The following is a 54,602-nucleotide window of genomic DNA, read 5'->3' on the forward strand; positions in this document are numbered from 1 at the left end:
CCTCGCAGGAGGCCATCAAGGAGCTGGGCACCAACGGCGGTGGCTACTTCAACGCCAACTCCGCGCATCCGTTTGAGAATCCCACTCCCTTCAGCAACCTCTTCGAGATCTTCCTGATCCTCGTCATCCCGTTCGCGCTGACCCGGACCTTCGGCATCATGGTCGGCTCGGTCCGGCAGGGGTACGCGATCCTCGCGACCATGGCCACCATCTGGCTCGGCTTCACCGCCCTGATGATGTGGACCGAATTCGCCCACCACGGCCCGGCGTTCGAGATCGCCGGCGGGTCGATGGAGGGCAAGGAGACCCGCTTCGGCGTCGGCGCCTCCTCGATCTTCGCCACGGCGACCACGCTCACCTCGACCGGCGCGGTGGACTCCTTCCACTCCTCCTTCACCGGACTCGGCGGCGGGATCACCATGCTCGGCATGATGCTGGGGGAGATCGCGCCCGGCGGTACCGGCTCCGGCCTCTACGGCATGCTGATCATGGCGGTCATCGCGGTGTTCATCGCCGGTCTGATGGTCGGCCGTACGCCCGAGTACCTGGGCAAGAAGATCGGCCCCCGTGAGATCAAGCTCGCGGCCTGCTACATCCTGATCACCCCGGCGCTGGTGCTCGTCTTCACCGCGTTCGCGATGGCCCTGCCCACGCCGGTCCACTCGATGACCAACAGCGGAGCGCACGGGTTCTCCGAGATCCTGTACGCCTATACGTCCGCCTCCAACAACAACGGTTCGGCGTTCGCCGGTCTGAACGCGGACACGCAGTGGTTCAACACCACTTTGGGCCTGTGCATGCTGCTGGGCCGCTTCCTGCCGATGGTGTTCGTGCTGGCGCTCGCCGGTTCGCTCGCCGAGCAGCGGCCGGTGCCGGCCACGGCAGGCACCTTGCGGACGGAAAAGCCGCTGTTCACCGGCCTGTTGGTGGGCGCGATCCTCATCATCACCGGGCTCACCTACTTCCCGGCGCTCGCGCTGGGGCCGCTGGCGGAGGGGCTGGCGTCATGACCACCGACATACAGAAACAGGACGCGATGTCCACTCCCGCCCTTGCGCCCCACCCGGACGCGCCCACCGGGCACAGGCCCCCGGAGCGCCGCGTCGGGGCCGGCCTCTTCGACCCCGGTCAGCTGCTCAGGTCGCTGCCGGACGCCGTCCGCAAGCTCGATCCACGGGTGATGGTCAAGTCCCCGGTGATGTTCGTGGTGTGGATCGGCTCTGTGCTGACCACGGTCTTCTCTTTCAAGGACCCGGGCGACTGGTTCGGCTGGACCATCAGCGCCTGGCTCTGGCTGACCGTGATCTTCGCCAACCTGGCGGAGGCCGTCGCCGAGGGCCGCGGGAAGGCGCAGGCCGACACCCTGCGCAAGGCCAAGACGGACACCGTGGCGCGCAAGGCCGACGGGACCGTGGTCGCCGGCACCGAGCTGAGGATCGGGGACCTGGTCGTCTGCGAGGCCGGTGACGTCATCCCCGGCGACGGTGACGTGGTCGAGGGTGTCGCCTCCGTCGACGAGTCGGCCATCACCGGTGAGTCGGCGCCGGTGATCCGGGAGTCGGGGGGTGACCGTTCCGCCGTGACCGGCGGTACGAAGGTTCTCTCCGACCGCATCGTCATCAAGATCACGACGAAGCCCGGTGAGACCTTCATCGACCGGATGATCAACCTGGTCGAGGGCGCGGCCCGGCAGAAGACGCCGAACGAGATCGCGCTCAACATCCTGCTCGCGTCGCTGACGATCGTGTTCCTGCTGGCGGTGGCCACGCTGCCGCCGCTCGCCGACTACGCGGGCACTCATCTGACGATGACCGTGCTGGTCGCGCTGCTGGTCTGCCTCATCCCCACGACCATCGGTGCCCTGCTGTCCGCGATCGGCATCGCCGGCATGGACCGGCTGGTGCAGCGCAACGTCCTCGCCATGTCAGGGCGTGCGGTCGAGGCCGCCGGTGACGTCTCCACGCTGCTGCTCGACAAGACCGGCACCATCACGCTCGGCAACCGCCAGGCCGCCGAGTTCGTGCCGGTGCGCGGGGCGACCGAGGCCGAGGTCGCCGACGCCGCCCAACTGTCTTCGCTGGCCGACGAGACGCCCGAGGGCCGCTCCGTGGTCGTACTGGCGAAGGAGAGGTACGGGCTGCGGGAGCGTGAGCTGCACGGTGCCGAGTGGATCGCCTTTACCGCGCAGACGCGGATGTCGGGGGTGGATGTCGACGGGCGCAGGGTCCGCAAGGGCGCGGCCGGTTCGGTCATCGCCTGGGTGGTGGAGCAGGGCGGTGAAATCGGTGAGGACGCCCGGGAGTTGGCCGAGCGGATAGCGCAGGAGGGCGGGACCCCGTTGCTCGTGGCCGTCGAAGACGCCGACGGGGCACGGGTGTTGGGCGTCATCCACCTCAAGGACGTCGTCAAGGACGGCATGCGGGAGCGGTTCGCGGAACTGCGCCGCATGGGCATCAAGACCGTCATGATCACCGGTGACAATCCGTTGACCGCCAAGGCGATCGCCGAGGAGGCGGGTGTCGACGACTTCCTCGCGGAGGCGACTCCCGAGGACAAGATGGCGCTCATCAAGCGGGAGCAGGCCGGCGGCAAGCTGGTCGCCATGACCGGTGACGGCACCAACGACGCGCCCGCGCTGGCCCAGGCGGACGTCGGTGTGGCCATGAACACGGGTACGTCGGCAGCCAAGGAGGCCGGCAACATGGTCGACCTCGACTCCGATCCGACCAAGCTCATCGAGATCGTCGCGATCGGCAAGCAACTGCTGATCACCCGGGGAGCGTTGACCACGTTCTCGATCGCCAACGACGTCGCGAAGTACTTCGCGATCATCCCGGCGCTGTTCGCGGCCGTCTATCCGGGCCTGGACAAGCTCAATGTGATGGGTCTGGCCTCGCCTGACTCTGCGATCCTGTCGGCCGTCATCTTCAACGCGCTGATCATCGTCGCGCTGGTGCCGCTGTCCCTGAAGGGCGTGCGGTACCGGCCGGTGAGCGCGGACAGGCTGCTGCGCAGGAACCTCACCGTCTACGGGCTGGGCGGCCTGGTCGCCCCGTTCGTCGGCATCAAGATCATCGACCTGCTCATCTCCCTGATCCCCGGAATCGGTTGATCGCCATGAACAACTCAGTTGCGAACACCGGACGTTTGCTGGGCGCGGGTCTGCGGGCGCTGCTGGTGCTGACCCTGCTCACCGGTGTCGTCTATCCGCTGGCCGTCACGGGCATCGCGCAGGCCGTCTTCCCCGGCAAGGCGAACGGCTCCGAGATCACGGCGGACGGCAGGGTCGTCGGGTCCTCGCTGATCGGCCAGCAGGGCTACGGCCTGGACTACTTCCAGCCCCGCCCGGCCGACGGACTGGGCGAGAACTCCGTCAACACCCAGTACAAGCTCCTCCTGTCCGGCGCCACCAACCGCTCGGGCGACAACCCCGAGCTGATCAAGTGGGTGCGGGAGGCGAAGGCCAAGGTCGTCAGGGAGAACTCCACCGCCGACTACCAGGTCGAGCCCTCCGAGGTCCCCGCCGACGCGGTCACCTCCTCCGGATCGGGTCTGGACCCGGACATCTCCCCGCGGTACGCCGACCTCCAGGTCCACCGGGTCGCCGAGCGCAACGGACTCTCCGTCACCCAGGTGCGCAAGCTGGTCGACGCCCACACCGACGGCCGCACCCTCGGCTTCATCGGCGAGCCCCGGGTGAACGTGCTGGAGCTCAACGTCGCGCTCAAGGCGCTGGTCGAGGGCGACTGACCGACGCCCTCCGTCCTGGTCCGACGTCACCAAAGCGCCGCGCGGCTGGTGCCGGCCGCGCGGCGCCGTCCCTCGGGAGTACCTGCCCGCGGGCAAGCGCTGTCTTGTTCCCGTCCGGGCATCCTCGTACAGTCCGCTTTCGTAATGTTCGCCAATAGGGCCGAATGTTTCGGTCGGCCCGTCGGAAGGGCTGACGCGTATGCGGACGTACGACAACCCCGTCCTCGGTGGCTTCCACCCCGACCCCAGCGTGTGCCGGGTCGGTGACGACTATTACCTGGTCTGTTCCAGTTTCGAGTACTTTCCCGGCGTCCCGCTCTTCCACAGCCGCGACCTCGTGCACTGGCGACAGATCGGCAACGTCCTGGACCGCCCGGGGCAGCTGGAGCTCTCCGACGACATCCCGGCCTCCGCGGGGATCTACGCCCCGACCCTGCGCCACCACGACGGCCGCTTCTACCTGATCACCACGGTCGTCGGCACCCGCGGTAACTTCATCGTCACCAGTGAGCGGCCCGAGGGGCCGTGGTCCGACCCGGTGTGGGTCGACGTCCCCGGGATCGACCCCGACCTGGCCTGGGACGAGGACGGCAACTGCTGGTGCACGGTCGCCGGATGCGGCCTCGCGCGCATCGACCCCGAGACGGGAAAGGTCCTGGAAGGACCCCTTCCGGTGTGGTCCGGGACGGGGATGCAGCACCCCGAGGCGCCGCACCTCTACCGGATCGGCGACTGGTGGTACCTGATGCTCGCCGAGGGCGGCACGGCCCACGGGCACAGTGTGTCGATCGCCCGTGCCCGCTCCGTCCGCGGGCCGTACGAACCGGCCCCCGACAACCCCGTGCTGAGCCACCGCAGCACCGACTCGCCGATCCAGTGCACCGGCCACGCCGACCTCGTCGAGGCGGCCGACGGGAGCTGGTGGATGGTGCTCCTGGGCACCCGGCCACGCGGCTGGTTCCCGGGCTTCCATGTGCTCGGCCGGGAGACCTTCCTGACGCCGGTGGAGTGGGTGGAGGGGTGGCCCACGGTGGGGCCGGTCCGGGAGAGCCATCCGGCGCCGGCCGCCTGGCACCCCGTACCGCCGCAGCCGGAACGGGACGACTTCGACGCCGCCGAACTGGCCCCGTACTGGATCTCCCCGCGCCGCAGGCCGGCCGGCTCGTGGTCGCTCGACGAGCGGCCCGGTGTACTCACTCTGCATGCCGCCGGGCCTAGTCTCGACCGGCCAGGACACACCTTCGTCGGCCGTCGGCAGCAGCACCCCGACTGCCGGGTGGAGGCCCGGCTGGAGCCTGGGAGCGGGCGGGCCGGGCTGTCCGTGCGGCTCGACGAGGCCCATCACTACGACCTGGAGATCGCCCAGGGCGAGGCGAGAGTGATCGCCCGGATCGGGCCGGTGCGGCAGTGCGTGGCGCGGCGGGCGGTGGGTACCGGACCGCTCGTTCTCGGCGTCGGGGTGCGCACCGAACCGCTGGTCACCGCGACCGGCGAGGACCTGCCGGGACTGCGGGCGGGCGGACCCGACGCGATCACCTTCGCCGTCGACGGCGAGGAACTCGCCGCGCTCGACGGCCGCTATCTGTCCACTCAGGTCGCCGGCGGATTCACCGGCCGGGTCATCGGGATGTACGTCACCGAGGGCAGTGCCGGCTTCGACTGGTTCACGTACGCGGCCGAGCCGACGCGGTAGTTCCGGAAGGCGTCGGAAACTCTCGGGCCGGGTGCGACGACGTCAGGCGCCGCGGACGCCGGGGAAGCTGGTCGCAGATTCACCGCGTACAAGGGGTTGCCACCGTTTGGGAGCTGTCTCTAGGGTGCGGCATCAACGAAGCTTTCTGGATCAACTCCGAAACTTTCGGTCCTGAGGACGGTGTAGTGGACACGCCGTCCCGTACCCAAGGAGTGCAAAATGGGCGACCCGGCACTGTCTCGCCGTGGCTTCCTGGCGGCGTCCGCCGCGACCGGTCTGGGCATGACCGCACTGAGCGGCTGCGGTGGCGACTCGGACGGTGGGTCGTCCGACGGAACGACCACGATCGAGTGGTGGAACATCTCCACCACCGAGCCGGCCCACACCGTCTGGGCGGGTCTGGCCAAGAAGTTCGAGGCCCAGAACCCCAAGGTCAAGGTGAAGATCGTTCAGCTGGAGAACGACGCCTACAAGTCGAAGATGACGGCGCTGATCGCCTCGGGGAAGCTCCCCGACATCTTCCACACCTGGGGCGGCGGCGTTCTCAAGCAGCAGGTCGACGCGGGTCTCGTCGAGGACCTCAGCGACAAGACCAAGCCGTGGTCCGACGATCTGCTGAAGGTGTCGAAGGAGGCCTACCTCATCGACGACAAGGTGTACGGCATCCCGTTCGACATCGGCATGATCGGGTTCTGGTACAACAAGGCGCTGTTCAAGCAGGCCGGCATCACCGAACCCCCCACCACCTGGGGCGCGTTCCTCGAAGCCGTCAGCAAGCTGAAGTCGAAGAACATCACGCCCATCGCCCTCGCGGGCAAGGAGAAGTGGCCCGGCATGTACTACTGGGCCTACCTCGCGATGCGCACCGCCGGCGCGAGCGCCCTGGAGAAGGCCTACGACGACAAGGACTTCACCGGCGCCGAGTTCGTGCAGGCGGGCGCGCACCTGAAGACCCTCGTCGATCTCCAGCCGTTCCAGAAGGGCTTCCTCAACGCCGCCTACTCCACGCCGACCGGCCAGGCGGCCAGCGTCGGCAACGGCAAGGCGGCCATGGAGCTCATGGGCCAGTGGGCGCCGCAGGTCGAGGCCGACGCGGGCAAGGGCCTCGGGAAGGACCTCGGCTTCTTCCCGTTCCCGGCGGTCGAGGGCGGCAAGGGCACCATCACCGAGGTGTTCGGCGGCGGCGGCGCACACGCCCTGCGCCGGGGCGCCCCGCAGGCGGCCGTCGACTTCCTGAAGTTCTTCGCCTCCGAGGCCACCGACCTGGAACTGGTCAAGAAGACCGGCACCCTCCCGGTGGTCCCCGGCGCCGAGAGCGCCATCACCGACGCCAACCTCAAGGCCGTACAGGCCCAGTTGAACGGCGCCACCGGCTTCCAGCTCTACCTCGACCAGGCCTACGCCCCCGCCGTCGGCCAGGAGGTCAACGACAGCGTGGCCGCGCTCATCGCCGGCTCCAAGTCCCCCGAGCAGGTCGCCCAGTCGATCACGAAGGTCACGAAGGAAGAGCAGTAGCAGCCGATGACCTCCACGTTCCTCGCAGACAAGCGGAGCGGTCCCGGCACCGACGTCCCGCCCCCGGAGAAGGTCAGGGCCCGGGGGCGGGCCCGGCGGCGCGCGCTCAACTGGCTCACCGCGATGGGCTTCCAGCTGCCCGCGCTGGTTCTCTTCACCGGGCTCGTGCTGCTGCCGATGCTGTTCGCGCTGTACGCCGCCTTCTTCCGCTGGGGCGGCTTCGGGATGCCCGAGGACTACGTCGGTGTCGACAACTTCACCGACCTCTTCGACAACCCCGTCTTCCTGGGCGACCTGTGGCGCTGCCTCGTCCTGGTCCTCCTCACGCTGGCGCTCCAGCTGCCGTTCGCGCTCGCCATGGCGGTCCTGCTCAACCAGAAGCTGCGCGGCCGGGCCGTCTACCGGATGCTGTTCTTCGCGCCCTATGTCCTGTCCGAGGCCATCACCGGCGTCCTCTTCAGCATGGTCTTCGCCCCGGACGACGGGCTCGCCGACCATCTCCTCGGCAGCATCGGCCTCGACAGCCTGGGCGGGCTGTGGTTCGCCGACCCGAACTATGTGATGGCGACCCTGTTCATCGTCATGACATGGAAGTACTTCGGCTTCCACATGATGCTCTACCTGGCCGGACTCCAGTCCGTACCCAGGGAGTTGACGGAGGCGGCGCTCATCGACGGCGCCAACTCGTGGCAGCGATTCCGCAGCGTCACCCTGCCGCTGCTCATGCCCACCATCCGCATCAGCGTCTTCCTGGCCGTGATCGGCTCGATCCAGCTCTTCGACCTGGTCTGGGTGATCACCCAGGGCGGACCCGACCACCACTCCGAGACCATGGCCGTGACCATGTTCCAGTACGGCTTCAAGCGCTACCAGGTCGGCTACGCCAGCGCGATCAGCGTGGTCATGTTCGGCATCTGCCTCGTCTTCGCCCTCGCCTACCAGCGGTTCGTGCTCCGCCGCGACCTCGAAGGGGCCACCACCACGATGAGGGGGGCCGGGAAATGAGCCTCAAGAGCGAGGGAACGAACCGCAGGAGCAAGACCGCCCGCACGTTCCCGCTGCACGTCATCCTCCTCGCCGTCGGCGCCGTCATGGTCGTACCCCTGGTGTACGCCATCCTGTCCGGCTTCAAGTCGACCGACGAGCTCTCCAGCAACCCGTTCGGGCTGCCGGAGCACTGGCTGGCGAGCAACTACACCGACATCCTCGGCTCGGGCGACTTCTGGAAGCTGCTCGGCAACAGCACGCTGATCGCCGTCGCCACGACGGTGATCGTCGTCGCGGTGTCCGCGCTGGCCGCGTTCTCCTTCGCGCGGTTCGCCTTCCGGGGGCGGGAGGTGCTGTTCACCTTCTTCACGATGGGGCTGATGTTCCCCTTCGCGGTGGCCGCGCTGCCGCTCTTCCTGCTGCTGCGCTATCTCGGTCTGCTCGACAACCCGTTGGGCGTGATCCTGCCGCAGGCCGCGTTCGGGCTGCCGATGACCATCATCATCCTGCGGGCCTTCTTCCGGGAGATCCCGGGGGAGCTGGAGGAGGCGGCCACCCTCGACGGGTGCAGCCCCTTCGGGTTCATGTGGCGGGTGCTGCTGCCGATGGCGCGGCCGGCGCTCGGCACGGTCTCGGTGCTCGCGGTCGTCACCAGCTGGAACAACTTCATGCTGCCGCTGCTGGTGTTCACCGACAACACCTGGTGGACGCTGCCCATCGGCGTCCAGCAGTTCCAGGGCCAGTACTCCGCCGAGTACGCCCGCGTCTTCGCCTATCTCGTCCTCGCGATGGTTCCCGCCCTCGCCTTCTACTCGGTCGCCGAGCGCCAGCTCGTCGGCGGCCTCACCGCCGGAGCCACCAAGGGCTGACGGCGGCAGTACGGCCCCCACCCCCGCACGTGAGGAGTCGCACCACCATGCTCAAGAACCGCCTCAGACTCGTCGGCGCCGTGGCCGCGGTCCTGGTCGCCAGTGGAATGGCGGCGCCGGCCCAGGCGCACGACAAGCAGCCCACCCTCGCCGACCTCGCCCAGCGCCACGGCCGCTACTTCGGCAGCGCCACCGACAACCCCGAACTCGTCGACGAGCCCTACAAGGCGCTCCTCGGCAGCGAGTTCGACCAGATCACGCCCGGCAACGGCATGAAGTGGTACGCCACCGAGCCCCAGCAGGGCGTCTTCGACTGGACCAACGGCGACGAGATCGTGAACCTCGCCCGCGCCCACCACCAGAAGGTGCGCGGCCACACCCTCGTCTGGCACAGCCAGCTGCCCGACTGGCTGACCTCCAAGGAGTGGACGGCGACCGAGCTGCGGGCCGTGCTGAAGAAGCACATCCAGACCGAGGTACGGCACTACCGCGGCAAGGTCTTCGCCTGGGACGTCGTCAACGAGGCGTTCAACGAGGACGGCACCTACCGCGAGACGGTCTTCTACAAGACCCTCGGCCCCGGCTACATCGCCGACGCCCTGCGCTGGGCCCGGCAGGCCGACCCCAAGGTCAAGCTCTATCTCAACGACTACAACATCGAGACGGTCGGCGCGAAGAGCGACGCCTACTACAACCTCGCCAAGGAGCTGAAGGCCCAGGGCGTCCCGCTCGACGGCATCGGCCTCCAGGCCCATCTGGCGCTCCAGTACGGCTATCCCACCTCGCTGGAGGAGAACCTCCGCCGGTTCGCCAAGCTGGGCCTCGACACCGCGCTCACCGAGGTCGACATCCGGATGATCCTGCCCGCGACCGAGGAGAAGCTCGCCCAACAGGCCCAGTGGTACGCCGACCTGACCGATGCCTGCCTCGCGGTGCGCCGGTGCGTGGGCATCACGATCTGGGACTACACGGACAAGTACAGCTGGATTCCGGCGTTCTTCGAGGGCCAGGGTGCCGCCCTGCCGTACGACGAGCAACTCCGGCCGAAGCCCGCGTACTTCGCGATCAGGGACGCGCTGAAGTAGCGGCGGCCCACCTGGTTTTCCAAGACACCCGGCGGCTGGGCAAGGAGGGGAGTCCGCCGGGGTGCGGCCCGGCCCGGCGGTGCGTCCCACCGCCGGGCCGGTGTCGTCTCGTCAGCCGGGCAGAGGTGCCGTGCTCGCGCGGATCACCAGCTCCGTGCCCAGCTCCACCCTGGGGGAGTCCGGCTGTTCGTCGCGGGCCAGTCTGAGCACCGTACGGACGGCCAACTTGCCCATGTCCGCGAGGGGTTGACGGACGGTGGTGAGGGGCGGGGCGGACCAGCGGACTTCCGGAAGGTCGTCGAAACCGACCAGGCTCATGTCCTCCGGCACCCTGAGCCCGCGGCGGCGCAGCGCCTCGATCGCGCCGAGCGCCATCTGGTCGCTGGCCGCGAAGATCGCGGTGGGTGGCTCGGGCAGGTCGAGCAGGGCGTTGCAGCCGTCGAAGCCGGACTCGGGGCGGAAGTCGCCGGGGACGACGAGGGAGTCGTCGACGCCGAGCCCCGCACCCTCCAGCGCGGCCCGGTAGCCGTCGAACCGGGCCCGGGAGCAGAGCAGCCGGGGCGGGCCCGCGATCAGGGCGATCCTGCGGTGGCCGAGGGAGAGCAGATGCTCGGTGGCCGCCATGCCGCCCGACCAGTTGGCGGCACCGATGGTGGGGGCGTCCAGCGCGGGGGAGCCCGCGGGGTCGACGACCACCAGCGGGACGCCGAGGATGCGCAACTCCTCGTGCAGCATGGGCTCCAGGACCGAGGTGACGAGAATGACGCCGTCGGAGGCACGGGCCCGCAGATTGCGCATCCACTCGCGGGCGTCGCCGGAGCGGCCGTGGATCGCCGAGACCACGGTGCCGACACCGGCCGCGTGCGCCACCTCCTCGACCCCGCGGATGATCTCCACCGCCCAGGGGCTGTCGAGGTCGTTGAAGACCAGGTCGAGCAGGGCGGCGCCGGTGCCCGAGGCCGTGGGGCGCCTGCGGTAGCCGTACTGCTGGAGCAGTTGCTCGACCCGCGCCCGGGTCTTGGGGGACACGTCGGAACGGCCGTTGACGACCCGGGACACCGTCGGCACCGAGACACCCGCCTGCCGGGCGATCTCGGTGATCGTGACCCGGCTCCCGGGCTCGGCCGGCCCTTCGGTGCCGACCTCGTGTGCTGCCAACTCCCCACCTCCGTGGACGGATCCACTGACGCCATCGAAACTTCCAGGAGTCTTCCGGAAAACGGGCACGGATGGGAAGAGGCGCAGGGGGTCGATCGGCAGGATCAGCGCATTCCGCATGCGGGGCTACGGGGAGTGAGCACCCCCGGACATGCGTCGGGGCCGGTTCGCAGTGTGTGTCTGCGGGCCGGCCCCACTGATCTCCGGGCGTGCGCCGGCCGCCCGGCGGTGCCTCAGGCGGCGGTCATCACCTTGTCGGTGCCCAGCGGGCGGTGCGGGGCGATGATCTGGCCGTCGGGCAGGAGCTCGCCGGTGTCCTCGAAGAGCAGAACGCCGTTGCACAGCAGGCTCCAGCCCTGTTCCGGGTGGTGCGCCGCGAGGCGGGCGGATTCCCGGTCGGCGGAGTCGGCTGTCGGACACGGCGGCTGGTGCTGGCACATGGGTGGGATCTTTCGCTTTGTCGTGGTTTTCATCGTTGCCCCCGTTGTGATAAGTCGGTCGGAACCAGTGTTGCCCCACGGGCGGCAATCCGCAGGGATTTGGCAGCACCGCTACTCACAGGTTCAGGACGCGTCACCCGCGTGGACGGTTCATCCCAACTGCACTGTCTCTTCGGGTGGTTCGCGATGGCCGGATGGGGCTAGTCCGGACGGGTGCGGGCACGAAGAAGGGCTCGTACGAGCTGTGTTTCGCTCGTACGAGCCGATGGTGTGGGTGTCAGGCGGGCTGGCTCAGCAGAGGTGCCGGTGCGGGTGTCACGCGGTGGGTCAGCATCGGGAGGAGTTCGGCGACGCGGTGCGGCCGGTGGGCGGCGATACCGGGCGGTGCGGGCGCGAGCGGGACGAGCAGATCGGTGGCGGCGGGGTGGCCGCCGGCGCCGTCGGCGGTGCAGTCGCCGTGCAGCCAAAGCGTGAGCATGTACAGGCCCGGGACGGACAACAGGCGGGGCTGGTAGGGCTGTTGCATGGTCTCGGCCTGGCGCAGCGCGCGCTCGGTGGAGGTGATGTAGGGGCCTTCGAAGAAGTGCGAGAAGGCCCAGCCGTCGGGGGTCAGCCGGGTCTCGGCCGCGGCCACGGCGCGGTCGCCGCACCGGATCAGGAAGCGCCACCCGGCCAGCCGGGTGGCGGCGGCGCCCTCGGCGGTGATCTCGTCGAGTACGTGGACGGGCAGCGGGAGTTCGGGGGTGGCGGGTCCCTGGGCGTTACGCAGGGACGGTGTCCGGGCCTCGCGAACCGCGGTGGGCGAACCGAGCGCAGTGAGGACGGAGCGAAGTGCGGGCGCGGGGGCCGGGGGTACATGCAGCGGCATAGTGGGTCGCCTCTCATTCGACAGGCACAGTGGCGCGAGGGCGTGGGCGGACGGCGCTGTCAGCTCGCGGGGTCAGAGAGGCGGGGGCCGGGTCGTGCATACGCTTGAGGGGGGTGAGGTCTGCCGCACATGACCTTGACGGCAGGATCGTTCGACCGGGGCGCCAACCTTCTGCCTCGCTCGCGGAGTTTATACGACACGTGTTCACACGATGTTTCGTCTAGCCGTTTCCGAGGCGTTCGGCAAGGGTCCATTCGGTCGGCGATACGTGGGAATCATCCCGATTCCGGATCGGCCGTACGGCGGTGACCTCGAAGAATGCCGGAGACTTGGACGGCCAATTGTCGTCGGCGTTTTTCACGAGATGTTCAGGGCACTCGAAACTGCACAGTGCCTCATGCCCGGTGAATGTGCCGCCGGTCATCTGCGTCAGAGTAGCGGCTGCCGGGCCCGCGCGGGACGTTATCGATCGGCTCCGCTGGGCATCATCCCACCGGACCCGGGACGCCCGGCGGCCGATGTACGGCACGCCCATCCGAGGAGGGATGCTTCGATGGGGGAGAAGGTCGTGGCAGGTCGGTTCGATCTGTCCGATCGCCAGCACTACCGCGGCAAGCTCCGGCAGTGCCTGGCGGGCCTGGAGCGGCTGCTGGAGGAGAAGCGGTTCGACCGGCCGAAGAACCTCATGGGGCTGGAGATCGAACTGAATCTCACCGGCGCCGACGGCATGCCGAAAATGCTGAATGCGCAGGTACTCGAACGCATCGCGAGCCGAGATTTCCAAACAGAACTCGCCATGTTCAACCTGGAAGTCAACATAGCTCCACATCCGTTGGGAGGGCGTGTATTCGACCGGCTCGCCGAGGAAATACGTACCTCGCTGGCATACGCGGACCGAAAGGCGGGAGAGCTCGACGCGGGGATCGTGATGATCGGCATTCTGCCGACGCTCGACCGGGACGACCTGGTCTCCTCCAACCTCTCCGACGTCGATCGCTACACCCTGCTCAACGACCAGATCGTGGCCGCCCGCGGCGAGGACTTCACCCTCGACATAGACGGGGTGGAACGACTGAGCTGCACCTCGAAATCCATCGCTCCCGAGGCCGCCTGCACCTCCGTGCAACTGCACCTCCAGGTCACCCCGGGACGCTTCGCCGATGTGTGGAACGCCGCGCAGGCCGTCACCGCCGCGCAGATCGCCGTCGGCGCCAACTCGCCGTTCCTGTTCGGCAAGGAGCTGTGGTGCGAGTCCCGGCCCCCGCTGTTCCAGCAGTCCACCGACACGCGCCCGCCCGAACTCCAGGCGCAGGGGGTACGGCCGCGCACCTGGTTCGGGGAGCGGTGGATCTCCTCGGCGTACGACCTGTTCGAGGAGAACCTGCGCTACTACCCGGCGCTGCTGCCGATCTGCGACGACGAGGACCCGCTGAAGGTGCTCGACGAGGGCGGGGTGCCGAGTCTCGCCGAGCTCGTCCTGCACAACGGCACGGTGTACCGCTGGAACCGGCCGGTGTACGGCATCGCCGACGGTGTCCCGCATCTGCGCGTGGAGAACCGCGTGCTCCCGGCCGGGCCCACCGTCACCGACGTCATCGCCAACGCCGCGTTCTATTACGGTGTCGTCCGCGCCCTCGCCGAGGAGTCGCGGCCCGTGTGGACCCGGCTGCCCTTCGAGTCGGCCGCCGCGAACTTCGACGCGGCCTGCAAGCACGGCATCGACGCCCGCTTCGACTGGCCGCGGCGCGGACGCCTCGGCGGGCTGACCCAGGTCGACGCCGTCACCCTCGTACGCGACGAACTGCTGCCGCTGGCCGAGGCCGGGCTCGACGGGTGGGGCGTGGACCCCGCCGACCGGGACTTCTACCTCGGCGTCATCGACGAACGCTGCCGGCGCCGCGCCAACGGGGCGACCTGGCAGTCCGCGACCTTCCACCGCGCCCTGGAGAAGGGGCTGAGCCGTGACGCCGCGTTCGCCGCGCTGACGCGGAGGTACCGCGAGCTGATGCACGTCGGCGAGCCGGTGCACACGTGGCCGGTGGGGTTGCCGGAGCCGGTGCCGCTGGGATGAGACGGAGGCCGGTCGTCGCGGCGGGGGCGGCGCGGGGGTGTCCTGCGTGGATCGGCCTGTGTTGCCGCCCTCCGCGCTCAGCCCCCGCCGCTGCCTTCCGCCCCCGCTGCCACGATCGCCTTCAGGATCACCTCGTGGATCTGGGACGGATCGGAGACCTCCTGGCCGGAGCCGCCTGTCGCGGTGGCTATCCGGTCGGCCTCCGTGCGGTCCGCTTCGGGGCCCACGGCGATCATGATGAGGGGGACCGGGCGGTCGGGCCGGGTGAGCTGCTGAAGGCGGCTGATGAGGGCGCCGAGGGAGATGCTGCCGGGGTCCTGGTTGGCGCCGTCGGTCAGGATGACCAGGGCGTTGAACTTGTCCTTGGCGTAGGACGAGACGGCCGCTTTGTAGGCGGCGAGCGTGGTGTCGTAGAGGCCAGTGGCCCCGTTCGGAACCGGGGTGAGGCCGCTGAACGCCGCTGTCAGCCGGTCGCGCTGGGTGCCGTTGCCCTGGGCCGCGCCGAGGCGTTCGGTCGGCACCAGGACGCGGTAGTCCTTGTCGCCGTCCAGCTTGGTGGAGAAGTCCCACAGGCCGATCTCGTCGTCCGGCGTGAACGTGGCGAGGGCCTGGAGGAGGGACGCCTTGGTGACGTCCATGCGGGACTGGCCGGTGCCCGAGACCGGCTCGGACATCGAGGAGGACGCGTCCACGACCGTGGTGATCCGGGCGCTCTGCACCGTGATCGTCCAGGTGCCGAGCGCCTCCTCGAGCGCCGCCTTGGAGGCCGGGCGTACGGCGGGCCTCGCGTACGGCTGCGGCTTGCTGCCGCCGGCCTGCGTGACGACCGACTGCGCCACCTCGTCGGCGGACGTGCGGAAGCCGTACCGGTGGAACAGCTTCTGCTGCTCGGGCTTGCGCAGATAGTTCACGAACCGGAGCGCCGCCCGGCTCTCGTCCGTGCTCAGCACCGCCTGGTCGACCAGGGTGTAGGGGAAGTCGAGCCGCGGTGAGCCGTCCTTCGGATAGAAGAGGTCGAGCCCGTCGCCCCCGGCGGAGGCGTTGTACGCGAACGCCGCCTGCTCGCTCAGGACCAGCGCCTGGTTGCGCTTCGGGTTGCCCTGCTCGGCACCGGAGGTATCGCGCGGGAGGGTGTCCAGGACCTGGCTGTCGCTGTCGGACGTGCGTTGCGACAGGGTCTTCATCATGGCCGCCGCCTGGGTGTCGCCGCCCTCGATCGCGCTCGCGGCGGCGCTCAGCCGGGTCAGTGCGAGCAGGCCGGTCGCGCTGCGCGCGGGGTCGGCCGCGCCGAGCCTGAGGGCGTCGTCCCGCAGGGTGGCACCGGCCAGTTCGATCCAGCTGTACGTCTTCTTCGGCCACCCCAGCGACTTCGCTGCCCGCGGCACCATCGCCACCCCCACCGGCGAGGACGCGAAGTTGCCGACCGGTGTCACCTCCGTCGCCGAGGTATTCGCCCCGACCCGCTCGACCCATATCTCCGAGTCCGGCACCCATAGCTGCACATCGGTCTTCCGGCCCCCCAGCAGCGTGGCCGCGACCTTGTGGGAGTCCTGGGCGCCGACCGTGACGTCCACGCAGCGGCCGTCGGAAGTGAGGCTGTTGTCGCGGGCCCGCTCCGCCGCCGCGCGCAAAGCCGGGGCCATGTCGGGAGAGGCGGCGACCTTGAGCCGTACCGCGTTGTCCTGGCAGGAGGAGCCGAAGGAGAGGAGTCCGCCGCGGACGGCCGCCGCCGTGCCGCCGGCGACGGTCAGGACGAGTACGGTCGCGATGGCCACCGAGCGGCGCCGGGCGCGTGGGCGGGGGTCGCTGCCGCCCGCCCCATACTGATCGGGCAAGCTGTGACGTCCCATGACGGTGGTGCCCCTCCCTGTCGGACCTGCTGCCGGCCGCCGGCCGGATGGCGGTCGAAGGGGGAGGAACGCCCCGTACGGTGTCCGTCCCCCAACGGCCTGTCGCGCACGATCGTCGTAAGTTCTCACGATCTTCGTAAGTTCTTTCGAGGACCCTAGCGGGGCCGTGAAGGGGATGAGACGGGATTACTGAATTGGAGTCAGGTGTGCAGGCAGAGGCGGGTGCGGTGGCTGATTCTTTTCCGCCGGAGCGGCCCTCGCGACGGATCCTCCGGGACGAGACCCTGCTCGTTCTGGGGCTTTCGCTCGGTGCGAGTGGTGTGTCCGCCCTGATCAGCTTTGTCGGATCGGTCACCAAACCGGGCGGCCTCAAGGACCAGGCGGCCACCCTCAACGCCTCGGCTGCGCCTGGCCGTCCCTGGCTCGATCTCGCCTGGCAGCTCTTCGGGATCGCCTCGTCCCTCGTGCCCGTCGCCCTGGTCGCGCATCTGCTCCTGCGGGAGGGGAGCAGCCTGCGCACCCTCGGTTTCGACCGGACCAGGCCATGGTTCGACCTCGCGCGGGGCGCGGGCGTCGCGGCGGTGATCGGCAGTACCGGAATCGCCTTCTACCTGGCCGCACGCGGCCTGGGCTTCAATCTCACCGTCGTGCCCGAGGCGTTGCCCGAGGTGTGGTGGAAGTACCCGGTGCTGGTGCTGTCCGCCCTCCAGAACGCGATCCTCGAAGAGGTCATCGTCGTCGGCTATCTGCTGCGCCGGCTCGGCCAGTTGGGCTGGACGCCGGGGACCGCGCTGGTGGCCAGTTCCGTACTGCGCGGGTCGTACCACCTCTACCAGGGCATCGGCGGGTTCCTCGGCAACATGGCGATGGGCGTGGTGTTCGTCTACCTCTACCGCCGATGGGGCCGGGTGGGTCCCCTGGTGGTGGCGCATTCGCTGCTCGACATCGGGGCGTTCGTCGGGTACGCGCTGCTGGCCGGGAAGGTGGGCTGGCTGCCGACCGCGTGAGCCGGCGCCGGCCCTGCCGGGGGTGTCAGACGAGCAGCTCGCCCTCGATCGTGGTGACCGCGCGGCCCGTGAGGAGGGTGCGGTCGCCGCGGAGTTCGGTGCGCACCCGGCCGGAGCGCGGGGAGGCCTGGAGGCCGGTCAGCTCGGTGCGGCCCAGACGCCCGGCCCAGAAGGGGGCCAGCGCGGTGTGGGCGCTGCCGGTGACCGGGTCCTCGTCGATCCCGTAGTTCGGGAAGAAGCAGCGGGAGACGAAGTCGTAGCCCCGAGCCGGATCCTCGGCGCGGGCGGTCGCGATGATGCCGCGCTCGGAGAAGGCGCCGAGGGCCTTGTGGTCGGGGTCGAGGGCGTGGACGGTCTTCTCGTCGACGAGTTCGAGGACCAGGTCGCCGACGTTCGGACCGGTGTCGAAGGCCGAGAGCGGCTCGGTGCCCAGCGCCGCGGCGACCCCGTCCGGCACCTCGGTCCGGGTGAGCGGCGCGGTGGGGAAGTCCAGGGTGATCGAACCGTCCTCGTCCGGCGTCGCGATGAGCACCCCGCTGCGCGTGGCGAACCGCACCGGGCCCTCGTGGGCGCCGGTCGTGTGCAGCACGTGCGCCGTGGCCAGCGTGGCATGGCCGCACATGTTCACCTCGGCGGCCGGAGTGAACCAGCGCAACGCCCAGTCGGCGTCGCCGCCCTGGGGAAGGGGGTGGGCGAAGGCCGTCTCGGCGTGGTTGACCTCGACGGCCACGTTCTGGAGCCGCTCGTCGTCCGGGAAGGAGTCGAGGAGCAGCACGCCGGCGGGGTTGCCGGCGAAGGGGCGGTCGGTGAAGGCGTCGACGATTCGGATGCGCATGCCCTCGACGCTAAGGGCGAGTGGCCCACGGGGCCAAGGCCAATTCGGGGCCACTGGACCCCTTTCCCTTCCCGGAGCGCTGTCTGGACGCGTCGTCCCGGCGGTGCGACTGTCGTCAACGCGTCACCTACCCACGACAGTCCAGGAGGCCGCCATGTCCCAGCCGTCCGTTCTCCAAGCCCTGCTGGCCGGGCTGCGTGGCGGTGCGATCGAGGTCGTCGATCTCACGGCGCCGCTGTCCTCGGACACCCCGGTGATCCAGCTGCCCGAGCCGTTCGGGCAGACGCAGGTCTTCGAGCTGGAGGAGATCAGCCGGTACGACGACCGTGGACCGGCCTGGTACTGGAACAACTTCCGCACGGGTGAGCACACCGGCACCCATTTCGACGCCCCGAACCACTGGGTCACCGGCAAGGACCTCGCCGACGTGGCCTCGGTGCCGGTGAGCCGGCTGATCGCGCCCGCGGTGGTGCTGGACTTCTCCGCCGCGGCGGCCGAGGATCCCGACTTCCTGGTCGAGGTGGATCACATCGAGGCGTGGGAGGTCGAGCACGGTCCGCTGCCCGACGGGGGCTGGCTGCTGCTGCGCACCGGCTGGGACGCCCGGTCCGACTCCCAGCGGGAGTTCCTGAACGCCGACGAGAACGGCCCCCACACCCCGGGCCTGTCGCCCGAGTGCGCCCGCTGGGTCGCCGAGGAGTCCCCGGTGATCGGCCTCGGCACCGAGACGGTGGGCACCGACGCCGGGGCGGCGCACTCCTTCGACCCGGTCTTCCCCTGCCACTCGTACCTCATGGGCAACGACAAGTACGGGCTCACGCAGCTCCAGAACCTCGGTGAGCTGCCCGCCACCGGCGCCGTGGTCGTCGCGGGCCCGCTGCCGATCGTCCAGGGCTCGGGCTCGCCGGCCCGGGTCATCGCCCTGGTGGAGCGCTCATGAAGGTCGCCGAGGCGGTCGGCCGGGCCCTGACCGCGGCCGGTGTGCGGCAGGTGTTCGGCGTGGTCGGCTCGGGCAACTTCCACGTCACCAACGCGATGGTCGCGGCCGGTTCCCGCTTCGTCGCCGCCCGCCACGAGGGCGGAGCGGCCACCATGGCCGACGCCTACGCCCGGGTCAGCGGCACGGTTGCCGCCCTCAGCGTCCATCAGGGGCCCGGCCTGACCAACGCGCTGACGGGTGTCGCCGAGGCCGCGAAGAGCCGCACCCCGCTGCTCGTCCTGGCCGCCGAGGCCACCCGGCCGACCTCCAACTTCTACGTCGACCAGGAGGCGTTGGCGCGGGCGGTGGGCGCGGTCACGGAACGCGTGACGTCCCCGGCGTCGGCGGTCGAGCAGGCCTGCGGCGCCCTACGGCGTGCCCTGCACGAGCGCCGTACCGTCGTCCTCAACCTCCCCTTGGACGTGCAGGACCTGGACGTCCCCGACACGGCCGCCATCGCCGTCGTACCGCCCCCGGCGCGGGCCCCCGTGGAACCGGCCGCGTCCGAGGTGGCGGCGCTGGTCACGGCGCTCGCCCGGTCCCGCCGCCCGGTGTTCGTGGCGGGCCGGGGTGCCAGGACGGCCCGCGAGGCCCTGACCGCGCTCGCCGACCACCACGGCGCCCTGCTCGCCACCTCCGCCGTCGCCCACGGACTGTTCCACGACGACCCCTGGTCGCTCGGCATCTCCGGAGGCTTCGCCACGCCCCTGGCCGCCGAACTGATCCAGGACGCCGATCTCATCGTGGGCTGGGGCTGCGCCCTCACCATGTGGACCATGCGGCACGGCCGGCTGATCGGCCCGGACGCCACCGTCGTCCAGGTCGACGACGACGCCTCCGCGCTCGGCGCGCACCGCGAGATCCACCTGGGCGTCACGGGCGACGTCGCCGCCACGGCCCGGCAGGCGCTCGACGCGGGTGCCGAGCGGCGCCAGGGGTATCGCTCCGCCGCCGTCGCGCGGGCGCTCCGCACCCGGGGCCGGTGGCGGGACGTCCCCTACGACGACGAGAGCACCCGGGACCGTATCGACCCGCGCACCCTGAGCGCTGCCCTCGACGCCGTCCTCCCGGCCGAGCGGATCGTCGGCGTCGACTCCGGCAACTTCATGGGCTATCCGAGCGCCTACCTGTCGGTGCCCGACGAGGAGGGCTTCTGCTTCACCCAGGCCTTCCAGTCGATCGGCCTGGGCCTCGCGACGACGATCGGCGCGGCCCTGGCCCGGCCGGACCGGCTGCCGGTGGCGGCGCTCGGGGACGGCGGGGCGCTGATGGGAGTGGCCGAGCTGGAGACCGTACGACGGCTCGGGCTGCCCATGGTCGTGATCGTCTACGACGACGAGGCCTACGGCGCCGAGGTCCACCACTTCGGCCCCGACGGGTTCCCCCTCGACACCGTCACCTTCCCGCCCACCGACCTCGCCGCCGTCGCTAGCGGCCACGGCTTCGAAGCGGTGACCGTGCGGGGCCGCGCCGACCTCAAGGCGGTGGAGGACTGGGTGGCGGGGCCACGCTCGTCACCACTGCTGGTGGACGCCAAGGTGACGCGGGAGCACGGGGCCTGGTGGCTGGAGGAGGCGTTCCGGGGGCACTGAGCGTGAGCGGGGTGCGCCGGTGACCGGGGTCGGCTTCAAGGGCCTTGCCATGCGAACTGTTCCGATATATCGTTGACGCATCGCGACAGATCAACGATGGATGGAGTGATGGCGATGCGTTCCCATGGATTCGAACGTGGACACGGTGGACCCGGCCCCCGCGGCGGCCGAGGTGGTTTTGATGGACGGCGTGGTGCCTTCGGCCCCTTCGGGCCGGGTGGACCCGGTGGCCCCGGCTTCGGTCCGGGCCCCTGGGGGCCACGAGGGCGCGGCGGACCGCGGGGGAGGGCGCGGCGCGGCGACGTACGCGCGTCGATCCTCGCCCTGCTCAGGGACCGGCCCATGCACGGGTACGAGATGATCCAGGAGATCGCCGAGCGCAGCGGCGGGGCGTGGAAGCCCAGCCCCGGCTCGGTGTACCCCACCCTTCAGCTGCTGGAGGACGAGGGCCTGATCGCCAGCGAGAGCGAGGGCGGCAAGAAGCTGTTCTCGCTCACCGAGGCGGGCCGCACCGCGGCCGAGGAGGGGCCCGACGCGCCCTGGGAGGAAGCCTCCCGTGGCGTGGACTTCGAGGCGCTGGGTGAGATCCGCCAGGCCGGCTTCGGTCTGATGGAGGCCTTCGGGCAGGTCTGGAAGACCGGCAGCAAGGAACAGCGCGAGAAGGCGGTCGGCGTCATCAACGAGGCCCGCAAGAAGCTGTATCTGATCCTCGCCGAAGAGGACTGACGGCCCTACGGCTGTGAAGAGGCGCCCCGTGGAACATCCGCGGGGCGCCTTCGCGTACGCCGTTCCCGGTCAGGCCACCAGCCCCGCCAGCTTCCGCAGCGACTCGTTCAGCGCGGCCGTCGCCGAGTCCTTCAGTTTGCCCGCCATCAGGGACACCGCCGCGCCCGTGAACTCGCTGTCGATGCGGACCGTGGTCGCGTCGCCGTCGGGGACGAGCGTGTAGCGGTTGACCAGGCTCACTGCCATCGGGCCCTTGCCCTTGGTGGCGAACACCCGGGCCGGCTCCAGCTCGTCGATGGTCCACTCGACCTCGGCCGGGAAGCCCATCAGCTTCATGTTCTCCTGGTAGGTCCCGCCCACTTCGAGGCTCTTGGGACCGCCCTCGGGGAAGCTGGTGTGGGTGGCGTTCCACTCGCCGTACGACGACCAGTCCGTGAGCCGGCTCCACACCTTCTCGGCCGGCGCCTCGATCCGTGCCTCCGCGCTGACTTCGGCCATGCGACCACCCCTTCGTCTCCGGCTACGGTGTCGCGGAACGTAGCCGCAGGGCCGCGAACATTCAATGCTGATGAACCGTCAGGAAATGTGGAGACGGCCCGAGTCGGCGGCCGGTCAGGCCACCAGGCGGATCACCGCGGCGTCGAACACGTCCCACGCCCGCGGGAACGTGCTCTCGTCGTGGCAGTGCCAGGCGTCCCAGAACAGATCGGCGAGCACGGCGTCCTCCGGGGCGTACACCCGGTACACGTACTGCATCCCGTCGACGGCCGGCAGAGCCACCAGCCAGCAGCTGCTCTCCATGTACCTGTGAGACGAGCGAGCCGGTACGGGTGGTTGCGTGCCGGCGTGAATCAAGACGGCGCGCGCCCGTCGTGGGGAAACGGCCAGATCTCATCCGTAAGGAGGAGATTCCGGCCCTGCGGGTCCACTCTCCGCCGGACGCGAAGATGGTTCCCGCCGGGGATGCCCCGGTCCGGCGGGACTGATGAGGTAGGGGATGTGCAACCCCGTATTCCCCGGCAGTCGGTGAACGAGCCGGGAGGCCATCGCGCGGACCACGATGCCCGGCTCGGCGAGGAGCTGGCAGCGGTGGTCTCCGGCGCGCGCCGACGGGCGCTCCGCGACGGGGACCGGGTGATCGACACGGCCCATCTGCTGCACTCCCTCCTGGAGTGCGACCCCGAGGTGCGGGCCGTCTTCGAGAGCGGACCGCAGCTCGCCCGGCTGCTCGCCTACCTCGTGCAGCGCAGCATCGGCTACGGACTGCGCTGGCAGGGCGGCGTCGAGGACTCCGGCGCGGTGCCCGTGGTGACCCAGGCGGAGGGCTTCTCACCCCTGGCCGCGGGCGCGATGGAGTACGCCGAGGAGCGCGCCGCCGACCGTGGCGCCGACCGGGCGGGCGGCATCGACCTGCTCGCGGCCGTCGTCGCCGACCCCGGGGCGCGCGCCGTCGAGGTGCTGACCCGTGCCGGGATCGACGCGGGCGCGGTGTCCGCCCGGATCACCAGCCGCCCATGGGACGGCGGCATGCCGGACAGCCGTACGGCGTCCAGCCGCTGAGACAGGTGTCATCGGGGGTGACGCTCATGTCATCGCCTGTCATCATGTGCCGGTGCAGACGATTGACAGCAGTGGCGGCAACCGCGGACGGGGTGTCGGGCTCGGCCTCGCCCTCGCGTCGGCGGTCGCCTTCGGAGGTTCCGGTGTCGCGGCCAAGCCGCTGATCGAGGCGGGGCTCGACCCGCTTCACGTGGTGTGGCTGCGGGTGGCCGGCGCGGCCCTCGTGATGCTGCCGCTCGCCGTGCGCCACCGGGCGCTGCTGCGCCGCCGCCCCGCGCTGCTCGCCGGGTTCGGACTGCTCGGCGTGGCCGGGGTCCAGGCCTTCTACTTCGCCTCCATCTCCCGGATCCCGGTCGGTGTCGCGCTGCTCGTGGAGTACCTCGCGCCCGCCCTCGTCCTCGGCTGGGTGCGGTTCGTGCAGCGCCGGCCGGTCACCCGGGCCGCCGCGCTCGGTGTCGTCCTCGCGGTCGGCGGGCTCGCCTGTGTGGTCGAGGTCTGGTCGGGGCTGAGCTTCGACGCGGTGGGCCTGCTCCTCGCGCTCGGCGCGGCCTGCTGCCAGGTCGGCTACTTCGTCCTGTCCGACCAGGGCAGCGACTCCGGCGCCGACGCCCCCGACCCGCTGGGGGTCATCGCGTACGGCCTCCTCGTCGGCGCCCTCGTGCTCACCGCCGTGGCCCGCCCCTGGACCATGGACTGGTCCGTGCTCGGTGGCACCGCCGACATGAACGGCACCTCGGTGGCCGCCGCCCTGCTCCTGTCCTGGATCGTCCTGATCGCGACCGTCCTCGCGTACATCACCGGCGTGGTCTCCGTACGCCGCCTCTCGCCCCAGGTCGCCGGGGTCGTCGCCTGCCTCGAAGCGGTCATCGCGACAGTCCTCGCCTGGATCCTGCTCGGCGAGCACCTCTCCGCCCCGCAGATCATCGGCGGCGCGGTCGTCCTGGCCGGCGCCTTCATCGCCCAGTCCTCGGCCCCCGCGAAGGGCTCCCCGGAACCGGTGGCGAGCGGCGGCCCGGAAAGGGAGTTGTCCGGCCGCTCGGCCGCCGCCTAGTCTGCCGATCATGCACACGCACCGCGTCATCGCGCCGCCCGCCGTCTGAGGCGGGCCCTGCCGAAGCCACGCCCGGCACCGTGCCGGGCGCAACGGTGCTGCCCGCGGACGAAGTCCATGGATCCCGCTCGGCGGGGTTCCCCACTTCTCCATGTCTGCGGAGACGTCACGTGTCGAACGCTGTTTCCGGCCTGCCCCTCGGGCGAGGCCTGCTCTGTCTGATCGTCGCCGGTGTCGCCTGGGGCACCGCGGGTGCCGCCGGCTCGCTGGTCTACCGGACCAGTGACATGGGTCCGGTCGCCCTCTCCTTCTGGCGCTGCGCGATCGGCTTCGTGCTGCTGCTCGCCGTCCGGCTCGCGCGCTCCCGCACGGCCGTTGCCGAACCCCTCCGCCGCAGGGCGCTGCGGGCTGTGGTCACCGGTGTCGGGCTCGCGGTCTTCCAGACGGCCTATTTCGCGGCCGTCCAGATCACCGGGCTCGCCGTCGGAACCGTCGTCACCCTCGGCGCCGGTCCTGTCCTCATCGCGCTCGGCGCCCGGCTCGCCCTGGGCGAGCGGCTGGGCCGCGGTGGCGTCGCGGCGGTGGCGGGCGCGCTCGTCGGGCTCGCGGTGCTGGGCCTCGGTGGCGGAGGGACGGCCGTACGGCCGTGGGGCGTGCTGCTCGCCCTGGTGTCGGCGGCCGGCTACTCGGTCATGACGCTGCTGACCCGCAAGTGGGGCCGCGACGGAGGGGCCGACGCCGCCGGTACGTCCGTGTGGGCCTTCGCGGTCACCAGTGTCTGCCTGCTGCCGTTCGCCCTGGCCGAGGGCCTGGTGCCGCACACGGCCGAACCGGCCCGTCTCGCCGGGCTGTTGGTGTACATCGCCACTGTGCCCACGGCCCTCGCCTACGCCCTCTACTTCGCGGGAGCCGCGGTCGTGCGGTCGGCCACCGTGTCCGTGATCATGCTCCTCGAACCGGTCGGCGCGTCCGTACTGGCCATCGTCCTGCTCGGCGAACACCTGACGACGCCGACCCTCCTCGGCACCCTGCTGATGCTGGGGTCGGTCACGGGCCTCGCGGTGGCGGAGACCCGTGGTGCGCGGCGAGGTGAGCCCGTACCGGCGTAGGGCCGTCAGACGACGCGGCGGCGCCGGATGTGCTCGCGCGCCGCCGCGTCCCGCGGGTAGAGCGGCATCACAGGGCCGTCAGATAGTCGGGGATCTCGGTGGCGGGGGCCAGTTCGGGGTCGCCGACCGGGGTGTCGTAGCCCTTGCGCAGCGGGACGACGCCGGCCCAGTGGGGGAGGGCGAGGTCCTCGGGCTCGTCGTTCACGCCGCCGGTGCGCATCTTGGCCGAGACCTCGTCGAGGTCGAGGCGGATGACGGCGGTGGCGGCCAGCTCCTTCCTGTTGGCGGGCCGCGAGTCCTTGGACCGGCCCGCCACCACGTGGTCGACGAGCGAGTCGAGGGCGAGGCGCTTCTCCTCCGGGTCCGTCACGTCGTACGCCGTGCCGTGCACCACCACGGACCGGTAGTTGATCGAGTGGTGGAAGGCCGAGCGGGCCAGGATCAGGGCGTCGACGTGCGTGACCGTCACACACACCGGCAGACCGGGGTCGGCCTGGCCGGTCATCCGCAGCGGGCGCGAGCCGGTGGAGCCGTGCAGATAGAGGCGCTCGCCGACCCGGGCGTAGAGCGTCGGCAGCACGACCGGCGCGCCGTCGCGGACGAAGCCGAGGTGGCAGACGTAGGCCTCGTCGAGTATCGCGTGCACGACCTCCTTGTCGTACGAGGCACGGTCCGCGGAGCGGGTGGGCACCGTGCGGTCGGTCGCCGGGTAGGCGGCGGTCGGTGGTGTCGTCGGCTGCGTGGTCCCCTGCATGGCGGTCTCCGTAACGAAAGGTGTGGCGAGTTGCGGGAAGGTTTGCACTAGTGCATAATCTGCTTTGTGCTAGGAGAATACCGGATCGAGGGACGTGGTGCAGCCGAGATCGCGGCGAGCGTCGAGCGCGCGGTGGGCGCCGGTGAGCTGGAGCCGGGCCAACTGCTGCCGCCCATGCGGGAGTTGGCGGGTGAGCTGGGCGTGAACCCGAACACCGTCGCGGCGGCGTACCGCATCCTGCGTGAACGCGGGGTGATCGAGACCTCGGGACGCCGGGGCAGCCGGGTGCGGCCCAAGCCGGCCACGACCGGGCGCGAGTCGATCCGGGTGGAAGTACCGGAGGGCGTCCGGGACGTGGCGAGCGGCAACCCGGACCGGGAGCTGCTGCCGAGCCTGGCGGGCGTGTTCGCGGCGGCGGCCGAGCGGAACGACCGGGAGCCGGTGATGTACGGGGAGACGGCGGTGGAGCCGGAGCTGGCGCGCCTGGCGCGGGCCGCGCTGGACGCCGACGGTGTGCCCGCCGGGCCCCTGGAGGTCGCCTCGGGCTCGCTCGACGTGATCGAACGCGTCCTCGCGGCCCACCTCAAACCGGGCGACACGGTCGCCGTCGAGGACCCGGGCTGGGGCAGCCTGCTGGACCTGGTCCCGGCCGTGGGACTGCGTACGGTCCCTGTCGGTGTGGACGACGAGGGCCCGCTCCCGGACGACGTCCGCGCGGCCCTTCGCTCGGGAGCGCGCGCCCTGATCGTCACCGACCGGGCCCAGAACCCGACCGGCGCCGCGGTGACCGCCGCACGCGCGCGTGCCCTGCGTGCCGTGCTCAAGGAGCACCCGGACACCCTGCTCATCGAGGACGACCACGGCCACGGCATCGTCGACCTGCCCCTGCACGCCCTGGCCGGCGCCACCCGCAGCTGGGCCTTCGTCCGCTCGGCCGCCAAGGCCTACGGCCCCGACCTGCGGCTCGCCGTCTTCACGGGTGACCCCGTCACGGTCGACCGGGTGCGCGGCCGGCAGAGCCTCGGTCCTGGCTGGGTCAGCAGGATCACCCAGCGGGCGGTGGCCCGACTGTGGGCCGAGGGCGCGGTCGACCCGAAGGCGGTGGCGGCGGCCTACGCGGTCCGCCGGGACGCCCTGATCGCGGAACTGGCGCGGCGCGGCGTCCCCGCGCACGGCCGCAGCGGCCTCAACGTCTGGATCCCCGTCCCCGACGAGACGGGCGCCGTGGCCCGCCTCCTCCACGCCGGCTGGGCGGTGGCCCCGGGAGCCCGCTTCCGCCTGGACGCCGCACCCGGCATCCGCGTCACGATCGCCACGCTGAACGAGCCGGAGACGGCACCTCTGGCCGAGGCGATCGCGGCGGCGGTGGGGCCAGGGCGGGGGCGGGGGTATGTGTGACGGCGTGGGTTGGGGTGGGGTGCGGGTGCCTCCGTCGGCTGGGGCGAGGACGTGTGGGCGGGATCGGCCGGGGTGAGGGTACGCGGGGCGGGATCGGCCGGGGCGAGGGTGTAGGTGGCGTTGTCGGCTGGGGCGGGGGTGTTCGTGGCGGGCTGGTCGGGTGCGGGCGGTGTCCGTCGCGCCGTCGACCGGGGCAGGGGTGCGGCCTGCCTGGTCGGTGGGGTCGAAGGCACGGGCAGGGTGGTTGATCGTGCCTGGGGTGGGGACGGTTCGGTTGGTCGGCCCGGGGTGCGGGCCGTGTGGTTGGCCTGGTTCGGGGCGGGGGTGGTGTGGTCCGTTGGCTGGGCCTTCTGGTCCTGCCTCAGTTGGTTGGGCCTGGGGGTGGGGTGGCGTGGTTCGTTGGGGCCGGGGTGCGGGCAGTGTGGTTGGCCGGGGCTGGGGTGGGGGTCGCAGGGGTGACCGGGCCGGGGTGCGGGGCGTGTGGTTGGCCTGGTTCGGGGCGGGGGTGGTGTGGTTCGTCGGCTGGGCCTTCTGGTCCTGCCTCAGTTGGTTGGGCCTGGGGGTGGGGTGGCGTGGTTCGTCGGGGCCGGGGTGCGGGCAGTGCGGTTGGCCGGGGCTGGGGTGGGGGTCGTAGGGGTGACCGGGCCGGGGATGCGGGCTGTGTGGTCGGCCTGGTTCGGGGTGGGGGTGGTGTGGTCCCGCGGCTGAGCCTTTCGGGCCTGGGTCAGTGCTGCTCCCGCCAGGACGATCGCCGCTCCCACCGGGGTCGACCAGCTCAGCGACTCCCCGAGGATCGCGACGCCCGCCGCGGTGGCGATGACCGGGATGAAGTACGTGACCATCTGGGCGGTCGTGGGCCCGACCTCGGCGACCAGGCCGTACTGGATGAGCACGGCCAGCCCGGTGCCCAGTGCGCCCAGCGCGGCGATCGCCAGGAGGGGAACGCCCGCGAAGTGCGTCGGGAGCGAGGTGAACAGCGGTGTGACGACGGCCAGTTGCAGCATCGCCAGCAGCAGTTGGGCCCCGGTCATGGAGAGGTGGGAGTGTCCCGTCCCGGCGAGGGTGCGGCGGACGTAGATCCAGCCGATCGGGTAGCTCAGCGAGGCCAGCAGCGCCATCGCCGTGCCTTTGGCGTCCAGGCCGTGGAAGCCCTGCCAGGCGCCCAGCACCGTGAGCACCCCGAGGAACCCGATCCCGAGCCCGGCGACCCGGACCCGCGTCGGCCGGTCCTCGGACAGCGCGACCACGGACAGCGCCATGCCCCACAGCGGTGAGGTCGCGTTGCAGATCCCCGCGAGCGTGGACGGAATCGTCAGCTCCGCGTACGCGAAGAGCGAGAACGGCAGGGCGTTCAGGAGGAAGGCGGCCATCGCCAGATGACCCCAGGTCCGGGCGCCGCGCGGCAGCCGCTCCCGCTTCACCGCCATCGCCGCCGCCAGCACCAGCGTCCCGAACAGCAGTCGCCCGAACGTCACCTGGAACGGGGCGTACCCATCGGTGCCCACCTTGATGAGCAGGAAGCTGAAACCCCAGATCAGAGCGAGTGCGGCGAAACGCAGGCGCCAGTCGGGGGCACGGGTCCGGGCGAGGGCGGCGGTGGTCATGAGAACCACCATGACGCCCAAGACCTCGTAGCACAAGCGAGATAATCGACGCGATATCTCGTAGCATTGCTTACATGTTGAACCTGGAGCGCCTGCGTACCCTCGACGCCCTCGCCCGGCACGGCTCGGTGAGCGGCGCCGCCGAGGGGCTGCACATCACGACGTCCGCCGTCTCCCAGCAGATGTCCAAGCTGGAGCGCGAGGTCGGCCAGCAACTCCTCGCCAAGAACGGCAGAGGGGTACGGCTCACGGACGCCGGCCGGCTGCTCGCCGAGCACGCGGCCCGCATCCTCTCGCAGGTCGAACTCGCCCAGTCCGACCTGGAGGCCCAACGCGGCCAAGTGGTCGGCGAGTTGCGGCTCTCCGCGTTCCCCACGGCCGCGCGCGGACTGTTTCCGGCCGCCCTCTCCGCGCTCGTCGCCGCACACCCCGCGCTGCGGGTCCGCTCCTGCGAGCTGGAGCCGGAGCTCGGCATCGCCGGCGTGGTCCGCGGCGACCTGGACCTCGCGGTGGTCCTGGACTGGTACAACAAGCCGATGCCGCTCCCGGACGGCCTGGTCAAGGCCTCCGTCCTGGACGACCCGGCGGATGTGGCGATGCCGGTCGGGCACCGGCTCGCCGACCGTGAGGAAGTGGACCTCGCCGAGTTCGCGGGGGACGAGTGGATCACCTGGGGGCAGGGCGAGTTCTGTCACGAGTGGCTGATGTTCACCCTGCGCGCCAAGGGTATCGAGCCCATCGTCGGCCACCGCGCCGCCGAGACCCACACCCAACTCGGGCTGGTCGCCGCCGGGTTGGGCGTCTGCATCGCCCCGCTGCTGGGCCGCCACCCGATGCCCGAAGGGGTCGTGACCGTCCCGCTCAAACAGCGGGTCCGGCGCCATGTGTACGTCGTCTGGCGCGCGGACGCCGACCGCCGCCCGTCGATCAGGGCGGCGGTGGAGGCGCTCAGGGCAGCGGCGGCCGACCTCGGCTGAACCGCCTTGCAGACTTACGGACTCACACAGACTCACACAGACTTACAGACTCACAGAGAAGGCAACTTGCGGAAGTCCCAGGACACGATCTTGTCCGGCGTCAGCCGCATCCACGCGTGCCGGCCGTCGTGCGGCATCTCGTCGAGGCCGAAGTTCTTGCGCGCGAACAGCGTCTCGGGGACGTCGAGTTCGGCGTACAGATCCCCCACCCGGGGCGCCTCGCCCACGAACTCCACGGCCCCCGACAGCTCGACGCCGCGCAGCTCGTCGTACTCCTCACCGGTGTCGACCACGATCGCGACCCGCGGATCGCGGCGCAGATCGGTCCAGCGCTTGCTCTTCACCACCGAGTACAGCCACAACGAGGTGCCGTCCCAGGCGAACCACAGCGTGCTCACGTGCGGGGCGCCGTCCTTCGAGACGGTGGCGACCCGGCAGGTGCGCTGACTGGCGAGGAACTCGTCCAGCTCGCCCGGTGTCATCATGATCTTCCGGCCCCGGCGCTGAGTGACGGTCATGCGCCCCCCTTTCTCCTGGCTCAATTTCTGACGGTCCGTCAGTAGACAATGCGGTGTCTTCCTTCAACACGCAATGGTGGCTACGCTCGCCCGCTCCACACCGTCGGCGACAAGGGGGAAAACGTGTCGTCGCACGAGCAGTTGAGCGAACTCCTCGACCCGGCGACCACCGTGCTGCTCACCGTCGAGTGTCAGCAAGGTGTCGTCGGTCCGGACAGCGCACTCCCCGAACTCGCCAAGGAGGCGCGGTCGTCGGGTGTGCTCGCCAACGTGGCCCGGCTGGTCGCGGCCGCCCACGGGAGCGGAGTCCAGGTCGTCCACGCGATCGCCGAGCGCCGGCCCGACGGCCGCGGCGCCAACCGCAACGCCCGCCTCTTCCGCGCCGCCGAACGGCTGCCCGTCCAGCAGCTGTCCGGCACCAGTGCGGTCCGGGTCGCCGCCCCGATCGAGGTCTTTGAGGAGGACTTCGTCGTACGACGGCTGCACGGGCTGTCGCCGATCCAAGGCACCGACGTCGACCCGCTGCTGCGCAACCTGGGCTGCCGCACCCTCGTCGTCACCGGCGTCTCCGCCAACATCGCGATCCCCAACGCGGTCTTCGACGCGGTCAACCGCGGCTACAGGGCCGTGGTGCCCACGGACGCCATCGCGGGGGTGCCCTCCGACTACACCCCCGCGATGATCCGCCACACCCTCGCCCTGGTCGCCACCCTCACCACGACGGCCGACCTGCTGGCCTGTCTGGGCCGGCGGAAGCGGGAATGACCCTCAAGCGAGGGTGATGGACTCCCCGCTCACGGTGATCTTCTCCTCCGGCAGCGGCTGGGTGGCGGGACCCTTCTTCACGCTGCCGTCGGTCACCGAGAACTCGCTCTTGTGGCACGGGCAGGTGATCACCCCGTTGGCGATCCCCGTCACCGCGCAGCCCTGATGGGTGCACTTGGACGAGAACGCCTTGTACGTGCCCGCGGAGGGCTGGGTCACCACCACGCCCGCGTCCGCGAAGATCTTGCCGCCGCCCTCCGGTATGTCCGAGGTCTTCCCGAGCGCGGTCCCGGCCGCGGAGGTCGACCCCTCGTCGTCCGAGCCGCACGCGTTCAGCGTGATGGCGAGCCCTGCCGCCCCCACCGCCGCCACGACCGTACGGCGGCTCGGTGCCGAAGCGGGATGAAGCGATTCGCTGGCCATGCTGACGTCCCTTCCGCGGATACCTCGTGAACTGCCCTCAGGTACGGGCCCGGAGTGCGGGTTGTTCAGCGGAGCCCCAGTAACCTGGGGCGATGCTCAAGGAAGCCATCGCGACCCGCTTCATCACGCCCCTGCGTGAGGGCGGTTCGCTGCCGGGACTCGTCGAGGCCGACGACCTCGGGACGTACGTCATGAAGTTCACCGGCGCGGGACAGGGCCGCAAGACACTGGTCGCCGAGGTCCTGTGCGGTGAGCTCGCCCGCCGGCTCGGGTTCCGGGTGCCCCGGCTCGTGACGCTCGACCTGGACCCGGTGCTCGGACTCGGCGAGCCCGAGCAGCAGGTGCAGGACCTGCTGCGGGCCAGCGGCGGCACCAACCTCGGGATGGACTTCCTCTCCGGCGCGCTCGGCTTCGACCCGCTCGCCTTCGAGGTGGACTCCGCTCAGGCCGGGCGGATCGTCTGGTTCGACGCCCTGATCAACAACGTCGACCGCTCCTGGCGCAACCCCAACCTGCTGATGTGGCACGGCGAGCTCTGGCTGATCGACCACGGCGCCACCATGATCTGGCACCACAACTGGCCCGGCGCCGAGGCCTCCGCGGCCCGCCCTTACGACGCCGGCGACCACGCCCTCGCCCGGTTCGCCCCCGACCTCGCGACCGCCGCCGCGGAGCTGGCCCCGCGGGTCACCGAGGAGCTCCTCGCCGAGGTCACCGCCGAGATCCCGGACGCCTGGCTGGCCGACGAACCAGGCTTCGACACCCCGGACGAGCTGCGCCGGGCCTACGCCCGGCCCCTGCTGGCCCGGGCCGCCGTCATCCACGACCGCATCAACGGCATCGAGGGGACCAAGTGACCGAGCGCCACATCATCCGGGGCAGTGAGCGCAACGACCGGGACGTCTACGAGTACGCGCTGCTGCGGGTCGTCCCGCGCATCGAGCGCGGCGAGTGCATCAACGCCGGGGTGCTGGTGTACTGCCGGGCCAAGGCGTACGTCGGTGTCCGCGTCCACCTCGACGAGGCGAAGCTGCTGATCCTCGACCCGGACGCGGACGTCAGCGGTGTGCGGGCCGCGCTGCGGGCCGTCGAGGGAGTCTGCGTGGGCGGAGAAGCGGCAGGTCAGGCCGCTGGGGACGATGCCGGGCGGCGCTTTCGCTGGCTGATCGCGCCCCGTTCGACGGTCGTCCAGCCGGGCCCCGTGCACACCGGACTCACCGCCGATCCGGCCGCCGAGCCGGAGCGTCTGCTGAACCTCCTGGTCAGGTAATGGATCACACCCGGGGCGTGCGGCGTTGACACCGGGTGCCAGGGCTTCTAGCGTCACGTCTGCCGAAGGTACTAAGCGGTCGCTCACCGATCGGGCCGCACATTCTTCAAGGGCGAGGAGAACGAGCAATGTCCACCACTGAGCAGCGGGTAGCCATCGTCACCGGTGCCGCACGCGGCATCGGCGCGGCCACCGCCGTACGACTGGCCGCCGAGGGTCGCGCGGTCGCCGTGATCGACCTCGACGAGGCCGCCTGCAAGGACACCGTCGAGAAGATCACCGCGGCGGGCGGCCGGGCCGTCGCCGTCGGTGCCGACGTCTCCGACGAGGCGCAGGTCGAGGCCGCGGTCGCGCGCGTCGTCGAGGAGCTGGGCGCCCCCACCATCCTGGTCAACAACGCGGGCGTGCTCCGCGACAACCTGCTGTTCAAGATGAGCGCCTCGGACTGGGACACCGTCCTCAACGTGCACCTGCGCGGCTCGTTCCTGATGACGAAGTACGTCCAGAAGCACATGGTCGACGCCGGCTTCGGCCGCGTGGTCAACCTGTCCTCGTCCTCCGCGCTCGGCAACCGCGGCCAGGCCAACTACTCCGCCGCCAAGGCCGGTCTTCAGGGCTTCACCAAGACCCTCGCCATCGAGCTCGGCAAGTTCGGCATCACCGCCAACGCCGTCGCCCCCGGCTTCATCGCCACCGACATGACGGCCGCCACCGCCGCCCGCGTCGGCATGGGCTTCGAGGAGTTCAAGGCCGCCGCCGCCACCCAGATCCCGGTGGCCCGGGTCGGCGAGCCCGAGGACATCGCCAACGCCATCGCCTTCTTCACGAACGAGGCCGCCGGCTTCGTCTCCGGCCAGGTGCTGTACGTGGCCGGCGGACCGCTCGACTAGGGGAACAGGAACATGACTTCGGTGGAACTCCCCGAACTCTCCGGCAAGGTCGCCCTCGTCACGGGCGCCAGCCGCGGCATCGGCTACGGCGTCGCCGAGGCGCTCATCGCCCGCGGTGACCGGGTCGTCATCACCGGCCGCAACGAGGACGCCCTCAAGGAGGCCGTCGAGCAGCTCGGCGCCGACCGCGTCATCGGCGTCGCCGGCAAGGCCCACGACGAGGCCCACCAGGCCGTCGCCGTCGAGCGCGCCATGGAGGCCTTCGGCCGCGTCGACTTCCTGGTCAACAACGCCGGTACCAACCCGGTGTTCGGCCCGATCGCCGACCTCGACCTGAACGTGGCCCGCAAGGTGTTCGAGACCAACGTGATCTCGGCGCTCGGCTTCGCGCAGAAGACCTGGCACGCCTGGCAGAAGGAGAACGGCGGCGCGATCGTCAACATCGCCTCCGTCGCGGGCATCTCGCCCTCGCCCTTCATCGCCGCCTACGGCATCAGCAAGGCCGCGATGATCAACCTGACCCAGCAGCTCGCCCACGAGTTCGCGCCCAAGGTGCGGGTCAACGCGATCGCCCCGGCCGTCGTGAAGACCAAGTTCGCCCAGGCACTGTACGAGGGCCGGGAGGAGGAGGCCGCGGCCGCCTACCCGCTGGCCCGGCTCGGTGTGCCCTCCGACATCGGCGGCGCCGCGGAGTTCCTCACCTCCGAGCAGTCCGCCTGGGTCACCGGCCAGACGCTCGTCGTCGACGGCGGCATCTTCCTCAACGCCGGCGTCGGCTGACCCTCTCGTACGACCGACTCGGGCGCCGCTCGACAGAAGCGGCGCCCGGGTCGACGTACAGACGGGCCGTCCGTGTCGTAGTACAGACGGGTCGTCCGCTTCGACGTACAAACACCGCACATGGGGACGTACAGCGACCGCACAGACTTCTGACAGCTCCGCCGCGATCTCATCGCTCGAGAACCAGCCGGAGGACCCGGTTCGGGTCGCCCGGGGCTGCGGTATGGTCTGCCAACCCTTGGCATGGCAGATCGAGGAGCGTGCGCGTGTTCAACCGGAACCGAGGCATACGGCGGATGGCGGCCCTCGCCTCCATATCGTCGCTGGTGGCCGGGTGTGGCGTCCTGTCGTCGGACTCCTCCGACGAGCAGGGGCCGATCGTCGTCGGTACCACCAGTGCCCCCAGCACCCTGGACCCCGCCGCGTCCTGGGACAGCTCCTGGGAGCTCTTCCGCAACATCTACCAGACGCTCCTCAGCTATCCCTCCGGCGCCACCACGCCCCAGCCCGACGCCGCCGAGAGCTGCAAGTTCACCGACACCTCGAACCGCGCCTACAGCTGCACGCTGCGCGCGGGCCTGAAGTTCTCCAACGGTGACACGCTCGACGCCAAGGCCGTCAAGCACTCCATCGACCGGATCGGCAAGATCAACGTCAACGGTGGCCCCGCCGGTCTGCTCGGCAGCCTCGACCGGGTCCAGGCGCTCGGCGACCGCGAGGTGGTCTTCCACCTCAACAAGCCCGACGCCACCTTCCCGTTCGTCCTCGCCACCCCGGCCATGTCGATCGTCGACCCCGACGCGTACCCGGCCGGCTCGCTGCGCAAGGGCGACACCATCGTCGGCTCGGGCCCGTACACCCTCAAGGCGTACAGCGACGACAAGGCCGAACTCGTCAAGAACGACGACTACGACGGCTACGCCAAGCGCAAGAACGACGCGGTGACCATCCGCTACTTCAAGGATTCCGCGCCCATGGTGCAGGGCCTGAAGGACGGCTCCCTCGACGTCGCCTTCCGCGGACTGGGCGCCGACGACATCGTCTCCCTGGACAAGGAGCAGAACGACTCCGACCTCCAGCTCTTCGACGGCTCCGGCACCGAGATCAGCTACCTGGTGTTCAACCCGAAGGACCCCTGGGCCGGCAAGCTCGCCGTCCGCAAGGCCATCGCCCAGGTCGTCGACCGCGGGGCGATCGCGCACAAGGTCTACAAGGACACCGTCGAGCCGCTGTACTCCATGGTCCCCAAGGGCCTCACCGGCCACACCACGGGCTTCTTCGACGACTACGGAAACCCCAGCGTCGCCAAGGCCAAGAAGATCCTCCAGGACGCCGGGATCACCCAGACCGTCCCGCTCACCCTCTGGTACACCACGGACCGCTACGGCTCCGCGACCAAGGCCGAGTTCGAGGAGCTGAAGGCCCAGCTGGAGGACTCCGGTCTCTTCGAGATCACACTCAAGAGCCGTCCCTGGAAGACCTATGTCACCGGCTACCAGAAGGGCGAGTACCCGGTGTTCGGGCGCGGCTGGTTCCCCGACTTCCCGGACGCCGACAACTTCATCGCCCCCTTCGTCGGCGACCAGAACGCCCTCGGCACGCCCTACCCCGAGCCCGAGATCACCGGCGTCCTGCTGCCGCGCTCGCGCCGCGAGAGCGACCGCGCCAACGTGATCAAGGACTTCGAGGCGGCCCAGCAGATCATCACCGACGACGCCCGGCTGCTGCCGCTGTGGCAGGGCCGGCAGTACGTCGCCGCCAACGACGACATCTCCGGCGGCGAGACGGCCCTGGACCCGTCGACGATCATGATGATGGGCGAGCTGTACCGCAAGACCAGCTGGTGAGTGGGCGCTTTCGGGGTGTGCGGTCCGTTGTCAGTGGTCGCCTGTAGGTTCTGAGCACTGAAGTGACCGCACGACATAAGGACGTTGACGTGACCGACATCGCCATGCTGCCCGAGTCCTGGCGCGGGGTCCTGGGTGACGAGCTCCAGCAGCCCTACTTCAAGGAGCTGACCGAGTTCGTCGAGGAGGAGCGGGCGAAGGGTCCCGTCTTTCCGCCGCGCGAGGAGGTCTTCGCCGCCCTCGACGCGACGCCGTACGAGGAGGTGAAGGTCCTGATCCTCGGTCAGGACCCGTACCACGGCGAAGGCCAGGGTCACGGCCTGTGCTTCTCGGTCCGTCCCGGTGTGAAGACCCCGCCCTCCCTCCGGAACATCTACAAGGAGATGAAGGAGGAGCTGGGCACTCCCGTTCCGGACAACGGCTATCTGCTGCCGTGGGCCCAGCAGGGCGTCCTGCTGCTCAACGCGGTGCTCACCGTCCGTTCCGGCGAGGCCAACTCGCACAAGGGCAAGGGCTGGGAGAAGTTCACCGACGCGGTCATCCGCGCGGTGGCCGACCGGCCCGACCCGGCGGTCTTCGTGCTCTGGGGCAACTACGCCCAGAAGAAGCTCCCGCTGATCGACGAGACCCGGCATGTCGTGGTCAAGGGCGCCCACCCCTCGCCCCTGTCCGCGAAGAAGTTCTTCGGTTCCCGCCCGTTCACGCAGATCAACGAGGCGGTCGCGCTCCAGGGCCACGAGCCGATCGACTGGACGATCCCGAACCTGGCCTGAGCCGTCCCGGGGCCGATCCGCCGGGTCGGCCCCGCTTCGCCGTGATTGTCAGTGTCTCCGATTAGCGTCAGGTGCGACCAGGACGGCCCGACGGTGTGGAGGACGCGGTGGCGGAGCGACAGGAGCAGGCGGCGCCGGATGCCGTGATGACACGGATCGGACAGGTCGTCATGCTGCATCACGCGGGGGACCGCGAGGAGGCCCGGCACCGCTTCCTGGACCTGTGGGCGGAGATCGGCGAGGACGGCGACCCGCTGCACCGCTGCACCCTCGCCCACTACATGGCCGACGCCCAGGACGACCCCTCCGACGAACTGGCCTGGGATCTCAGGGCGTTGACGGCGGCCGAGGAACTCACCGACGACCGCCTCGCCGAGCACGAGAGCACCCTCGCCGTGCGCGCCCTGTATCCCTCGCTGCATCTCAATCTGGCCGCCGACTATGTGAAACTCGACCGCTCCGACGCCGCCCGCACCCACCTCCACCGGGCACGCCGGGCGGCGGACGGCCTCGCCGACGACAGTTACGGGGACGGCGTGCGGGCCGCGATCAGCCGACTGGAGCTGCGGCTGGGGGAGGGGGACGCGTCCGGCGGGGGCGGCTGGACACCGCCGAGACAGCGCCCGTGAGTCACGCCGGCAGAGCTGGGCTCCGGCAGGGCTGGGCTCCGGCAGGGCTAACGGCCGTACGTCTGCTCGCAGATCCTCGCCTCCGGACTGTCCTTCCGCCAGCCGCCGTACTGCCTGCCGAGGCCGCACACGTCCGGGTTCTTCGGTACCACGGTGGCCACGTCGGGGATCTCGACGTGCGGGTGCTGCGGATGCTGTGGGTGCCGGGCCTCGGGATGTGCCGGGTGCTCGGGGTGCGGGCGCGGGGGCTGCTGCGCCGGTTGCCGGGCGGCGGACGGCGGCGCCGCCCGGTGCGTGGCGGGCGTGTCGGGTTTCGCCTCGCGGGACGGTCCGATGAGCTCCAGGGCCTCCCGCGCCGGTGCCTGCACGATCTGCGGCTCGGCCCGGCCGTCCGGACGGGGCGCCGCCGGGAGGGACGGCGTCGCCGGTGGGCCGGGGGCGACTGGACGCTGGACCGTCACACAGCCGGAGAGGGCCGAGACAGCCACGGTCACCAGGAGCGTTGCGGTGGTCGTCGTTCGATGCACCCGCGCAACTCTGCTGGTTCACGCCGGGTTCGGGGCGGCGGACGAGCGGAGGTTGCCCCGCACGGGTGATCTCCGGCCCCGTACGGAGGGCGCGGGCCCGGCTTGGGTGACGGTGCTGTGAAGACGGCGAAGCGATTCGCGGCCAGGTGTCGGCCTCGCTGAGCCGGAACTCGCCGTCCGGGTCCTCGTCGGCCCCGGATCCTCGGCCATCAGCACCTTGCGGAACCAGCCCCGCTCGCACTGCGCCAGGTGCCGCACCAGCCCGAGGCGGTTCTGAACTGGGCGTCGGTCAGCCCCTCGTCATGCGGGCGTCGTCGCCCGGACGGCCGGGTTCACGCACCCAGCATTCCGTCGAGCAACTCCCGCAGTCCCGCCCGCACTTCGTCCAGGCTCGGCACCCGAGACCCGAACGCCCCGGCCACGCAGGAGAACATCAGCCCGTCCGCCCACGCCACCAGGGACAGCACATGCCGGGCCGGTTCGGTCGACCCCATCGCGGTGAGGAGGGCGGTGAGCTGGTCGCGGAAGCGGGCGCCGGCGTCGTCGAAGTAGGCGCGCAGCTCGGGGCGGCGGGTCGCCTCCAGTGCCAGTTCGTAGCGGGCCAGCGTCAGTTCGCGGTGACGGGTCAGGGCGCGGTGGGTGGCCAGCGCCAGGGCGTCCACCATCGCCGGGAAGCCGCCCCGCGGATCGGGCAGCTCGTGCAGGCCCAGTACCCGTGCCTCGCGGTCGGCCAGTCGCCGTACCGCCAGCTCCAGGAGTGCCTGCCGGGTGCGGGCGACGTTGGAGGTGGACCCCGGCGGCAGCTCCGCCGCCTCGTCGACCGCCCGATGGGTGAGCCCCCGCATGCCCCGCTCGGCGAGCAGCGCGAGGGCGGTGTCGGCGACGAGGTCGGCGCGGGAGGCGTTCGAGGCGCGCGCGGACGAGGTGCGTACGGACATGGGGGTCAACCTACCCGTCGTACTACAGCTGTAGTAATCTCGACGCTGTCACTACACCTGTAGTCCCCACGTCTCCCTGTCCCAGGAGGAGCCATGGCACAGCCCAAGAACGTCGTCGTCATCGGTGGCGGCATCGGCGGCCTGGCCGCGGCCGCCGCCCTGCACCTCGGCGGCCACCGGGTCACCGTCCTGGAACGGGCCCGCTCCCTGGAACCCGTCGGCGCCGCCATCTCCCTCGCGCCCAACGCCCTGCGCGCCCTGGACGTCCTCGGGATCGGCGACGAGATCCGCGACCTTGCCGCCTGGCAGGGCGACGGCGGCCTGCGCACCCCAGGCGGACGCTGGCTCTCCCGGACCAGTGCCGCCGCCGCGGCCGAGCGCTTCGGCGGCCCGCTCGTGCTGCTGCACCGGGCCACCCTCATCGCCCGCCTCGCCGCCCTGCTCCCGCCGGACACCGTCCGCATCTCCGCCGACGCGGCTCTCGTCGACTCCGGCGACGCCCACCGCCCGGCCCGCGTGCGGACGCCCGACGGTGAGATGGCGGCCGACCTGGTCGTGGCCGCCGACGGTGTCCGTTCCGCCGTACGGCGTGCGCTGTTCCCGGACCACCCCGGCGCCGTCTACTCCGGATTCACCACCTGGCGCGTGATGATCCCGGTCCCCGGCCTGGAGTTCGCCTCCCACGAGACCTGGGGCCGGGGCCGCATCTGGGGCACCCACCCCCTCAAGGACGGCCGGATCTACGCGTACGCCGCCGCCATGACCCCGGCGGGACAGCACGCCGCCGACGACGAGCGGGCCGAACTGCTGCGCCGGTACGGCGACTGGCACGACCCGATCCCCGCCGTGCTCGCCGCCGCCCGCCCCGAGGACGTCCTGCGCCACGACGTGCACCACCTCGCCGACCCGCTGCCCGCCTTCCACCACGGCCGGGTCGCCCTCCTCGGCGACGCCGCCCACGCCATGCCCCCGACCCTCGGCCAGGGCGGCAACCAGGCGATCGAGGACGCCGTCGTCCTGGCCCACCACTGCGCCGACCTCGCCGCCTACACCGCCTCCCGCCTGCCCCGTACGACGTCCATCGCCCGCCAGGCCGTCCGGATCGCCCGCCTCAACATGACGAGCAGCCGCGCGCTGGCGGCCGTACGCAACACCTCGATCGCCGCACTGTCCCTGACCGGACCCGCCCTCTTCCTGCGCGGTTTCGACGGCATCGCCGACTGGCGGCCCCCGCAGCCGCCGTATGCTTCCGTCGTGTCAGGCACGGGCAAGCGGTAGGGAGAGCCAGTGAAGGTCGGCTGCATCGGACTAGGCGACATCGCCCAGAAGGCCTACCTGCCGGTGCTCGGCGGCCTGCCCGGCGTCGAACTCCACCTCCAGACCCGCACGCCCGCCACCCTCGCCCGGGTCGCCGACGGCCTGCACCTCCCTGAGACACAGCGGCACCAGGACCTCGACGCGCTGCTCGCCGTAGGACTGGACGCGGCCTTCGTGCACGCGCCCACCGCCGTCCACCCGCAGCTCGTGACACGGCTGCTGGAGGCGGGCGTACCGACGTACGTCGACAAGCCGCTGGCGTACGAACTCGCCGACTCCGCACGGCTGGTGGCCCTCGCCGAGGAGCACGGGGTGTCGCTGGCCGTCGGCTTCAACCGCCGTTTCGCCCCCGGGTACACGCAGTGCGCCGACCATCCGCGCGAGCTGATCCTCATGCAGAAGAACCGGATCGGGCTGCCCGAGGAACCGCGGTCGATGATCCTCGACGACTTCATCCACGTCGTCGACACCCTGCGCTTCCTCGTCCCCGGCCCGATCGACGACGTGACCGTGCGCGCCCGCGTCCGGGACGGGCTGCTGCACCACGTCGTGCTCCAGCTCTCCGGTGACGGCTACACCGCGCTCGGTGTGATGAACCGGCTCAGCGGCTCGGCCGAGGAGATCCTGGAGGTGTCCGGGCAGGACACCAAGCGGCAGGTCGTCAACCTCTCCGAGGTCGTCGACCACAAGGGCCAGCCGACCGTGCGCCGGCGCGGCGACTGGGTGCCGGTGGCCCGGCAGCGCGGCATCGAACAGGCGGTCCTCGCCTTCCTCGACGCCGTGCGCGCGGGCAAGGTGCTCAGCGCCCGCGACGCGCTGGCGACTCATGAACTGTGCGAGCGGGTGGTACACGCGGTGCGGGAGCGGGCCGCCTGAGCCGTACCGCCCTCAGCCCCTGTACGACGCACCACGCGGCCAGGATCAGCAGCGCGGCGTGCGTCGGCCAGTCGCCGAAGCGGACGTACGGGGTGACGCCGGTGGCCAGCGGGACGTCGTAGACCGCCGAGGTGCTCGCGTCGGTGGGAAGCCAGGAGCCGACGCGCTGTCCCTCCGGGCCGTACACCGCCGACACCCCGGTCAGTGTCGCGTGCACCATCGGGCGGCCCGTCTCGGCGGCGCGCAGGGCGGCCAGCGAGGCGTGCTGCTGCGGCGCCCAGCTGTCCTGGAACGACGACGTCGACGACTGGGCGATCAGCACCTCGGTGCCGGACTCGGCGAGATGGCGGCTCATGTCGGGGAACGCGGACTCGAAGCAGACCATCGGGCCGACCCTCAGCCCGTGCCCGACGTTCATCACGACCTGCTCGCTGCCGCGCCGCCGGTCCTCGCCCGCGGCCTTGCCGACCGAGGTCGCCCAGCCGAGCAGGGAGCGGGCCGGGATGTACTCGCCGAACGGCACGAGCCGCATCTTGTCGTAGCGGTCGCCGGTGAGCCCGTCCGGGCCGACCAGCACCGAACTCTTGTAGATGCCGGGCTTGTCGGAGCGGCGGGCGTCCACGTTGACCAGGATGTCGGCGCCGGTCTCCCGGGAGAGCGTCGCGAGCCGTCCGGCCAGATCGGGCCGGTCACCGAGATCGAAGCCGACGCTGCTCTCGCCCCACACGACCAGGTCGACGTCCTGCCCGGCGAGTTCCCGGGTCAGCCGCTCCTCGCGGGCGAAACGCCGGTCACCGCTGCGCAGACCGTCGATCACGCCCGGCTGTACGACCGCGATCCGGACCCGGCCGTCGGCGTCGGGCCGCGGTGACCACAGCCAGGCCGCGGAGGTGACGGCGGCGGTGGCGACGAGAGCGGCGACGGCGGGCACCCGGGAGCGCGGGACGACCACCAGGACGGCGAACGCGACGTTCACCGTCACGATCAGGAAGCTGATCAGCCACACCCCGCCCACCGAGGCCAGCCGTAGCGCGGGCTCCACCTGCCACTGACTCGAACCGAGCACCCCCCACGGCCCGCCGAGCCCCTGCCAGGACCGGACGAGCTCCACCAGCAGCCACCCGGAGGGCAGCACGAAGAAGGCGCCGACGATCCGCCGGCCGGGGCCGCTGAGGAAGTGCCGGACCAGCCATCCCCAGGGCGCCCACAGCCCGCCGAGCAGGGCGGCGATGAGGAGCGTGAAGACATGGAGGCTCGGCAGCAGCCAGTGGTGCATCGCCAGCATGAAGCCGAACCCGCCCGCCCAGCCGTCGTACGCCGCCCGCTTCCCGGTCGGCGCGGAGCGGGCCAGCAGCATCCAGGGGACCAGGGCGACGTAGGCGAACCACCACAGCGACGGGGCCGGGAAGGCGAGCACGGGCAGGGCACCGGCCAGGGCGGCGACCGCGGATCTGCGCCAGGGGGTGGTGAGCCAGTGGCCGAGCGTCTTCATGCGGCTCCTCCCTACCCCGTGCGTCCCTCCAGTGTGCTTGGTACGGACGCTCCGGGGACAGAGGGCGTCGGTTCAGTTGATCACGGGCGCGGGCCGGGCGCCGGGAATGCGCCGCCACTTCTCGTGCACGACGACCTCGCGCAGCCGCCAGCCGTCGTCCGTGCGCAGCAGCCCGAAGGCGTAGCGCCCGCCGCACACGAAGTCGGGCGCCGAGGAGCCGTCACCGCCACCCCTGTCCTGCACGAAGCGCATCGGATTGATGTAGTCCGCCTGGACCCGGGCCGTGTCGCCCGTGTCATGGTCCAGCACGCCGAAGGTGACGCGCCGGTTGACGATCAGATGCTGCCGCATGGAGAACAGGTTCAGACTCTCCGCGAGCCAGGCGGCGACCTGCCCGGCGTCCCCCTCGACCCCGCCGGCCGACCGGTAGTCCGCACGGCCGTCGGGGGCGAACAGTCGCCGGTAGGCCGCCCAGTCGCCGTCGTCCACGGACACCGCGTAGTCGGTGATCAGTTCGTCCACGGCCAACCGGTCCATCACGGTGGCGAGCTCCACACGCTGCGTCATGGGCCGAGTGTTGGGCATGGGGCGGGCCGGGCCAAGGGGTGTGCGCGGACAATCGGGCGGCGTGCGGCGTCAGTTGGGCGCGCGGCGCTCATCACGGAGCCGGATCTTCGAGGACGTCGGCGCCCCAGGCGCTCGACGCCGACCAGAACCGGTGCTCCGCCGCGTGGGCCGCCATCCGGGCATCACGCGCGCGGGCCTCCGGGCCGTCCGGCAGATGGAACTCCTCGCCCGCGCTCGCGGAACGGGCCTGCATCCCGGTGGCGGCCGCCAGCCGCCGCCGCACATACCGGTCGAGCGCTTCGGGTACGTCGTCCGAGGCCGCGCCGGTCAGACAGTCGCCGAGCACGGCCGCGTCGAGGATCGCCTGGGCCGCGCCCTGCGCCTGGAAGGGCACCATGGCATGGGCGCTGTCGCCCAGCAGGGTCACCCGGCCGAGGTGCCAACGGGCCAGCGGGGCGCGGGTGTAGATGCCCCAGCGGTACATCTGCCCAGCCCGGGCGAGGACTTGGACGACACGGCCCTCCCACCCCTCGAACGCCCGCAGTGGTTCGCCGGGTTCCGCCCGCGCGGTCCACGACTCGTGCGCGGTCTCCGTCCCGAACACGGCGACGACGTTGAGGAGTTCGCCCCGGCGCAGCCAGTAGTGGACGAAGTGCCGTCCCGGTCCGAGCCATATCCCGGTGTCCGGCAGCCCCAGATCGGCGACCTCGGTGGCCGGAAGCAGCGCCCGGTAGGCGGCCGTTCCGGAGAACACCGCCTCGTCCGCGCCGAAGAGCCACTGCCGGACGGCGGACCGGATGCCGTCGGCGGCCACCACCAGGTCCGCGGTGAGGCGTTCGCCGTGCGCGGTGGTCACCGTGGCCGACGTGTCGTCCTGGTCGACGCCCACGACCTCGGTGCCCAGCCGCACGCACCCCGACGGCACCGCGGCGGCCAGCGCCCGTTGGAGATCGGCCCGGTGGACCTGGAGATACGGCGCCCCGAACGCCTCGTCGACCTCGCGCCCCAGGGCATAGCGGCAGATCTCGCGCCCGTCGGACCAGGTACGGAAGCTGAGCTGTCCGGGCGGCGCGGACCGCGCGGCGACCGCGTCGAGTCGCCCCAGCCGGCGCAGTACCCGCGTGGCGTTGGGGGCGAGCTGGATCCCGGCACCGGCCTCGGTGTACCGCGGGGCCTGCTCGACCAGCGTCGTCCCGACCCCGGCCCGCCGCAGCGCCAGCGTCGCGGCCAGCCCGCCGATGCCCGCGCCTATGACGATCGCTCGCATGGCACGACGGTAGCGAACCACGTCGCCGCGCTGCGCGAGGACCCGTCCACGCCGCTGCCGAACTGATAGCGGCGCACCGCAGACTGGCCGTCCGCACCGCCGTGGACCGGGGGCGCCGCAGCTACCGCATCCTGAAACCCCTGTGGCCCGTCTTCGACGAGGGCGTGGCGCCGGCCCGCCGCCTCGGCGAACGCGAGGCGCTGGGCGAGGCGTTGACGGGCCGGGCGATGTTCCTCGTCGCGGCCAAGCAGTACGGCGAGGCGTACGACGACTTGCGCGAGGTCTGTGAGGAGGTGCTGGACCGCTGAGCCGTGCCGTGGTCAGCGGGCCGCGCGCAGCCGCTCGAACGCCGTCGGGGTCGGTCGGCCGGGCAGGAACTCCTTGATGCGCAGGGCGCATTCCCGCGGGGTGGCGCGACTCGTGTCGCACTCGATGTCGTAGATCCCGTGGGCGTGCACCTGCTTCAGCTGGCGCGCCGCGAGCCCGGCCGGCCGGTCGCCGCGCTCGCGCTCCCGGCGCTCCAGCTCCTCCGGTGGGCAGTGCACCCCGACGAGCACGACGTCCTTCGGGGCGAAGAGCGACAGACAGTCGTCGAGTCGCCAACGGGCGCTCAGCACGTGGTCGACGACGATGTTGTTGCCGGCCGCGGCCATACCGGCGATCGCCCGGTGGTAGCCCTGCCAGGTGCGGTGCAGGACGGTCCCCAGCTGGTCCGGCGGCACGGGAGCGCCCGACCGCATCGCGTGGAACGCGTCCACCGGCAGATGGAAGTACGGCTCGTCGAGCATCCGCAGCAGTTCCGCCGCGATGCTCGACTTGCCCGAACTCGACGTGCCGTTCAGGAAGATCACGAGGCCCTGGCGCGGGGGGACGCTGTCGAGGTGTTCCATGGGGCGGATCTTAGGAGAGAGCGGATCTCAGGAGACGCCCGCGTGCCGCGCACGCACCGGTTCGGGCGCGGCCCGCGGCAACGGCGGTTACGCGGACGACGAGGTGCGGGTGGCGGCCGGCGGCCCCACGGCCGGTGCGACTCCGTTCGTCCCGCCGGCGGGCGGCCAGGGAGCGCCGGGGCGGCCGGAGACACAGAGCGGAAACCGCGCCCGTGAGGCCCGTCCCGGCGGCGCTGTCCTGCCCGCCGCCCCATGGGAGGCATGCCGATGGGTGGCATGGGTGGCATGGGCGCGGGCGGCGTGCGCGATGATCGTGGGATGACGAACGCCGCTTCCTTCCGTCGCCAGTTCTGGTCCGGGGGTTTCTACGAGCTGGCCATCGAGGTCGGCTCGACGGACGACGCCGCGCTTCAAGCCGTCCTGGACGCGGTGTGGACCGCGGCTCAGGTGCAAGGGTGTTACGGGCACGAGGGTCGGGAGCCGGAGGAGCAGGAGGCCGTGCCGCGCACGATCGCCGCGCTGGAGGAGTTCGGGCAGCTGCTGGGCCGGGTCCGGCTGCCCACCGGAGAGCTGGTGGCGTTCGGGGTCACGGCGGTCCGGGGCGGTGACGACAGCAGTGACTGGCTGGACTTCGGCGTGCCGCTGTCGGCCTTGTGGCAGGCGGGCGTCGCGTTCGAGGAGGGGCCGTTCGAGCGGTCCGCCGCCACGGACGACTGGCTGGCCGCCCTCGCGACGGACGCGTTTCGCGAGGCACCCTTCAGCCTGGGACTGGTCGGCTGGAACGTCTCCGGCCTGGCCGAAGCCGCGCTGCTGAGCGATGGGCTGCCGGAGAAGCGGGGCATGGGTTACCTCCTGCCCCGCGACGGCGTCCTGCACTACGGAGCCGTCAACGACTGAGCGCCGGCGCCCCGTTCAGGCCGCCTCGATCACACTGCCGCGGATCGCGGCCGCCCACTCGACCACCAGCAGCTCGTACTCCGCGCGCTCCTGGGGTGACAGCGAGCCGCCTGCCCGCAGCCACAGCGCGCGGATCTGCTCGTTCACTTCGGCAGCAGACCGCACGGAACCAGAGGCCATGGAATCGGGGGACATGCCGACAAGCCTAGGGGCAAGCACTGACACTGCGCTACCGAACGGCTACGCACAACGTATGTGATTGGTCACGGAGTTCACTGGGCGAACATGTTGGTTTTCGCCCTTGGATGCTGTGCGGCTTTCCGTCAGCCCGCCGACTCCGCCGCGTGGGGGCTGAGCGCGCCCATCGACACGAGCACGATGATGAGGATGCCGAGCGCGATGCGGTACCAGACGAACGGCATGAAGCTCTTGGTCGAGATGAACTTCATGAACCAGGCGATGACCGCGTATCCGACCGCGAACGCGATGATCGTCGCGAAGATCGTGGGTCCCCAGTCCACATGGCCGGTCTCCAGCGCGTCCTTGGTCTCGAAGAGGCCGGACGCCAGCACCGCGGGGATGGCAAGGAGGAAGGAGTATCGGGCCGCGGCCTCGCGCTTGTACCCCATGAAGAGGCCGCCGCTGATGGTGGCGCCGGAGCGGGAGACGCCCGGGATGAGGGCGCAGGCCTGGCAGAGGCCGAAGATCAGGCCGTCCCGTACGCCCAGGTCCTCAAGGGACTTGCGCTGCGTCGGCGCCCGGTGCTTGCCCCCGCTCTCGTCGCGGGCGGCCATGCGGTCGGCGATGCCGATCACGATGCCGACGACGATGAGCATCGTCGCGGTGATCCGCAGATCGCGGAAGGGGCCCTCGATCTGGTCCTTGAGGGTGATGCCGAGCACGCCGATCGGGATCGACCCGACGATCACCAGCCAGCCCATCTGGGCGTCGTGGTCGCGGCGCAGCGCCTTGTTCGTCAGCGACCGGAACCAGGCCGAGATGATCCGCCCGATGTCCTTGCGGAAGTAGATCAGCACGGCGGCCTCGGTGCCGATCTGGGTGATCGCCGTGAAGGCCGCTCCCGGGTCCTTCCACTCCGCGAAGGCCGCGGTCAGTCGCAGATGCGCGCTGGAGGAGACGGGCAGGAACTCGGTGAGTCCCTGGACGAGTCCGAGGACGAGGGATTCAAACCAAGACATGAAGGTACGGAGTCCAAGCGCTGATCGTGGGAGGAGCGACGGGCACACCGAGCCGTCGGGTCGCGGTGATCGAGGGTGCGGAGGGAAGCCTAGCGTCCGGTGCTGACATGCCCGGCACAGGGGCTTCGTGGGGGACCGGTGACCAGGGGGTGAGAAGAGCCCGTGAGCTGGGCTACGACCTGTTGACCGGTCATAGTGTCGCCGCTTAGGTTGCTGCGGAGAGAAAGCGCTTGCTGGACCGGTGGCAGGCGTCGGCGCTGTCTGCCGTTCGTTCGAGGAGTGCTGATCACGCCCATGTCCCCCCTCACTCCCTTGGACGGTCGCCGCATCCGGGCGGCCGTCATCGGCACCGGCGCCATCGCGCGCGGCTCCCATCTGCCCGCGCTGGCCGAGCTCGCCGCCGAGGGCGAGACCGAGGTGGTCGCCGCGGTGGACATCGACGCCGCCGCCGTCGAGGCGTTCTGTGCGGCGGGCGGGGTCCCGCACGCCTACACCGACCTCGACCGCATGCTGCGCGAACAGCGGCCCGACCTGGTCACCATCTGCACCCCGCCCACCCTGCACCGCGACCAGAGCATCGCCGCACTGCGCGCCGGGGCCTGGGTCTGGTGCGAGAAGCCGCCTGTGCCGACGCTGGCCGACTACGCCGCGGTGGAGGCGGAGGAGGGCGTGGAGAGCGGTCCGTACTCCTCCATCGTCTTCCAGCACCGCTTCGGTTCAGGGACCCGACATGTGCGCCGGCTGCTCGCCGAGCGGGCTCTCGGCCGGCCGCTGGTCGTCCACTGCCAGACCACCTGGCACCGCGACACCGCCTACTACTCCGTGCCCTGGCGGGGCCGCTGGGCGACCGAGGGCGGCGGCCCGGCCATGGGCCACGGCATCCACCAGATGGACCTCATGCTGGATCTGCTGGGCCCGTGGAGCGAGGTCCGCGCCATGGCCGGTCGGCTGGTGCACGACGTGGAGACCGAGGACGTCTCCACCGCCCTGGTCCGTTTCGAGAACGGCGCCATGGCGACGGTCGTGAACAGCGTCCTGAGCCCCGATGAGGTCAGCCGCATCCGCATCGACTGCGAGCGCGCGACCGTCGAACTCACCCATCTGTACGGCCACTCCAACGCGAACTGGCACATCACCCCGGCCGCGGACGTGTCGGCCGACGAGGCCGACGCCTGGCGGGACTTCGGCGCGGACGTGCCCAGCTCGCACCTGGAGCAGCTGCGCGAACTCGTCGCCAGTATGCGGGCCGGCGAACGTCCGCGCGGCAGCGGCGCCGACGGGCGCACCAGCCTCGAACTGATCGCCGCGCTCTACAAGTCGGCGTTCACGGACGCCACGGTGAAGGCCGGCGAGATCGGCCCGGGCGACCCGTACTACACGGCCATGCACGGCGACGCCCCCGGCTGGGCTCCGGCCGCCACGCCCGCCGAGGCGGCCATATCCGCCGTATCCTCCGTAAATGTCGCGCCCGGTGAGGAGGTGCCCGCATGAGCGCACTGCGCATCGTCCACGCGCACGGCGACCGCGTCACCGTGACCGACCCGGTCACCGGCGTCGAGCTGCTCGCGTACGTGTACCGGCCGGAGGCGGCGTGGGAGGCCCCCAAGCCGTACATCCACCCGCTGCGGACCCTGGCCGGCGACGTCGTCACCGACTACCGGCCCAACGACCACCGCTGGCACAAGGGCCTGTCCCTGACCGCCTCGCACGTGTCGGGTGCCAACCTGTGGGGCGGCAACTCCTATGTGCACGGCGAGGGCTACCTCGAACTCCCCGAGCGCGTCGGCTCCATGGCCCACGTCGCCTTCGACGAGGTCGCCGCGCACGACGACCGGGTCGTCATCGCCGAGCGTCTCACCTGGCACCCGTACAGCGGCGAGCTCTGGGCCGACGAGGAACGCCGGATCGAGATCCACGACGTCGACCAGGAGTCCCGCTCCTGGGCGCTGACCTGGACGAGCGCCATCACCAACCGGCGTGACGAGCCCCTGCTCTTCGGCAGTCCGACCACCGCCGGACGCGAACTCGCCGGATACACCGGTCTGTTCTGGCGCGGCCCGCGCGCCTTCCGGGACGGCCGGATCACGGCCCCGGACGCCGAGGGCCCGGACCTGCTCGGCGCCCAGGCGCCCTGGCTGGCCTTCTCCGGCGAGCACGACGGCGCGGACGGCCACGCCACCCTCGTCTTCGAGCACGCCCCCGAGAACGACCACCTCGGCACCCAAGGCGCCCACCCGGCCCACTGGTTCGTCCGCAACGAGCCGTGGGCCGGTGTCGCGCCCTCCTGGGCCTTCTACGACGAGTTCGCACTCGCCCCCGGCGACACCTTCACCCGCCGCTACCGTGTCCTCGTCGCCGACGGCGCCTGGGAGCGGGGGGAGATCGCCAAGTACCTGGACACCCATCCGTGGTGACCGGGGCGACCTCCTACGAAGGGCTCCCCGGCGGGGTCGCCGTCTCGCACCTGTGCGTGTACGACTGGCCCGCCGCCGACGGCCGGCGCGGCGGAACTCCCCATCTGCACCTGACCTGTTCGGAGGCGTACGTCGTCACCGGCGGCCGGGGTGCCGTGCAGACCCTCACGACGGCCGGGTACGAGGTCACGCCCCTCGTACCCGGCACGGTCGCCCGGTTCACCCCGGGCACCGTTCACCGGCTGGTCAACGAGGGCGAGCTGCGGATCACCGTCCTCATGCAGAACAGCGGACTGCCGGAGGCGGGGGACGCGGTGCTGACCCTGCCTCCGGAGTATCTGACCGACCCAAAGACGTACGCCGCCGCGACCACGATCCCGGCGGACGCGCCCGAGGCGGAACGGGAGCGGATCGCCCGGGCCCGGCGCGACCTCGCCCTGGAGGGGTACCGGCTGCTGCGGGAGTCTCCCGAGGGGCTGGCCGACTTCCATCGGGCCGCCGCCGCACTCGTACGGCCCCGGCTCGCCGAGTGGCGGGAGCGCTGGAAGGCCGGTGCGGCCGCTGCCGCCGCGGCGACGGGGGAGCAGCTGGACCGTCTCGAACGGGGCGACCTCTCCCACCTCGCCGACGCCGTCGTACGGTCGGAACAGCCGTCGGAGCACGGGAAGTTCGGGATGTGCGGGCGTCTGGACGTCTACCGGGTCGGCTGAGCCACCCGCCGGTCGGCGGGACAGCGGCGGCCCTCGCGCCTAGCCTGGATGCATGGCCACGGTGCAGGTGGGTGGCGTGGAGATCGCCTATGACCGCGTCGGTCAGGGACCGCCGCTGGTCCTTGTCCACGGCGGGGGCTACAGCGCCCGGATGTGGCGGCCGCAGCTCTACGCGCTGGCCGACGAGTTCACGGTCGTGGCGTGGGACGAGCCGGGTGCCGGACGTTCCTCCGACCCGCCGCCCGGTTTCACGCTCACGGACTACGCCCGCTGCCTCGCCGCCGTGATCGAGGACGTGGCGCTCGGCCCGGCCCGTGTCCTCGGCCTCTCGTGGGGCGGGACGGTCGTGCTGGAGCTGTACCGGCACCACCCCGAGCTGGTCTCGGCCCTGCTGCTGGTCGACACCTACGCCGGGTGGAAGGGTTCCTTGCCGCCCGAGGAGGTGGCGGCCCGGGTCGAGGGCGCGCGGCGGATGCTGGCGGCGCCGCGGGAGGAGTTCGATCCGACGCTGCCGGGCCTGTTCGCCGGGGAGCCGCCCGCGGAGTTCGTGCCGCTGCTCGACGCGATGGCGCGGGACGTGCGCCCGGAGAGCATGGGGGCGCAGCTGCTCATGATGGCCGAGGCGGACGAGCGTGACCTGTTGCCCCGGATCGCCGTGCCGACCCTGCTGGTGTGGGGCGAGCTGGACGCACGGTCACCTCTGGACGTCGCCCGCGCCTTCGAGGAGGCGATCCCGGACGCCGAACTGGTGCTGATTCCCGGCGCAGGACATGTCAGCAACCTGGAGGCGCCGGAACGCTTCAACCAGGCCGTCCGCGCGTTCTGCCGGGCGCACCGCTGAGCGGGGACGCCCTTACGCCGCCGTCGGTCCTGTCACGGTCCAGCCCGGAATCTGCGGGTGGGCGCTCAGGTCCTCGTGGCGCACGGCCGCGCCGCAGGCCTGGCAGGTGACGACCGGGAGCAGTTCGTCGCCGCAGGAGTGCTCGACGACCATGGGCCGGTCGTCGTCCTGGCGCAGATGCCGGTCGCCCCAGGCCATGAGGGTCATGAGGACCGGCTCCAGCTCCAGGCCCGCCGCTGTGGGCCGGTACTCGAAGCGCTGCGGTCGCTCGCTGTAGGCGCGCTTCGTCAGGATCCCGGCGTCGACGAGCCGGCGCAGCCGCGTGGCGAGGATGTCGCGCGGGGCGCCGATGTTGCGCACCAGCTGGTCGAAGCGGCCGTTGCCGAGGCAGACCTCGCGCAGGACGAGCAGGGAGTACTTCTCGCCGACGAGCGCCAGGGTGTCGGCGATGGAACAGGGGCGCGGGTCTTTGGGGGCGGCCATGGGACCGATTCTATGGGGCTTCCAGGAGAGGGTTTGATTTTCCAACCCACAGGGATATGGTGAGTTTGGATTTCCTACTGACCGGTAATGACTCATGTTTCCAGGCTGGAGGCCGTATCCATGCGTGACGCCGTGATCGTCGAAGCCGCACGCACTCCCCTAGGCAAGGGCAAGCCGAACGGCTCCCTCGCACACGTCCACCCCGTCGAGCTCCTCGCCCACACCCTGCGCACCCTCGTCGAGCGCTCCGGCGTCGACCCGGCGCTGATCGACGACGTCATCGGCGGCACCGTCGACCAGGTCGGCGAGCAGGCCATGAACACCACCCGGTACGCCGTCCTCTCGGCGGGCTTCCCGGAGACCGTCCCGGCGACCACCGTGGACCGCCAGTGCGGCTCCTCCCAGCAGGCCGTGCACTTCGCCGCGCAGGGCGTCATGTCGGGCGCCTACGACCTCGTCGTGGCCTGTGGCGTGGAGTCGATGAGCCGGGTGCCGATGTGGTCCAACGTGCCGCCCGGCAAGGACCCCTTCGGCCCCGGCGTCGCCGAGCGCTACCAGGAGGGCCTCGTCCCACAGGGCGTCAGCGCCGAGCTCATCGCGGCCAAGTGGTCCATCACCCGGGACCAGATGGACGCCTTCGCGGTGTCCTCGCACCACAAGGCGGCCGAGGCATGGACCGCGGGCCTCTTCGACGCCGAGGTGGCCCCTCTGGAGGGCGTCGCGCGCGACGAGTGCGTACGGCCGTCCAGCACGGCCGAGATCCTCGCAGGCCTCAAGCCCGCCTACTACGACCCGGCCTTCGCCGAGCGCTTCCCGCAGATCGACTGGAACGTCACGGCGGGCAACGCGAGCCCGGTCAACGACGGCGCGTCGGCTGTGTTGATCACGTCCAGCGAGACGGCTGCGCGTCTTGGGCTGCGGCCGTTGGCGCGGCTGCACAGCTTCGCCGTGACCGGGTCGGATCCGCTGCTGATGCTCACCGGCGTCATCCCGGCCACGGAGAAGGTGCTGCGCAGGGCTTCACTCTCGCTCGCCGACATCGACCTGTTCGAGGTCAACGAGGCGTTCTCCAGTGTGGTGCTGGCGTGGCAGCAGGAGACCGGGGCGGACTTGGCCAAGGTCAATGTGCACGGGGGTGCGATCGCGCTCGGGCATCCGTTGGGGGCGAGTGGGACACGGCTGACGACGACGTTGGTGCATGCGATGCGGGAGCGGGGCGCTCGCTATGCGTTGCAGACCATGTGTGAGGCGGGTGGGCTCGCCAACGCCATGGTGCTCGAGGCTGTCTGAGCGGGTGCGGGCGGGTGGGGGCCGGTCGCGCGGTTCCCCGCGCCCCTCAGGGCGTTCACCCGCCCCGCGTTCTCAGCGGCTCCGCAGGTGATGCCTTTTCCGCCACGCCACCACCGCCCCCACCAGCGCCGGAACCGCGATCGCCGCCATCGCGATCAGGAAGGCCGGGGACGTCGGCGTCGAAGCGCGCGCGCCTGCCACCACGTACGCGGCGGTGTTCGGGATCGAGCCGAGTGCCGTCGCCAGCAGGAACGGGACGTAGCCCATGCGCGAGACGGCGGCGCAGTAGTTCGCGGCGGCGAAGGGCACCCCGGGGAACAGGCGCACCGCCAGCATCGAGCGGAAGCCGTGCCGGCTCAACTGACCGTCGGCGGCCTTCAGCCAGCGGCCCCGCAGCAGCGGACGCAGGGCGTCCTGGCCGAGGATCCGGCCGAGGGTGAAGGAGATACCGGCCCCGAGCACCGTGCCCCCAAGGGCGGCGCCCAGCCCCAGTTGTGTGCCGAAGAGCGCACCCGCTGCGAGGTTCAGCAGCGGGCGCGGTACGAATGCCACCGTGCACAGGCCGTACGCCGCCGCGAAGACCAGGGCCGCCGCGGCTCCGCCGAGCTGCGGTGGCCAGCCGTCCGCCAGCAGCCGCTGTGGCTCGAACAGCAGCACGGTCGCCCCCGCACCCACGAGCAGGGCGACCAGCAGGGACAGCCGTGACCAGGGCGAGAGCAGCACTCTCGTGCAGCGGGCGGCGAGGCCCACCGGGACGGGCACGGCGACGGCGGGAGCGGTGAGCGCGAGTTCCGTGGCGGCGGCCGGGGGACGGGCCGTGGCGGTGCCCCCAGAGCGGGTGGTGGCATCGAGCATCCGGTGACACTAACCGACCGATGTGTGTGATCGCCGTATGGTTCGTCTCATGAGCGTCACAGGTGTGGGATCTCCCTCACTGCCGCGCAGCCCTCTCGCCGACACCGTGCTGGAGCGGCTCACGGCCATGTACGGCGCCGCGGCCGACCCCGCGCGGGCCGAGCCCATGCGCGCGTACATGAAGGGCGTCGCCCCCTTCCTCGGCCTCACCACCCCCGTGCGCCGGGCCCTGTCCCGCACCGTCGTGGAGGGCACGCCACGCCCCG

At 71.2% G+C, this 54,602-nt stretch carries 59 protein-coding genes and 1 pseudogene (2 of these 60 running past the window's edge); 37 read left to right on the forward strand and 23 right to left on the reverse strand.

Features of this window, described 5'->3' with window-relative positions; all coding sequences use genetic code 11:
* The 8 genes from kdpA to OG866_RS36785 all read left to right on the forward strand — a co-directional run.
* On the forward strand, window positions 1-1,010 hold the 3' portion of the coding sequence (kdpA, locus tag OG866_RS36750; RefSeq protein WP_329341524.1) for a potassium-transporting ATPase subunit KdpA. 655 nt of this gene lie to the left of the window's left edge; the window shows 1,010 of its 1,665 coding nt (coding positions 656-1,665); its start codon lies beyond the left edge, outside the window; it ends in the stop codon at window positions 1,008-1,010.
* The gene (gene kdpB, locus OG866_RS36755) at window positions 1,007-3,112 is read left to right on the forward strand and encodes a potassium-transporting ATPase subunit KdpB (protein ID WP_329341526.1); all 2,106 of its coding nucleotides are present in this window, start codon (window positions 1,007-1,009) and stop codon (window positions 3,110-3,112) included. The genes kdpA and kdpB overlap by 4 nt, the downstream gene beginning before the upstream one ends.
* A 5-nt stretch (window positions 3,113-3,117) precedes the next feature.
* The gene (locus OG866_RS36760) at window positions 3,118-3,750 is read left to right on the forward strand and encodes a potassium-transporting ATPase subunit C (RefSeq protein ID WP_329341528.1); all 633 of its coding nucleotides are present in this window, start codon (window positions 3,118-3,120) and stop codon (window positions 3,748-3,750) included.
* Window positions 3,751-3,949: 199 nt separating this feature from the next.
* Window positions 3,950-5,443: a glycoside hydrolase family 43 protein gene (locus OG866_RS36765; protein ID WP_329341529.1), complete on the forward strand. Its 1,494-nt coding sequence runs from the start codon at window positions 3,950-3,952 to the stop codon at window positions 5,441-5,443.
* Window positions 5,444-5,662: 219 nt separating this feature from the next.
* Window positions 5,663-6,958: an extracellular solute-binding protein gene (locus tag OG866_RS36770; protein WP_329341530.1), complete on the forward strand. Its 1,296-nt coding sequence runs from the start codon at window positions 5,663-5,665 to the stop codon at window positions 6,956-6,958.
* Between the two features lie 6 nt (window positions 6,959-6,964).
* Window positions 6,965-7,963 carry a carbohydrate ABC transporter permease gene (locus OG866_RS36775; RefSeq protein ID WP_329341531.1) on the forward strand — a complete coding sequence of 333 codons (999 nt, stop codon included), beginning with the start codon at window positions 6,965-6,967 and terminating at the stop codon, window positions 7,961-7,963.
* Entirely contained in the window at window positions 7,960-8,814 is an 855-nt protein-coding gene (locus OG866_RS36780) for a carbohydrate ABC transporter permease (RefSeq protein ID WP_329341533.1), read from the forward strand. Before OG866_RS36775 ends, OG866_RS36780 begins: the two co-directional genes overlap by 4 nt.
* A 47-nt stretch (window positions 8,815-8,861) precedes the next feature.
* Window positions 8,862-9,899: an endo-1,4-beta-xylanase gene (locus tag OG866_RS36785; RefSeq protein WP_329341535.1), complete on the forward strand. Its 1,038-nt coding sequence runs from the start codon at window positions 8,862-8,864 to the stop codon at window positions 9,897-9,899.
* A 111-nt stretch (window positions 9,900-10,010) separates the two neighbouring features.
* On the opposite strand, the gene OG866_RS36790 is transcribed toward OG866_RS36785, so the two are convergent.
* The 4 genes from OG866_RS36790 to OG866_RS36805 form a co-directional block, all read right to left on the reverse strand.
* The gene (locus OG866_RS36790) at window positions 10,011-11,057 is read right to left on the reverse strand and encodes a LacI family DNA-binding transcriptional regulator (RefSeq protein ID WP_329341537.1); all 1,047 of its coding nucleotides are present in this window, start codon (window positions 11,055-11,057) and stop codon (window positions 10,011-10,013) included.
* A gap of 233 nt (window positions 11,058-11,290) precedes the next feature.
* Window positions 11,291-11,497, reverse strand: a complete 207-nt coding sequence (locus tag OG866_RS36795) for a DUF5999 family protein (RefSeq protein ID WP_329341539.1) — start codon at window positions 11,495-11,497, stop codon at window positions 11,291-11,293.
* A 277-nt stretch (window positions 11,498-11,774) separates the two neighbouring features.
* Window positions 11,775-12,365: a hypothetical protein gene (locus OG866_RS36800; RefSeq protein ID WP_329341540.1), complete on the reverse strand. Its 591-nt coding sequence runs from the start codon at window positions 12,363-12,365 to the stop codon at window positions 11,775-11,777.
* 220 nt (window positions 12,366-12,585) lie between these two features.
* A complete protein-coding gene (locus OG866_RS36805) occupies window positions 12,586-12,789 on the reverse strand; it encodes a hypothetical protein (protein WP_329341542.1) in 204 nt (67 codons plus the stop codon).
* A gap of 129 nt (window positions 12,790-12,918) precedes the next feature.
* Between OG866_RS36805 and OG866_RS36810 the strand changes: the two genes are divergently transcribed.
* Complete coding sequence (locus OG866_RS36810) at window positions 12,919-14,436, forward strand: glutamate--cysteine ligase (RefSeq protein ID WP_329341544.1); 1,518 nt, start codon at window positions 12,919-12,921, stop codon at window positions 14,434-14,436.
* Window positions 14,437-14,513: 77 nt separating this feature from the next.
* Here OG866_RS36810 and OG866_RS36815 read toward each other — a convergent pair whose 3' ends face one another.
* The gene (locus tag OG866_RS36815) at window positions 14,514-16,286 is read right to left on the reverse strand and encodes a substrate-binding and VWA domain-containing protein (RefSeq protein WP_329341545.1); all 1,773 of its coding nucleotides are present in this window, start codon (window positions 16,284-16,286) and stop codon (window positions 14,514-14,516) included.
* Between the two features lie 206 nt (window positions 16,287-16,492).
* On the opposite strand from OG866_RS36815, the gene OG866_RS36820 reads away from it, so the two are divergent.
* A complete protein-coding gene (locus OG866_RS36820) occupies window positions 16,493-17,293 on the forward strand; it encodes a CPBP family intramembrane glutamic endopeptidase (protein ID WP_329341546.1) in 801 nt (266 codons plus the stop codon).
* A gap of 25 nt (window positions 17,294-17,318) precedes the next feature.
* Here the strand turns inward: OG866_RS36820 and OG866_RS36825 are convergent, their stop codons facing one another.
* Window positions 17,319-18,128: a PhzF family phenazine biosynthesis protein gene (locus tag OG866_RS36825; RefSeq protein ID WP_329341548.1), complete on the reverse strand. Its 810-nt coding sequence runs from the start codon at window positions 18,126-18,128 to the stop codon at window positions 17,319-17,321.
* A gap of 154 nt (window positions 18,129-18,282) precedes the next feature.
* Between OG866_RS36825 and OG866_RS36830 the strand changes: the two genes are divergently transcribed.
* From OG866_RS36830 to OG866_RS36840, 3 genes are all read left to right on the forward strand, one after another.
* Window positions 18,283-19,068, forward strand: coding sequence for a cyclase family protein (locus OG866_RS36830; RefSeq protein ID WP_329341549.1), 786 nt, complete (start codon window positions 18,283-18,285; stop codon window positions 19,066-19,068).
* On the forward strand, window positions 19,065-20,699 hold the full coding sequence (locus tag OG866_RS36835; protein WP_329341550.1) for a thiamine pyrophosphate-binding protein: 1,635 nt from the start codon (window positions 19,065-19,067) through the stop codon (window positions 20,697-20,699). The genes OG866_RS36830 and OG866_RS36835 overlap by 4 nt, the downstream gene beginning before the upstream one ends.
* Window positions 20,700-20,813: 114 nt before the next feature.
* Window positions 20,814-21,425 (forward strand): PadR family transcriptional regulator, encoded by a 612-nt coding sequence (locus tag OG866_RS36840; protein WP_329341552.1) that lies wholly within the window; start codon window positions 20,814-20,816, stop codon window positions 21,423-21,425.
* A gap of 69 nt (window positions 21,426-21,494) precedes the next feature.
* On the opposite strand, the gene OG866_RS36845 is transcribed toward OG866_RS36840, so the two are convergent.
* Both OG866_RS36845 and OG866_RS36850 read right to left on the reverse strand, forming a co-directional pair.
* The gene (locus OG866_RS36845; protein WP_329341553.1) at window positions 21,495-21,923 is read right to left on the reverse strand and encodes a type II toxin-antitoxin system Rv0910 family toxin; all 429 of its coding nucleotides are present in this window, start codon (window positions 21,921-21,923) and stop codon (window positions 21,495-21,497) included.
* A 114-nt stretch (window positions 21,924-22,037) separates the two neighbouring features.
* Window positions 22,038-22,226 (reverse strand): hypothetical protein, encoded by a 189-nt coding sequence (locus OG866_RS36850; protein WP_329341554.1) that lies wholly within the window; start codon window positions 22,224-22,226, stop codon window positions 22,038-22,040.
* A gap of 198 nt (window positions 22,227-22,424) precedes the next feature.
* Here OG866_RS36850 and OG866_RS36855 point away from each other — a divergent pair, with 198 nt between their 5' ends.
* The 3 genes from OG866_RS36855 to OG866_RS36865 all read left to right on the forward strand — a co-directional run bounded on the left by OG866_RS36855 (window position 22,425) and on the right by OG866_RS36865 (window position 25,145).
* The gene (locus OG866_RS36855; protein WP_329341555.1) at window positions 22,425-22,985 is read left to right on the forward strand and encodes a Clp protease N-terminal domain-containing protein; all 561 of its coding nucleotides are present in this window, start codon (window positions 22,425-22,427) and stop codon (window positions 22,983-22,985) included.
* 46 nt (window positions 22,986-23,031) lie between these two features.
* Window positions 23,032-24,036: an EamA family transporter gene (locus OG866_RS36860; protein WP_329341556.1), complete on the forward strand. Its 1,005-nt coding sequence runs from the start codon at window positions 23,032-23,034 to the stop codon at window positions 24,034-24,036.
* Between the two features lie 170 nt (window positions 24,037-24,206).
* Window positions 24,207-25,145, forward strand: coding sequence for a DMT family transporter (locus OG866_RS36865; RefSeq protein WP_329341557.1), 939 nt, complete (start codon window positions 24,207-24,209; stop codon window positions 25,143-25,145).
* Window positions 25,146-25,212: 67 nt separating this feature from the next.
* Here the strand turns inward: OG866_RS36865 and OG866_RS36870 are convergent, their stop codons facing one another.
* A complete protein-coding gene (locus OG866_RS36870; protein WP_329341559.1) occupies window positions 25,213-25,899 on the reverse strand; it encodes a pyridoxamine 5'-phosphate oxidase family protein in 687 nt (228 codons plus the stop codon).
* 66 nt (window positions 25,900-25,965) lie between these two features.
* On the opposite strand from OG866_RS36870, the gene OG866_RS36875 reads away from it, so the two are divergent.
* Window positions 25,966-27,297, forward strand: a complete 1,332-nt coding sequence (locus tag OG866_RS36875) for an aminotransferase class I/II-fold pyridoxal phosphate-dependent enzyme (protein WP_329341561.1) — start codon at window positions 25,966-25,968, stop codon at window positions 27,295-27,297.
* 542 nt (window positions 27,298-27,839) lie between these two features.
* Here the strand turns inward: OG866_RS36875 and OG866_RS36880 are convergent.
* Window positions 27,840-28,913 (reverse strand): DMT family transporter, encoded by a 1,074-nt coding sequence (locus OG866_RS36880; protein ID WP_329341563.1) that lies wholly within the window; start codon window positions 28,911-28,913, stop codon window positions 27,840-27,842.
* Window positions 28,914-28,975: 62 nt separating this feature from the next.
* Between OG866_RS36880 and OG866_RS36885 the strand changes: the two genes are divergently transcribed.
* Window positions 28,976-29,878, forward strand: a complete 903-nt coding sequence (locus OG866_RS36885) for a LysR family transcriptional regulator (protein ID WP_329341565.1) — start codon at window positions 28,976-28,978, stop codon at window positions 29,876-29,878.
* A 50-nt stretch (window positions 29,879-29,928) separates the two neighbouring features.
* Here the strand turns inward: OG866_RS36885 and OG866_RS36890 are convergent, their stop codons facing one another.
* Complete coding sequence (locus OG866_RS36890; RefSeq protein WP_329341566.1) at window positions 29,929-30,396, reverse strand: pyridoxamine 5'-phosphate oxidase family protein; 468 nt, start codon at window positions 30,394-30,396, stop codon at window positions 29,929-29,931.
* Window positions 30,397-30,519: 123 nt separating this feature from the next.
* Between OG866_RS36890 and OG866_RS36895 the strand changes: the two genes are divergently transcribed.
* On the forward strand, window positions 30,520-31,161 hold the full coding sequence (locus OG866_RS36895) for a cysteine hydrolase family protein (protein ID WP_329341567.1): 642 nt from the start codon (window positions 30,520-30,522) through the stop codon (window positions 31,159-31,161).
* Window positions 31,162-31,164: 3 nt separating this feature from the next.
* On the opposite strand, the gene OG866_RS36900 is transcribed toward OG866_RS36895, so the two are convergent.
* Complete coding sequence (locus OG866_RS36900) at window positions 31,165-31,584, reverse strand: Rieske (2Fe-2S) protein (RefSeq protein WP_329341569.1); 420 nt, start codon at window positions 31,582-31,584, stop codon at window positions 31,165-31,167.
* A 92-nt stretch (window positions 31,585-31,676) separates the two neighbouring features.
* On the opposite strand from OG866_RS36900, the gene OG866_RS36905 reads away from it, so the two are divergent.
* From OG866_RS36905 to OG866_RS36935, 7 genes are all read left to right on the forward strand, one after another.
* Window positions 31,677-32,441, forward strand: a complete 765-nt coding sequence (locus OG866_RS36905; protein ID WP_329341571.1) for a HipA family kinase — start codon at window positions 31,677-31,679, stop codon at window positions 32,439-32,441.
* Complete coding sequence (locus OG866_RS36910; RefSeq protein WP_329341573.1) at window positions 32,438-32,854, forward strand: DUF3037 domain-containing protein; 417 nt, start codon at window positions 32,438-32,440, stop codon at window positions 32,852-32,854. Before OG866_RS36905 ends, OG866_RS36910 begins: the two co-directional genes overlap by 4 nt.
* A gap of 128 nt (window positions 32,855-32,982) precedes the next feature.
* The gene (gene fabG / locus OG866_RS36915) at window positions 32,983-33,744 is read left to right on the forward strand and encodes a 3-oxoacyl-ACP reductase FabG (RefSeq protein ID WP_329341576.1); all 762 of its coding nucleotides are present in this window, start codon (window positions 32,983-32,985) and stop codon (window positions 33,742-33,744) included.
* A gap of 12 nt (window positions 33,745-33,756) precedes the next feature.
* Window positions 33,757-34,524, forward strand: a complete 768-nt coding sequence (locus OG866_RS36920) for an SDR family oxidoreductase (protein ID WP_329341577.1) — start codon at window positions 33,757-33,759, stop codon at window positions 34,522-34,524.
* Window positions 34,525-34,790: 266 nt separating this feature from the next.
* Window positions 34,791-36,371: an ABC transporter substrate-binding protein gene (locus OG866_RS36925; RefSeq protein ID WP_329341579.1), complete on the forward strand. Its 1,581-nt coding sequence runs from the start codon at window positions 34,791-34,793 to the stop codon at window positions 36,369-36,371.
* Window positions 36,372-36,460: 89 nt separating this feature from the next.
* Window positions 36,461-37,144, forward strand: a complete 684-nt coding sequence (locus tag OG866_RS36930) for a uracil-DNA glycosylase (RefSeq protein WP_329341580.1) — start codon at window positions 36,461-36,463, stop codon at window positions 37,142-37,144.
* Window positions 37,145-37,251: 107 nt separating this feature from the next.
* On the forward strand, window positions 37,252-37,773 hold the full coding sequence (locus OG866_RS36935) for a hypothetical protein (RefSeq protein ID WP_329341581.1): 522 nt from the start codon (window positions 37,252-37,254) through the stop codon (window positions 37,771-37,773).
* A 47-nt stretch (window positions 37,774-37,820) separates the two neighbouring features.
* Here the strand turns inward: OG866_RS36935 and OG866_RS36940 are convergent, their stop codons facing one another.
* The 3 genes and pseudogenes from OG866_RS36940 to OG866_RS36950 all read right to left on the reverse strand — a co-directional run bounded on the left by OG866_RS36940 (window position 37,821) and on the right by OG866_RS36950 (window position 39,238).
* Window positions 37,821-38,300, reverse strand: coding sequence for a hypothetical protein (locus OG866_RS36940; RefSeq protein WP_329341583.1), 480 nt, complete (start codon window positions 38,298-38,300; stop codon window positions 37,821-37,823).
* 142 nt (window positions 38,301-38,442) lie between these two features.
* Window positions 38,443-38,567: pseudogene (locus OG866_RS36945) on the reverse strand (mycothiol transferase); the annotation flags it as partial.
* A gap of 65 nt (window positions 38,568-38,632) precedes the next feature.
* Window positions 38,633-39,238 (reverse strand): TetR/AcrR family transcriptional regulator, encoded by a 606-nt coding sequence (locus OG866_RS36950; protein WP_329341584.1) that lies wholly within the window; start codon window positions 39,236-39,238, stop codon window positions 38,633-38,635.
* A gap of 93 nt (window positions 39,239-39,331) precedes the next feature.
* On the opposite strand from OG866_RS36950, the gene OG866_RS36955 reads away from it, so the two are divergent.
* Window positions 39,332-40,516, forward strand: coding sequence for an FAD-dependent monooxygenase (locus OG866_RS36955; RefSeq protein WP_329341586.1), 1,185 nt, complete (start codon window positions 39,332-39,334; stop codon window positions 40,514-40,516).
* Window positions 40,517-40,525: 9 nt separating this feature from the next.
* Window positions 40,526-41,431, forward strand: a complete 906-nt coding sequence (locus OG866_RS36960; RefSeq protein WP_329341588.1) for a Gfo/Idh/MocA family protein — start codon at window positions 40,526-40,528, stop codon at window positions 41,429-41,431.
* On the opposite strand, the gene lnt is transcribed toward OG866_RS36960, so the two are convergent.
* From lnt to OG866_RS36975, 3 genes are all read right to left on the reverse strand, one after another.
* Window positions 41,355-42,923, reverse strand: coding sequence for an apolipoprotein N-acyltransferase (gene lnt / locus OG866_RS36965; protein ID WP_329341589.1), 1,569 nt, complete (start codon window positions 42,921-42,923; stop codon window positions 41,355-41,357). The two genes, OG866_RS36960 and lnt, sit on opposite strands and share 77 nt — an antisense overlap.
* Before the next feature lie 72 nt (window positions 42,924-42,995).
* Window positions 42,996-43,490: a nuclear transport factor 2 family protein gene (locus OG866_RS36970; protein WP_329341590.1), complete on the reverse strand. Its 495-nt coding sequence runs from the start codon at window positions 43,488-43,490 to the stop codon at window positions 42,996-42,998.
* 91 nt (window positions 43,491-43,581) lie between these two features.
* Entirely contained in the window at window positions 43,582-44,757 is a 1,176-nt protein-coding gene (locus OG866_RS36975; RefSeq protein ID WP_329341592.1) for an FAD-dependent monooxygenase, read from the reverse strand.
* A 101-nt stretch (window positions 44,758-44,858) separates the two neighbouring features.
* On the opposite strand from OG866_RS36975, the gene OG866_RS36980 reads away from it, so the two are divergent.
* Entirely contained in the window at window positions 44,859-45,065 is a 207-nt protein-coding gene (locus OG866_RS36980) for a hypothetical protein (protein WP_329341593.1), read from the forward strand.
* Window positions 45,066-45,077: 12 nt separating this feature from the next.
* Here OG866_RS36980 and OG866_RS36985 read toward each other — a convergent pair whose 3' ends face one another.
* Complete coding sequence (locus OG866_RS36985) at window positions 45,078-45,647, reverse strand: chloramphenicol phosphotransferase CPT family protein (protein ID WP_329341594.1); 570 nt, start codon at window positions 45,645-45,647, stop codon at window positions 45,078-45,080.
* On the opposite strand from OG866_RS36985, the gene OG866_RS36990 reads away from it, so the two are divergent.
* Window positions 45,646-45,969, forward strand: coding sequence for a hypothetical protein (locus OG866_RS36990; protein ID WP_329341595.1), 324 nt, complete (start codon window positions 45,646-45,648; stop codon window positions 45,967-45,969). The two genes, OG866_RS36985 and OG866_RS36990, sit on opposite strands and share 2 nt — an antisense overlap.
* A complete protein-coding gene (locus OG866_RS36995) occupies window positions 45,966-46,544 on the forward strand; it encodes a hypothetical protein (protein WP_329341596.1) in 579 nt (192 codons plus the stop codon). Before OG866_RS36990 ends, OG866_RS36995 begins: the two co-directional genes overlap by 4 nt.
* A gap of 15 nt (window positions 46,545-46,559) precedes the next feature.
* Here OG866_RS36995 and OG866_RS37000 read toward each other — a convergent pair whose 3' ends face one another.
* Together OG866_RS37000 and OG866_RS37005 are read right to left on the reverse strand one after the other, a co-directional pair.
* The gene (locus OG866_RS37000; RefSeq protein WP_329341598.1) at window positions 46,560-46,739 is read right to left on the reverse strand and encodes a hypothetical protein; all 180 of its coding nucleotides are present in this window, start codon (window positions 46,737-46,739) and stop codon (window positions 46,560-46,562) included.
* 128 nt (window positions 46,740-46,867) lie between these two features.
* Entirely contained in the window at window positions 46,868-47,743 is an 876-nt protein-coding gene (locus OG866_RS37005) for an undecaprenyl-diphosphate phosphatase (protein WP_329341600.1), read from the reverse strand.
* Window positions 47,744-48,037: 294 nt separating this feature from the next.
* Here OG866_RS37005 and OG866_RS37010 point away from each other — a divergent pair, with 294 nt between their 5' ends.
* From OG866_RS37010 to OG866_RS37025, 4 genes are read left to right on the forward strand one after another with little or no spacing between them, the layout of a single operon-like run.
* On the forward strand, window positions 48,038-49,234 hold the full coding sequence (locus OG866_RS37010) for a Gfo/Idh/MocA family protein (RefSeq protein WP_329341602.1): 1,197 nt from the start codon (window positions 48,038-48,040) through the stop codon (window positions 49,232-49,234).
* Window positions 49,231-50,157, forward strand: a complete 927-nt coding sequence (locus OG866_RS37015) for a PmoA family protein (protein WP_329341604.1) — start codon at window positions 49,231-49,233, stop codon at window positions 50,155-50,157. Before OG866_RS37010 ends, OG866_RS37015 begins: the two co-directional genes overlap by 4 nt.
* Window positions 50,154-50,867: a cupin domain-containing protein gene (locus OG866_RS37020; RefSeq protein WP_443063601.1), complete on the forward strand. Its 714-nt coding sequence runs from the start codon at window positions 50,154-50,156 to the stop codon at window positions 50,865-50,867. Before OG866_RS37015 ends, OG866_RS37020 begins: the two co-directional genes overlap by 4 nt.
* 52 nt (window positions 50,868-50,919) lie before the next feature.
* The gene (locus OG866_RS37025; protein ID WP_329341606.1) at window positions 50,920-51,708 is read left to right on the forward strand and encodes an alpha/beta fold hydrolase; all 789 of its coding nucleotides are present in this window, start codon (window positions 50,920-50,922) and stop codon (window positions 51,706-51,708) included.
* A gap of 12 nt (window positions 51,709-51,720) precedes the next feature.
* Here OG866_RS37025 and OG866_RS37030 read toward each other — a convergent pair whose 3' ends face one another.
* On the reverse strand, window positions 51,721-52,191 hold the full coding sequence (locus tag OG866_RS37030) for a winged helix-turn-helix transcriptional regulator (RefSeq protein WP_329341608.1): 471 nt from the start codon (window positions 52,189-52,191) through the stop codon (window positions 51,721-51,723).
* A gap of 120 nt (window positions 52,192-52,311) precedes the next feature.
* Between OG866_RS37030 and OG866_RS37035 the strand changes: the two genes are divergently transcribed.
* Window positions 52,312-53,481 carry a thiolase family protein gene (locus OG866_RS37035; protein ID WP_329341609.1) on the forward strand — a complete coding sequence of 390 codons (1,170 nt, stop codon included), beginning with the start codon at window positions 52,312-52,314 and terminating at the stop codon, window positions 53,479-53,481.
* A gap of 72 nt (window positions 53,482-53,553) precedes the next feature.
* On the opposite strand, the gene OG866_RS37040 is transcribed toward OG866_RS37035, so the two are convergent.
* Window positions 53,554-54,336 carry a TVP38/TMEM64 family protein gene (locus tag OG866_RS37040; protein WP_329341611.1) on the reverse strand — a complete coding sequence of 261 codons (783 nt, stop codon included), beginning with the start codon at window positions 54,334-54,336 and terminating at the stop codon, window positions 53,554-53,556.
* A gap of 49 nt (window positions 54,337-54,385) precedes the next feature.
* Between OG866_RS37040 and OG866_RS37045 the strand changes: the two genes are divergently transcribed.
* Window positions 54,386-54,602: the start of a DNA alkylation repair protein gene (locus OG866_RS37045; protein WP_329341612.1), read on the forward strand. 506 nt of this gene lie beyond the right edge of the window; the window shows 217 of its 723 coding nt (coding positions 1-217); the start codon lies at window positions 54,386-54,388; its stop codon lies off the right edge, out of view.

Source organism: Streptomyces sp. NBC_00663, assembly GCF_036226885.1.
Classification (GTDB): Bacteria; Actinomycetota; Actinomycetes; order Streptomycetales; family Streptomycetaceae; genus Streptomyces.

Bases quoted from the DNA above. Each gene is read 5' to 3' on its own strand.
- fabG (WP_329341576.1), top strand. From the start codon at position 32,983: ATGTCCACCACTGAGCAGCGGGTAGCCATCGTCACCGGTGCCGCACGC.
- OG866_RS36770 (WP_329341530.1), top strand. From the start codon at position 5,663: ATGGGCGACCCGGCACTGTCTCGCCGTGGCTTCCTGGCGGCGTCCGCC.
- OG866_RS36840 (WP_329341552.1), top strand. From the start codon at position 20,814: ATGCGTTCCCATGGATTCGAACGTGGACACGGTGGACCCGGCCCCCGC.
- OG866_RS36970 (WP_329341590.1), bottom strand. From the start codon at position 43,490: ATGACGCAGCGTGTGGAGCTCGCCACCGTGATGGACCGGTTGGCCGTG.
- OG866_RS36990 (WP_329341595.1), top strand. From the start codon at position 45,646: ATGGGGCGGATCTTAGGAGAGAGCGGATCTCAGGAGACGCCCGCGTGC.
- OG866_RS37025 (WP_329341606.1), top strand. From the start codon at position 50,920: ATGGCCACGGTGCAGGTGGGTGGCGTGGAGATCGCCTATGACCGCGTC.
- OG866_RS37040 (WP_329341611.1), bottom strand. From the start codon at position 54,336: ATGCTCGATGCCACCACCCGCTCTGGGGGCACCGCCACGGCCCGTCCC.
- OG866_RS37015 (WP_329341604.1), top strand. From the start codon at position 49,231: ATGAGCGCACTGCGCATCGTCCACGCGCACGGCGACCGCGTCACCGTG.
- OG866_RS36795 (WP_329341539.1), bottom strand. From the start codon at position 11,497: ATGTGCCAGCACCAGCCGCCGTGTCCGACAGCCGACTCCGCCGACCGG.
- OG866_RS36985 (WP_329341594.1), bottom strand. From the start codon at position 45,647: ATGGAACACCTCGACAGCGTCCCCCCGCGCCAGGGCCTCGTGATCTTC.
- OG866_RS36890 (WP_329341566.1), bottom strand. From the start codon at position 30,396: ATGACCGTCACTCAGCGCCGGGGCCGGAAGATCATGATGACACCGGGC.
- OG866_RS36870 (WP_329341559.1), bottom strand. From the start codon at position 25,899: ATGCAGGGGACCACGCAGCCGACGACACCACCGACCGCCGCCTACCCG.
- OG866_RS37035 (WP_329341609.1), top strand. From the start codon at position 52,312: ATGCGTGACGCCGTGATCGTCGAAGCCGCACGCACTCCCCTAGGCAAG.
- OG866_RS36760 (WP_329341528.1), top strand. From the start codon at position 3,118: ATGAACAACTCAGTTGCGAACACCGGACGTTTGCTGGGCGCGGGTCTG.
- OG866_RS36805 (WP_329341542.1), bottom strand. From the start codon at position 12,789: ATGACCGGCGGCACATTCACCGGGCATGAGGCACTGTGCAGTTTCGAG.
- OG866_RS36845 (WP_329341553.1), bottom strand. From the start codon at position 21,923: ATGGCCGAAGTCAGCGCGGAGGCACGGATCGAGGCGCCGGCCGAGAAG.
- OG866_RS37005 (WP_329341600.1), bottom strand. From the start codon at position 47,743: ATGTCTTGGTTTGAATCCCTCGTCCTCGGACTCGTCCAGGGACTCACC.
- OG866_RS36975 (WP_329341592.1), bottom strand. From the start codon at position 44,757: ATGCGAGCGATCGTCATAGGCGCGGGCATCGGCGGGCTGGCCGCGACG.
- OG866_RS36835 (WP_329341550.1), top strand. From the start codon at position 19,065: ATGAAGGTCGCCGAGGCGGTCGGCCGGGCCCTGACCGCGGCCGGTGTG.
- OG866_RS37000 (WP_329341598.1), bottom strand. From the start codon at position 46,739: ATGTCCCCCGATTCCATGGCCTCTGGTTCCGTGCGGTCTGCTGCCGAA.
- OG866_RS36785 (WP_329341535.1), top strand. From the start codon at position 8,862: ATGCTCAAGAACCGCCTCAGACTCGTCGGCGCCGTGGCCGCGGTCCTG.
- OG866_RS36780 (WP_329341533.1), top strand. From the start codon at position 7,960: ATGAGCCTCAAGAGCGAGGGAACGAACCGCAGGAGCAAGACCGCCCGC.
- OG866_RS36880 (WP_329341563.1), bottom strand. From the start codon at position 28,913: ATGGTGGTTCTCATGACCACCGCCGCCCTCGCCCGGACCCGTGCCCCC.
- OG866_RS36850 (WP_329341554.1), bottom strand. From the start codon at position 22,226: ATGGAGAGCAGCTGCTGGCTGGTGGCTCTGCCGGCCGTCGACGGGATG.
- OG866_RS36900 (WP_329341569.1), bottom strand. From the start codon at position 31,584: ATGGCCAGCGAATCGCTTCATCCCGCTTCGGCACCGAGCCGCCGTACG.
- OG866_RS37030 (WP_329341608.1), bottom strand. From the start codon at position 52,191: ATGGCCGCCCCCAAAGACCCGCGCCCCTGTTCCATCGCCGACACCCTG.
- OG866_RS36775 (WP_329341531.1), top strand. From the start codon at position 6,965: ATGACCTCCACGTTCCTCGCAGACAAGCGGAGCGGTCCCGGCACCGAC.
- kdpB (WP_329341526.1), top strand. From the start codon at position 1,007: ATGACCACCGACATACAGAAACAGGACGCGATGTCCACTCCCGCCCTT.
- OG866_RS36995 (WP_329341596.1), top strand. From the start codon at position 45,966: ATGACGAACGCCGCTTCCTTCCGTCGCCAGTTCTGGTCCGGGGGTTTC.
- OG866_RS36950 (WP_329341584.1), bottom strand. From the start codon at position 39,238: ATGTCCGTACGCACCTCGTCCGCGCGCGCCTCGAACGCCTCCCGCGCC.
- OG866_RS36905 (WP_329341571.1), top strand. From the start codon at position 31,677: ATGCTCAAGGAAGCCATCGCGACCCGCTTCATCACGCCCCTGCGTGAG.
- OG866_RS36810 (WP_329341544.1), top strand. From the start codon at position 12,919: ATGGGGGAGAAGGTCGTGGCAGGTCGGTTCGATCTGTCCGATCGCCAG.
- OG866_RS37010 (WP_329341602.1), top strand. From the start codon at position 48,038: ATGTCCCCCCTCACTCCCTTGGACGGTCGCCGCATCCGGGCGGCCGTC.
- OG866_RS36885 (WP_329341565.1), top strand. From the start codon at position 28,976: ATGTTGAACCTGGAGCGCCTGCGTACCCTCGACGCCCTCGCCCGGCAC.
- lnt (WP_329341589.1), bottom strand. From the start codon at position 42,923: ATGAAGACGCTCGGCCACTGGCTCACCACCCCCTGGCGCAGATCCGCG.
- OG866_RS36955 (WP_329341586.1), top strand. From the start codon at position 39,332: ATGGCACAGCCCAAGAACGTCGTCGTCATCGGTGGCGGCATCGGCGGC.
- OG866_RS36800 (WP_329341540.1), bottom strand. From the start codon at position 12,365: ATGCCGCTGCATGTACCCCCGGCCCCCGCGCCCGCACTTCGCTCCGTC.
- OG866_RS36765 (WP_329341529.1), top strand. From the start codon at position 3,950: ATGCGGACGTACGACAACCCCGTCCTCGGTGGCTTCCACCCCGACCCC.
- OG866_RS36815 (WP_329341545.1), bottom strand. From the start codon at position 16,286: ATGGGACGTCACAGCTTGCCCGATCAGTATGGGGCGGGCGGCAGCGAC.
- OG866_RS36830 (WP_329341549.1), top strand. From the start codon at position 18,283: ATGTCCCAGCCGTCCGTTCTCCAAGCCCTGCTGGCCGGGCTGCGTGGC.
- OG866_RS36920 (WP_329341577.1), top strand. From the start codon at position 33,757: ATGACTTCGGTGGAACTCCCCGAACTCTCCGGCAAGGTCGCCCTCGTC.
- OG866_RS36825 (WP_329341548.1), bottom strand. From the start codon at position 18,128: ATGCGCATCCGAATCGTCGACGCCTTCACCGACCGCCCCTTCGCCGGC.